General features: G+C 60.4%; 51 protein-coding genes and 2 pseudogenes (1 of these 53 cut by a window edge). 30 read left to right on the forward strand and 23 right to left on the reverse strand.

The features are described from left to right. Positions 1-351 precede the first annotated feature (351 nt). Positions 352-2,388 (reverse strand): NADH:flavin oxidoreductase, encoded by a 2,037-nt coding sequence (locus tag FB009_RS24275; RefSeq protein WP_024325081.1) that lies wholly within the window; start codon positions 2,386-2,388, stop codon positions 352-354. A 143-nt stretch (positions 2,389-2,531) separates the two neighbouring features. Between FB009_RS24275 and FB009_RS24280 the strand changes: the two genes are divergently transcribed. The 3 genes from FB009_RS24280 to FB009_RS24290 all read left to right on the forward strand — a co-directional run bounded on the left by FB009_RS24280 (position 2,532) and on the right by FB009_RS24290 (position 5,456). Next, positions 2,532-3,173 carry a TetR/AcrR family transcriptional regulator gene (locus FB009_RS24280; protein WP_018009470.1) on the forward strand — a complete coding sequence of 214 codons (642 nt, stop codon included), beginning with the start codon at positions 2,532-2,534 and terminating at the stop codon, positions 3,171-3,173. Positions 3,174-3,322: 149 nt separating this feature from the next. Then, positions 3,323-4,324 carry an ABC transporter substrate-binding protein gene (locus FB009_RS24285; RefSeq protein ID WP_018209705.1) on the forward strand — a complete coding sequence of 334 codons (1,002 nt, stop codon included), beginning with the start codon at positions 3,323-3,325 and terminating at the stop codon, positions 4,322-4,324. Positions 4,325-4,472: 148 nt separating this feature from the next. Next, complete coding sequence (locus tag FB009_RS24290; protein ID WP_018209704.1) at positions 4,473-5,456, forward strand: L,D-transpeptidase family protein; 984 nt, start codon at positions 4,473-4,475, stop codon at positions 5,454-5,456. Between the two features lie 75 nt (positions 5,457-5,531). On the opposite strand, the gene FB009_RS24295 is transcribed toward FB009_RS24290, so the two are convergent. From FB009_RS24295 to FB009_RS24305, 3 genes are all read right to left on the reverse strand, one after another. Then, positions 5,532-6,182 (reverse strand): glutathione S-transferase family protein, encoded by a 651-nt coding sequence (locus tag FB009_RS24295; protein ID WP_018209703.1) that lies wholly within the window; start codon positions 6,180-6,182, stop codon positions 5,532-5,534. A gap of 87 nt (positions 6,183-6,269) precedes the next feature. Further along, the gene (gene arsK / locus FB009_RS24300; RefSeq protein WP_018209702.1) at positions 6,270-7,469 is read right to left on the reverse strand and encodes an arsenite efflux MFS transporter ArsK; all 1,200 of its coding nucleotides are present in this window, start codon (positions 7,467-7,469) and stop codon (positions 6,270-6,272) included. Next, positions 7,470-7,835 (reverse strand): ArsR/SmtB family transcription factor, encoded by a 366-nt coding sequence (locus tag FB009_RS24305; RefSeq protein WP_012061807.1) that lies wholly within the window; start codon positions 7,833-7,835, stop codon positions 7,470-7,472. Between the two features lie 171 nt (positions 7,836-8,006). Here FB009_RS24305 and FB009_RS24310 point away from each other — a divergent pair, with 171 nt between their 5' ends. Beyond that, a complete protein-coding gene (locus tag FB009_RS24310) occupies positions 8,007-8,330 on the forward strand; it encodes a hypothetical protein (protein WP_018209701.1) in 324 nt (107 codons plus the stop codon). Between the two features lie 245 nt (positions 8,331-8,575). Here FB009_RS24310 and FB009_RS24315 read toward each other — a convergent pair whose 3' ends face one another. After that, positions 8,576-9,079: a cupin domain-containing protein gene (locus FB009_RS24315; RefSeq protein WP_018209700.1), complete on the reverse strand. Its 504-nt coding sequence runs from the start codon at positions 9,077-9,079 to the stop codon at positions 8,576-8,578. Positions 9,080-9,124: 45 nt separating this feature from the next. Further along, positions 9,125-10,348, reverse strand: a complete 1,224-nt coding sequence (locus FB009_RS24320) for an adenylate/guanylate cyclase domain-containing protein (protein ID WP_018209699.1) — start codon at positions 10,346-10,348, stop codon at positions 9,125-9,127. A gap of 183 nt (positions 10,349-10,531) precedes the next feature. Between FB009_RS24320 and FB009_RS24325 the strand changes: the two genes are divergently transcribed. The 13 genes from FB009_RS24325 (at position 10,532) to FB009_RS24385 (ending at position 25,270) form a co-directional block, all read left to right on the forward strand. After that, on the forward strand, positions 10,532-13,015 hold the full coding sequence (locus FB009_RS24325; RefSeq protein WP_018209698.1) for a heavy metal translocating P-type ATPase: 2,484 nt from the start codon (positions 10,532-10,534) through the stop codon (positions 13,013-13,015). A gap of 150 nt (positions 13,016-13,165) precedes the next feature. Then, positions 13,166-13,609, forward strand: coding sequence for a Cu(I)-responsive transcriptional regulator (gene cueR, locus FB009_RS24330; RefSeq protein ID WP_018209697.1), 444 nt, complete (start codon positions 13,166-13,168; stop codon positions 13,607-13,609). Between the two features lie 243 nt (positions 13,610-13,852). Further along, positions 13,853-14,944, forward strand: coding sequence for a glycosyltransferase family 4 protein (locus FB009_RS24335; protein ID WP_012061813.1), 1,092 nt, complete (start codon positions 13,853-13,855; stop codon positions 14,942-14,944). 49 nt (positions 14,945-14,993) lie between these two features. Next, complete coding sequence (locus FB009_RS24340) at positions 14,994-15,626, forward strand: exopolysaccharide biosynthesis protein (RefSeq protein ID WP_018209696.1); 633 nt, start codon at positions 14,994-14,996, stop codon at positions 15,624-15,626. Between the two features lie 165 nt (positions 15,627-15,791). Continuing rightward, positions 15,792-16,004, forward strand: coding sequence for a hypothetical protein (locus tag FB009_RS24345; RefSeq protein WP_012061815.1), 213 nt, complete (start codon positions 15,792-15,794; stop codon positions 16,002-16,004). 28 nt (positions 16,005-16,032) lie between these two features. Further along, on the forward strand, positions 16,033-16,887 hold the full coding sequence (locus tag FB009_RS24350; RefSeq protein ID WP_018209695.1) for an N-formylglutamate amidohydrolase: 855 nt from the start codon (positions 16,033-16,035) through the stop codon (positions 16,885-16,887). Then, positions 16,884-18,767, forward strand: coding sequence for a flavohemoglobin expression-modulating QEGLA motif protein (locus FB009_RS24355; RefSeq protein WP_101798733.1), 1,884 nt, complete (start codon positions 16,884-16,886; stop codon positions 18,765-18,767). The genes FB009_RS24350 and FB009_RS24355 overlap by 4 nt, the downstream gene beginning before the upstream one ends. Before the next feature lie 11 nt (positions 18,768-18,778). Next, entirely contained in the window at positions 18,779-19,825 is a 1,047-nt protein-coding gene (locus FB009_RS24360; protein ID WP_101798732.1) for a glutathione synthase, read from the forward strand. A gap of 137 nt (positions 19,826-19,962) precedes the next feature. Continuing rightward, positions 19,963-20,925 (forward strand): galactofuranose ABC transporter, galactofuranose-binding protein YtfQ, encoded by a 963-nt coding sequence (gene ytfQ / locus FB009_RS24365; protein ID WP_018209692.1) that lies wholly within the window; start codon positions 19,963-19,965, stop codon positions 20,923-20,925. 88 nt (positions 20,926-21,013) lie between these two features. After that, positions 21,014-22,531 carry a galactofuranose ABC transporter, ATP-binding protein YtfR gene (gene ytfR / locus FB009_RS24370; protein ID WP_101804646.1) on the forward strand — a complete coding sequence of 506 codons (1,518 nt, stop codon included), beginning with the start codon at positions 21,014-21,016 and terminating at the stop codon, positions 22,529-22,531. Beyond that, positions 22,531-23,553 carry an ABC transporter permease gene (locus FB009_RS24375; protein WP_101798731.1) on the forward strand — a complete coding sequence of 341 codons (1,023 nt, stop codon included), beginning with the start codon at positions 22,531-22,533 and terminating at the stop codon, positions 23,551-23,553. Before ytfR ends, FB009_RS24375 begins: the two co-directional genes overlap by 1 nt. Then, entirely contained in the window at positions 23,550-24,518 is a 969-nt protein-coding gene (gene yjfF, locus FB009_RS24380; RefSeq protein ID WP_101804645.1) for a galactofuranose ABC transporter, permease protein YjfF, read from the forward strand. Before FB009_RS24375 ends, yjfF begins: the two co-directional genes overlap by 4 nt. Positions 24,519-24,535: 17 nt before the next feature. Beyond that, complete coding sequence (locus FB009_RS24385) at positions 24,536-25,270, forward strand: FadR/GntR family transcriptional regulator (RefSeq protein WP_012061823.1); 735 nt, start codon at positions 24,536-24,538, stop codon at positions 25,268-25,270. Positions 25,271-25,408: 138 nt separating this feature from the next. Here the strand turns inward: FB009_RS24385 and FB009_RS24390 are convergent, their stop codons facing one another. The 6 genes from FB009_RS24390 to FB009_RS24415 form a co-directional block, all read right to left on the reverse strand. Next, positions 25,409-26,560 carry an ABC transporter ATP-binding protein gene (locus FB009_RS24390; RefSeq protein WP_012061824.1) on the reverse strand — a complete coding sequence of 384 codons (1,152 nt, stop codon included), beginning with the start codon at positions 26,558-26,560 and terminating at the stop codon, positions 25,409-25,411. Next, positions 26,557-27,384, reverse strand: coding sequence for a carbohydrate ABC transporter permease (locus FB009_RS24395; protein WP_018012106.1), 828 nt, complete (start codon positions 27,382-27,384; stop codon positions 26,557-26,559). Before FB009_RS24395 ends, FB009_RS24390 begins: the two co-directional genes overlap by 4 nt. Beyond that, a complete protein-coding gene (locus tag FB009_RS24400) occupies positions 27,381-28,283 on the reverse strand; it encodes a carbohydrate ABC transporter permease (protein WP_018209689.1) in 903 nt (300 codons plus the stop codon). Before FB009_RS24400 ends, FB009_RS24395 begins: the two co-directional genes overlap by 4 nt. Positions 28,284-28,475: 192 nt before the next feature. Further along, positions 28,476-29,708 (reverse strand): ABC transporter substrate-binding protein, encoded by a 1,233-nt coding sequence (locus FB009_RS24405; protein WP_101798730.1) that lies wholly within the window; start codon positions 29,706-29,708, stop codon positions 28,476-28,478. A 61-nt stretch (positions 29,709-29,769) separates the two neighbouring features. Beyond that, complete coding sequence (locus tag FB009_RS24410) at positions 29,770-30,672, reverse strand: sugar phosphate isomerase/epimerase family protein (protein ID WP_018209687.1); 903 nt, start codon at positions 30,670-30,672, stop codon at positions 29,770-29,772. A 12-nt stretch (positions 30,673-30,684) separates the two neighbouring features. Further along, a complete protein-coding gene (locus FB009_RS24415) occupies positions 30,685-31,713 on the reverse strand; it encodes a Gfo/Idh/MocA family protein (protein ID WP_033045055.1) in 1,029 nt (342 codons plus the stop codon). A 233-nt stretch (positions 31,714-31,946) separates the two neighbouring features. Here FB009_RS24415 and FB009_RS24420 point away from each other — a divergent pair, with 233 nt between their 5' ends. Further along, a complete protein-coding gene (locus tag FB009_RS24420) occupies positions 31,947-32,996 on the forward strand; it encodes a LacI family DNA-binding transcriptional regulator (protein WP_018209685.1) in 1,050 nt (349 codons plus the stop codon). A gap of 202 nt (positions 32,997-33,198) precedes the next feature. After that, positions 33,199-33,498, forward strand: coding sequence for a hypothetical protein (locus tag FB009_RS24425; protein WP_012061831.1), 300 nt, complete (start codon positions 33,199-33,201; stop codon positions 33,496-33,498). A 77-nt stretch (positions 33,499-33,575) separates the two neighbouring features. Here the strand turns inward: FB009_RS24425 and ampC are convergent. Next, a pseudogene (ampC, locus tag FB009_RS24430) lies at positions 33,576-34,765 on the reverse strand (class C beta-lactamase). Positions 34,766-34,916: 151 nt separating this feature from the next. Further along, positions 34,917-35,057, reverse strand: a pseudogene (locus tag FB009_RS33775) (transcriptional regulator); the annotation flags it as partial. Between the two features lie 155 nt (positions 35,058-35,212). Between FB009_RS33775 and FB009_RS24440 the strand changes: the two are divergent. The 3 genes from FB009_RS24440 (at position 35,213) to FB009_RS24450 (ending at position 37,497) form a co-directional block, all read left to right on the forward strand. Continuing rightward, complete coding sequence (locus FB009_RS24440; RefSeq protein ID WP_018209683.1) at positions 35,213-36,334, forward strand: site-2 protease family protein; 1,122 nt, start codon at positions 35,213-35,215, stop codon at positions 36,332-36,334. 154 nt (positions 36,335-36,488) lie between these two features. Further along, positions 36,489-36,989: a DUF1772 domain-containing protein gene (locus tag FB009_RS24445; RefSeq protein WP_028053578.1), complete on the forward strand. Its 501-nt coding sequence runs from the start codon at positions 36,489-36,491 to the stop codon at positions 36,987-36,989. Positions 36,990-37,053: 64 nt separating this feature from the next. Next, positions 37,054-37,497 (forward strand): DUF305 domain-containing protein, encoded by a 444-nt coding sequence (locus FB009_RS24450; protein WP_145162008.1) that lies wholly within the window; start codon positions 37,054-37,056, stop codon positions 37,495-37,497. 51 nt (positions 37,498-37,548) lie between these two features. Here FB009_RS24450 and FB009_RS24455 read toward each other — a convergent pair whose 3' ends face one another. Continuing rightward, a complete protein-coding gene (locus tag FB009_RS24455) occupies positions 37,549-38,028 on the reverse strand; it encodes a hypothetical protein (protein WP_101804644.1) in 480 nt (159 codons plus the stop codon). A 172-nt stretch (positions 38,029-38,200) separates the two neighbouring features. Between FB009_RS24455 and FB009_RS24460 the strand changes: the two genes are divergently transcribed. Further along, entirely contained in the window at positions 38,201-39,451 is a 1,251-nt protein-coding gene (locus tag FB009_RS24460) for a S41 family peptidase (RefSeq protein ID WP_024325097.1), read from the forward strand. 43 nt (positions 39,452-39,494) lie between these two features. Here the strand turns inward: FB009_RS24460 and FB009_RS24465 are convergent, their stop codons facing one another. Further along, positions 39,495-40,493 (reverse strand): ABC transporter permease, encoded by a 999-nt coding sequence (locus tag FB009_RS24465; RefSeq protein ID WP_012061838.1) that lies wholly within the window; start codon positions 40,491-40,493, stop codon positions 39,495-39,497. A 29-nt stretch (positions 40,494-40,522) separates the two neighbouring features. Then, positions 40,523-41,263: an ATP-binding cassette domain-containing protein gene (locus FB009_RS24470; protein ID WP_012061839.1), complete on the reverse strand. Its 741-nt coding sequence runs from the start codon at positions 41,261-41,263 to the stop codon at positions 40,523-40,525. Positions 41,264-41,684: 421 nt separating this feature from the next. Here FB009_RS24470 and FB009_RS24475 point away from each other — a divergent pair, with 421 nt between their 5' ends. Continuing rightward, complete coding sequence (locus FB009_RS24475) at positions 41,685-42,674, forward strand: sugar-binding protein (RefSeq protein ID WP_012061840.1); 990 nt, start codon at positions 41,685-41,687, stop codon at positions 42,672-42,674. A gap of 62 nt (positions 42,675-42,736) precedes the next feature. Here FB009_RS24475 and eglC read toward each other — a convergent pair whose 3' ends face one another. Then, positions 42,737-44,134, reverse strand: a complete 1,398-nt coding sequence (gene eglC / locus FB009_RS24480; protein WP_102045660.1) for an endo-1,3-1,4-beta-glycanase EglC — start codon at positions 44,132-44,134, stop codon at positions 42,737-42,739. A gap of 165 nt (positions 44,135-44,299) precedes the next feature. Here eglC and FB009_RS24485 point away from each other — a divergent pair, with 165 nt between their 5' ends. Together FB009_RS24485 and FB009_RS24490 are read left to right on the forward strand one after the other, a co-directional pair. Beyond that, the gene (locus FB009_RS24485) at positions 44,300-47,023 is read left to right on the forward strand and encodes a PAS domain S-box protein (RefSeq protein ID WP_145162012.1); all 2,724 of its coding nucleotides are present in this window, start codon (positions 44,300-44,302) and stop codon (positions 47,021-47,023) included. After that, a complete protein-coding gene (locus FB009_RS24490; protein ID WP_018012118.1) occupies positions 47,020-47,385 on the forward strand; it encodes a response regulator in 366 nt (121 codons plus the stop codon). The genes FB009_RS24485 and FB009_RS24490 overlap by 4 nt, the downstream gene beginning before the upstream one ends. A gap of 58 nt (positions 47,386-47,443) precedes the next feature. Here FB009_RS24490 and FB009_RS24495 read toward each other — a convergent pair whose 3' ends face one another. After that, entirely contained in the window at positions 47,444-47,695 is a 252-nt protein-coding gene (locus tag FB009_RS24495) for a helix-turn-helix domain-containing protein (RefSeq protein ID WP_101804642.1), read from the reverse strand. 2 nt (positions 47,696-47,697) lie between these two features. Here FB009_RS24495 and FB009_RS24500 point away from each other — a divergent pair, with 2 nt between their 5' ends. Continuing rightward, positions 47,698-48,006 (forward strand): hypothetical protein, encoded by a 309-nt coding sequence (locus tag FB009_RS24500; RefSeq protein ID WP_225996804.1) that lies wholly within the window; start codon positions 47,698-47,700, stop codon positions 48,004-48,006. Positions 48,007-48,510: 504 nt separating this feature from the next. Continuing rightward, positions 48,511-50,331 carry an ABC transporter ATP-binding protein/permease gene (locus FB009_RS24505; protein WP_012061846.1) on the forward strand — a complete coding sequence of 607 codons (1,821 nt, stop codon included), beginning with the start codon at positions 48,511-48,513 and terminating at the stop codon, positions 50,329-50,331. A 12-nt stretch (positions 50,332-50,343) separates the two neighbouring features. On the opposite strand, the gene queE is transcribed toward FB009_RS24505, so the two are convergent. From queE to queC, 3 genes are read right to left on the reverse strand one after another with little or no spacing between them, the layout of a single operon-like run. Continuing rightward, on the reverse strand, positions 50,344-51,081 hold the full coding sequence (queE, locus tag FB009_RS24510) for a 7-carboxy-7-deazaguanine synthase QueE (RefSeq protein ID WP_028053585.1): 738 nt from the start codon (positions 51,079-51,081) through the stop codon (positions 50,344-50,346). Then, the gene (queD, locus tag FB009_RS24515; protein WP_012061848.1) at positions 51,078-51,434 is read right to left on the reverse strand and encodes a 6-carboxytetrahydropterin synthase QueD; all 357 of its coding nucleotides are present in this window, start codon (positions 51,432-51,434) and stop codon (positions 51,078-51,080) included. The genes queE and queD overlap by 4 nt, the downstream gene beginning before the upstream one ends. Further along, positions 51,434-52,144 carry a 7-cyano-7-deazaguanine synthase QueC gene (queC, locus tag FB009_RS24520; RefSeq protein ID WP_012061849.1) on the reverse strand — a complete coding sequence of 237 codons (711 nt, stop codon included), beginning with the start codon at positions 52,142-52,144 and terminating at the stop codon, positions 51,434-51,436. The genes queD and queC overlap by 1 nt, the downstream gene beginning before the upstream one ends. A gap of 219 nt (positions 52,145-52,363) precedes the next feature. Here queC and FB009_RS24525 point away from each other — a divergent pair, with 219 nt between their 5' ends. Continuing rightward, positions 52,364-53,278 (forward strand): DMT family transporter, encoded by a 915-nt coding sequence (locus FB009_RS24525; RefSeq protein WP_101804640.1) that lies wholly within the window; start codon positions 52,364-52,366, stop codon positions 53,276-53,278. A gap of 180 nt (positions 53,279-53,458) precedes the next feature. On the opposite strand, the gene FB009_RS24530 is transcribed toward FB009_RS24525, so the two are convergent. Beyond that, the gene (locus FB009_RS24530) at positions 53,459-55,273 is read right to left on the reverse strand and encodes an ABC transporter ATP-binding protein (RefSeq protein WP_101804639.1); all 1,815 of its coding nucleotides are present in this window, start codon (positions 55,271-55,273) and stop codon (positions 53,459-53,461) included. A gap of 528 nt (positions 55,274-55,801) precedes the next feature. On the opposite strand from FB009_RS24530, the gene galE reads away from it, so the two are divergent. After that, on the forward strand, positions 55,802-56,317 hold the 5' portion of the coding sequence (gene galE, locus FB009_RS24535; protein ID WP_012061852.1) for a UDP-glucose 4-epimerase GalE. The gene runs 471 nt beyond the window's last position; only the first 516 of its 987 coding nucleotides appear in the window; its start codon is at positions 55,802-55,804; its stop codon lies beyond the right edge, outside the window.

The raw sequence follows: 56,317 nt of genomic DNA on the forward strand, positions 1-56,317 counted from the left end.
GAGCTCGATGCGGCGGAATGACTGGCTGCTGCAACTGTCAAAGCTAAAGCCGAAGGGGTGCCCTTCACCCGCCCCCTCCCTTCCCTTGCAACCCGATCCAGCCGGTCCGGTCGGGGGCTTGCCTCAGCGCAAGTGGAGATGCCGAGTGTCGTATTTCTAAATGGCTGAAGACGTATCCAAAGTGACATTTCAACTTTGCGCCGGAGCGGACATTTCAACCTTGCCGCCACACTCCATGTAGCCGGGTACATTCTATTTCCAAGTGCGACATTCCAATAAATAATTCCTGCCATCCTCGTCGAGCCGACCTGGCGTATGGCGCGGCTTCGGGAAGGCCGGTGTCGCCCGGCGTCAGACATCCTTGAGAAGTCGAAGCGCATCATAGATCGCAGCATGCGTGTTGCGCGCCGCGACCGCATCTCCGATGCGGAAAAGCTGGAACTGGCCGTCGGGGTTGCGGACGACGGATTGCGGTTCGCCGGCAATCAGTCGCTCATGGTCGATCTCACCCCGGTTGCTGGAAAAGGGCTTCAGCTCGAAATAGAGGTCATCGAGCGGAATGGTCCCGTGGTTGACAACCACCTGGTCGAAGGTCTGCTGCCGGGCGATACCGCCGTAATCGCTGCCCACATGGGCAACCAGTTGATTGCCGCTCCTCTCGACCGCCTCGAGACGGTAGGTGACGGTAAAGGTCACATCCAGCTTCTGCAGGGAACGCATGTAGGGCACCAGGTTCATTGCCATGACCTCAGGCGCGAAGGAGCGATCCGGGGTCATGATTTCGACCCTTGCACCGGCACTGGCGAGAAACTCGGCGGCCTGCAGGGCTGCATGGTCCCCGGCATCGTCGAAGATCAAGACATTGGTACCCGGCTTGACGTCGCCGGAAATAATGTCCCAGGCGGACACGACGAGCTCGTTGCCCTTTGAAAGTACTTCCGTGTGCGGAAGCCCACCTGTGGCGATGATGACGACGTCGGGTCGTTCCGCCCGGATGGTCTCCGCTTCCGCCCATGTGTTGAAATGAAAGGTGACGCCGAGTTTCTCGCATTGGCCCATGCGCCAATCGATAATGCTGATCATTTCCCGGCGGCGCGGACTCTGCGCGGTCAGGCGAACCTGGCCGCCCGGATCGCTTGCCGCCTCGAAAACGACGACTTCATGACCACGCTCACCGGCTACACGCGCGGCTTCCAGACCGGCTGGCCCGGTGCCGACGATGACCACCTTCCTGCGGCGGTCTGCCTTGGCGATGCTATGCGGCATCGTCAACTCCCGCCCGGTCGCCGCATTGTGGATGCAGTAGGCCGCCCCGCCCTGATAGATGCGGTCGAGACAGTAGTTCGCGCCGACGCAGGGGCGAATATCATCCTCCCGCTTTTCGACGATCTTGCGAACGAGGTGCGGGTCGGTCATGTGGGCGCGCGTCATCCCGACCATGTCGATCTTGCCGGAGGCGATCGCGTGGCGGGCAGTCGCGACGTCGGGGATTTTCGCGGCATGGAACGTTGGAAAGTCCGTGGCCGCTCGGATCTCTCCTGCGAAATCGAGATGCGGCGAATTGGCCATGCCCTGGATGGGGATCACGTCGGTCAGGCCGGCGTCCGTATCGATATGGCCCCTGATCACGTTCAGGTAATCGATAAGCCCGCTTTCCTTCAGGCGTTTTGAGATTTCTAGGCCCTCCGCCTTGCCCGTCCCGCCGGGAAGACATTCGTCGGCCGTATAACGCACGCCCAGGATGAAATCGTCTCCAACGCGCGTTCGGATCGCCCTCAGCACGTCGAAACAGAAGCGCATACGGTTGTCGAGCGACCCGCCATAAGGCCCGTCGAGTTCGTTGGTCAGCGGCGACGCGAACTGGTCGAGCAGGTGGCCGTATGCCTCCAGCTCAACGCCATCCATACCGCCGGCCTTCATGCGTTCGGCCGCGTCGGCAAAATCCTTGATTATCCTCTCGATGTCCCAGTCTTCGATCTTTTTTGGAAAGGCGCGGTGCGAGGCTTCCCGGAGATGCGAGGGGGCGACGACCGGAAGCCAATCCCCCTTGTCCCAACGCGTCCGGCGGCCGAGATGGGTAAGCTGAATCATGATCGCCGCACCCTGCTCGTGCACAGCGTCGGTCATTTCCCTGATCCACGGCACGATCTCGTCCTTATAGGCGAGCAGATTGTTGAACACCGGAGGACTGTCTCTCGAGATGGCCGCGGAGCCCGCAGTCATCGTCAGTGCCACCCCCCCTTTCGCGCGCTCAACGGTGTAGGCGCGATAACGCGCCTTCGGCATGCCATCCTCCGGATAGGCGGGCTCATGCGCGGTTACGATGATGCGATTGCGGAGGGTCAGATGCTTGAGCTGATAGGGTTGCAAAAGGGGATCATTCGACATCTGCCAGGCTCCGGTTAAATACGTCCGCAAGAAGTAGCCCGGAATGTACACTTGTGTCAAGAAAGAGACCATAAATGTCACCTGAGTTGACACGCATGTACATTTTGCTTGCGATACGTCCCTCCGTTTGTTAGGAAGCAATTATGGAGCAGACCATGAACGATAGTGGTTGGCGTGGTTCACCGGATGTTTGGCTCGGGGCGGCTTACGAGTCTCTTCTGGAGGCGGGTGTCGATGCGGTGAAGATCCAGCCGCTGGCAAAGAAGCTCAATCTTTCGCGGACAAGCTTCTACTGGTTCTTCAAAGACCGGGAAGAATTGCTCGATGCGCTCGTCATACGATGGCGTGAGAAAAACACCGGCAATCTCATCAAGCAGGCCGAAGCTTACGCCGAGACGGTCGCCGAGGCGATGCTGAACGTTTTCGATTGCTGGCTGGATAGCAGCCTGTTCGACTCGCAGTTCGAGTTTGCCGTGAGAAGCTGGGCCATTCAGTCGCCCGAAATACTCGCAGAGGTCCAGAGAGCAGATCAGCAGCGGCTTGAGGCACTCACGCGCATGTTCCTGCGATTTGGGCAGAACGAGGCCCGAGCCGATGTGCGCGCGCGCACGATCTATCTCGTACAGATCGGCTACATTTCTATGCAGACGAAGGAGGACACCGCCGTCCGCATGAAGCGCATCCCGGAATATGTGGAAATCTTCACTGGACAAGCGCCGGAGCAGAGAGAGCTCGACCGCTTTTTCGCCAGGCATGGCTACTCGGACAGCAAAAAAGGCGCTTGAGGATGGGCGAGGCATTGCCTTGCTGAAGTCATTATAGCCGGTCTCAGGATATCGGCTGGTGTGAAACTGTGTTCCTGGATCTGATCGAGCGGGTAAGCGGCATCCTGCTCCTTTAATAATGTGCCGCAGCAAGAAATGGGAACAGCCTAATGAACAAGCTGCTTGCGTCTACATGTCTCATGCTTTGCCTCACGGCGGGAGCATCCGCGTCGAATGCTGCCGAATGTGGGAGCGTCACCATCGCCAGCATGAACTGGCAGAGTGCCGAGGTCCTCTCGAACCTGGACAAGTTCATTCTCAACGAAGGTTACGGGTGCAGCGCCGAGATAACGATTGGCGATACCGTGCCGACAATCACCTCCATGGCGGAGAAAGGTCAGCCCGATATAGCACCCGAAGCCTGGATCGACCTCCTGCCCGACGTCGTCAAGAAGGGGCAGGACGACGGTCGTATCATCACGGTCGGTTCCCCGTTGCCGGATGGCGGCGTGCAGGGCTGGTGGATTCCGAAGTATCTTGCCGACGCCCACCCGGATATCAAAACGATCGGCGACGCTCTGAAGCACCCCGAGCTCTTCCCCGCCCCCGAGGATTCGAGCAAGGGCGCTCTCCTGAACGGACCGCAGGGCTGGGGCGGCACAGTCGTGACGACGCAGCTTTTCAACGCGTTCGACGGCGAGAAAGCCGGATTCACCCTGATCGATACCGGCTCTGCCGCCGGCCTGGATGGCGCCATCGCCAAGGCGTATGAGCGCAAGGAAGGTCTTTTTACCTATTACTGGTCCCCGACTGCCCTCCTCGGCAAATACGAGATGGTCAAGCTCGAGCCCGGCGTTCCGCACGACTCGGCCGAGTGGAAGCGCTGCAACACGGTAGCGGATTGCCCCGATCCCAAACCGAACGCATGGCCCGTCGACACGATCGTGACGCTGGTCGCCAAGCCCTTTTCCGAGCGGGTCGGCCCCGAGGTGATGGATTATCTGACCAAGAGGTCCTGGAGCAACGAGACCGTCAGCAAGTTGATGGCCTGGATGACCGACAATCAGGCAAGCGGTGAAGAAGGTGCGAAGCGCTTCCTCGAAGAGAACCAAGACATGTGGTCGAAGTGGGTCTCGCCCGAGGCCGCGGAGAAGATCAAAGCCGCGCTCTGAACTTTGAATAAACCACTTCCGGGGGCAGTTCCACCGTCTCCTGCAGTCCTCTAGACTAAGCAGTGGATGCGGCTTGCGCCGGTCGCCGCATTCACTGCCGAGGACAAGATGTCAAGGCGCGGAACAAGTTGGGCCGGCTGTCCATTTGATGTTCATGAAGATCATCGTTTTTGCCGCAGCATCCCTGACGATGGGGCTCACTGCCACCGCTCTCGCCGAGGAACTTCAACCGGAAGCGATAAACACTGCTCCGATCGCGTCCATTGCACCGGAACGGCCGCCGAAGGAATCGCCTCACCCGGATCCCGCCATCGTCCATCTCCAGGTTCTTCTGGATAGGGCGGGCTCGTCTCCCGGAGTGATAGACGGCTACTATGGCGAGAACGTCACTAAGGCGATTGCCGGTTTCGAGGCCATGCAGAAGCTTCCCACCGATGGGAAGTTGGATCCCGAGGTGGTGAGCCGGCTTTCGGAGGACAAACCCGCTATACAATCCTATGTCATCACCGAAGAGGACACCGAGGATCTCGTCTCTGACATTCCCAACGATTACTCTGAACAAGCGGAAATGGACCATCTCGGATATAAGAGCGTCGAAGAGAGACTGTCCGAGCGCTTTCACATGGACGTCGACCTCCTCAAGACTTTGAACCCGAATTCGTCGTTCGATACCGGAGAAACGGTGTGGGTTGCGATGCCCGGCGCTCCGAAGGAGGGCGTGGTCAAGAGGATAGAAGTGCGCAAACGATCGGGCCAGGTCCTGGCATTCGCCGAAGACGGTGCGCCGATCGCCGTGTATCCCGCCTCCATCGGCAGCGAAGCGTCACCCTCGCCGAGCGGCAGACACAAGGTAAAAGGCGTCGCTCGGATGCCCCCATACGTCTACGATCCGGAAGTCAACTTCCAGCAGGCCGACAACAACAAGCCCCTGACGCTGCCCAAAGGTCCGAACAACCCGGTTGGAACCGTGTGGATCGATCTGACGAAGCCTACCTACGGCATTCACGGCACGCCCGAGCCGTCTCTCATCGACAAGGCTCAGTCGCACGGATGCGTCCGCCTGACTAACTGGGACGCAGAGGAACTTGCCGAGATGGTCAAACCGGGAGTGATCACCGAGTTCACGGACTGAACCGTCCACGACACCGGCCCCCGGAAGTAAAACCCTGCCGGTCCGCCAGCATTTGGCACCCGGAGCGGGCTTTCGTCAGATAGTTGAAGCGGCGGTAAAAACCGCCAGCTGAGCCTCAAATGCACGTTTGTATCCGGGCCGGGCTTCGCCGCGGGCGACGTATGCAGCGAGGTTCGGATAGTCCTCCAGCATGCCCGATCCTTTGGACCTGAGAAGCACCGACACCATCAGGAGGTCACCGGCACTGAAAAGACCATCGAGCCATTCGGCCTCGCCAAGCCGGTCGGAAAGCGCACCGAGCCGCTTTCCGATGCTGTCCTTGAGGAAGCGCAGACGCTGTTCGTACCAGGGTTCGTCGCGCTCGAATATCCTGGCGAGGTCGTGATCAAAGATCGGCGGTTCCACCGTGTTGAGTGCGGCGAACATCCATGTGATGGCGCGCGCTCTGGCATTTGGGTCGTCCGGCAGCAGGCCCGCATGGTTTTCTGCGATATGCAAGACGATTGCCCCCGACTCGAACAACGCCAGGTCGCCTTCTTCATAGGTCGGAATCTGCCCGAAAGGATGAAGCGCGATATGGGCTGGTTGCTTCATCTCCTCGAAGGAAAGAAGACGAACGTCGTAAGGCTGACCCACTTCTTCGAGTGCCCAGCGAACACGCATGTCGCGGGCCAGTCCCTTCCCGCGATCGGGCGACCGTTCAAAGGCGGTAATCGTGATAGTCATCGTTGTTCTCCATAGCTCGTCTGTTTCGAAGACGAGTGGCTGAAGGCGATTCCGACAGCCATGCCCGAGATGTCCTGGTATCCCGGTCTAGTGCGCACCCGGCTGACGCTTGGCCGCCGAGGCTACCGCGACGAATGCCGCTATACCGATCGCACCCAGGCAGGCATTGGCCATCAGGGCGACATCGGTGCCGAACCGTTCCATCAGGACGGAAAAGACAAAGGGGGCCATGGCGGCTGCAGCCAGCCGAGCGGCGGCCATCCGGCCCGTAATGGCTCCATAGCCGGAGGATCCGAACAGCCAGAGCGGAAGCGAGCCCTGCGCAATGCTGTTGATGCCCGAGCCAAGACCGAGGCAGATGGCGAAAGCCACGGCCCCGGGTAGCCATGTCCCGGAAAGACCGAGTACGACGACACCGGCGACGATCAGCACGGCCGACAGCGTCGCAAGCATGGGCGGCAGCAGGTTAGCGCCTAGCGTCATGTTGATCAGCCTGCTCAGAACTTGAGACGGTCCGAACAGCGACCCTATCACGACGGCTGCCGGCCCGAACCCGATTGCTCCGAGCATCGGTACCATATGTGTCAATATTGCTGAAAGGGTGAACCCCTGGAGGGCAAAGGCCAATGAAACAAGGAGCATGCCCCGCCGCCTCACCCGTGTTGGAAGCGCTCCGGCGATAGCCTCTCGATCGATACGAGAACGTTCGAGCGCCCCGTGCTTCCTGCTTCGCAGAATCCAGTAATGCAGTGGAAGACAGATGAGCAGGTTCAACCCCGCATAGGCGACGTAGATCTCACGCCATGAGAGAAGCTCACTCAGGTTCACGGCAATCGGCCAGAAGATCGTCGAGGCGAAGCCCCCGATCAGCGTCAGATAGGTGATACTGCGCGAGGCCATCTTGGGACGGACTTCCACGAGCGTCGCAAAGGCTGCCTGATATTGCACCATGCCGGACGCCACCTCCAAAAGAACGATGGCTATGGCGAACACCGGCATCGAAGGAGACCATGCGCACAATAAAAGCGCCACGGCGGAGACGGCCGAACCAAAAGTCATGATCGTCGCGGCACCGAACCGATCCATCCAACCGCCCATGATCGGAGCCGAAAGGCCGCCCACCAGCAACGAAGCGGAGAACACGGCAAACACTTGCTCGACAGTCTGGCCGAGGTCGCGCGCCATTCCGGGCGCAAGGATGCTGAAGCTGTAGTAAAGCGTTCCGTAGCCGACGATCTGGGTGAGCCCGAGTGCGGCGACGATGCCTGCGGGGATTCCGGACTTCATTCAGAGGGTCCCGCTTTCATCCGAGGCTGGCGATGTCGAACGACACGACGCCCGTTCATTCAGTGATGCCCGCACGCTGGGGTGCCCGACGCAGCAGTCCTCCATCAGGAATGTCACGAGGTCCGCAAGAGCGTCGTAGCGGGCGCTGTAAACGATGGAACGTGATTCGCGCCTCTGCGCAACCAATCCGGCCCTCTCCAGTTCCTTCAGGTGGAACGATACATTCGAGGGAGAGACACCCACCTTCTCGGCAATCGCACCCGCGGCCATGCCGCCCGGACCCGTTACGACGAGCGTTCTGACGATCCCAAGTCGGGTCTCCTGCGACAGGGCGGCAAAGGACAGACGGGCACGCGGCTCATCCATGTTTCAATGATCCTAAAACAATTCAAACGTCTACTAGTCGAATTTGCAGCGCTCGGCAAGTCCGAGGGAGATCGCCGTTTCCATGCATCAAGTCGAGATCGGCGCAAACCATGGAACGATCCGCGTGCCGATCGGTTTTCACACATCTGGTTAGAGATAACGGAGACTACAATGAAAGTGATCGCCACAGTTCTGACAGCCATTTCGATCGCCGGCCTCGTTTCCGGTACAGCCACGGCCGCCTGCAAGGATGGGACTTCTACGGACACCACCGCCTCCATCAATGCCGAAAAGCCGGGGATAGCCAAGGACGGGACCACTGCCCCGCTTGAGACCGAGAATAATGCCGCCAGCAAGGACGGCGAGACCATGCCTTTGGCAAACCAGCAGGGCGGAGGGGACAAGAACCTCGCCACGTCGCAGCAGGACGCAGAAGCGCAGCAGATGGGTGAGCAGGCAGCAGCCGCGAAAGCGGACGATTGCGTCGTAGAATAGGTAGCGGCCACAATAGGTCGCTGACAGGCCACGGCAACATATCGGAGGGCCGCGTTTTCTCCTCGCCCATCTCTGTGCTCTTGACAGAGATCAGCGACGCGTATGCGGCCCGGAAGAAGTCTTTTCAGCCAAGGACTTGGCATGGCTGGATTCCCGCGACGAGCACAGGAATAATGGCGTTGGGAGCGTGCGCGGATCGCGCTTCTCGGGGCCTCTGCTCGGGGCCTCTGCTCGGGAGGAAAACGTCAGCCCGGATGCCTGTGAATGGGATCGACCCAATAGACCTCCTCCGGCTTTTCCACCGGTTCCACATCGGTGACGTTGACCACCACCGCCTCATTGTCAGACCGCACGAGCACGCATTCGAGCACGTTGGCGGGATCGGCATTGATTTCCTGGTGCGGCACAAAGGGTGGTACGAAGATGAAGTCGCCCGGCCCGGCTTCCGCGACATATTCAAGCCTATCGCCCCAGCGCATGCGCGCCTTGCCGCGAACGACGAAGATCACGCTTTCAAGCGGCCCATGGTGATGCACGCCTGTCTTGGCATTCGGCTGGATCGCCACCGTTCCGGCCCAGATTTTCTGGGCGCCGACACGGGCGCGGTTGATGGCGGCCTGCCGATACATGCCCGGTGTCTGGGCCGTGTTGTCATCGAGTTGGTCCCCTTTGATCACGCGAACACCGTTATGCTTCCACCGATCCTCCCCATGATCGTGATGTTCGGGATGTTGAAGATGATCCGACATTCTGCGTCTCCGTCTTTCGCAACTGGAAGCTTGGTGTATTCCAACCTAGACTACCACGGAAACCGACCCGCGATTCACCGTGTAGAGCACCATTGGTTCGCTCACACCGCGCAATGAAAACTCGCCGAGCGGCGAAAGCCCCTCGCGTGACGCCGGTCTGCAGACGTTGACGAAGTCGGCCGAGACCAGAGCGTCGTTATTGGTGGTCTTGCAGATCGTGCAGATGCGGCTGACTTCGTTGACGGCCGGTCCGACGACGGTGAAATCGAGCCTGTTCCGGCTCCCTATATTGCCGTAGAAGACCGTGCCTAAGTGGAGGCTGACATAAAGGCCGGTGGAAGGCTCGCCCCGCGCGCCGCGCCGCCGGTTGAGATGATCGAGGTCTCTGCGCAATTCGCGCTCGGTCTGAAGCGCGCGGGAAGCGGCGGCCGTCAGATCGGGCCCTTTGAAGATAGCAAGCACGCCGTCGCCGATCAGCTTCAGCACGTTTCCGCCGTTGCGATGGAGCGCGCCGATGACAACCGAGGAATAGTCGTTGAGGAGCGGAATGATCTGTTCCGGCCGGGCGGCATCCATGATGGCCGTGTAGTCCTTCAGGTCGGACAGCCAGATGATCGCGTCGATCGTCTCGGCCTGCCCGCGCGCGACCTGTCCGTCAATGACGCGGCTGGCCGCATCCTGGCCGAGATAGACGCGCGCCAGAGTTTTGACGATTCGAATGCTGCCGACGCTTTTCAACGCGAGCGCGAGCGTCGGCAGAAGCCGGCGCAGCAGCGCGAGCTGATCCTCGGTGAATCCATCGGGCTCGTCTGTGCCCCAGACAGAATAGAAGGCATCCATGGCGCCGATGCTGCCCTTGCGGGTGAAGCGCTCGATGTGAAAGATCACATCGGTACACCCCTCTTCCCTCAACTCCGGCAGGCGATAGAAATCGACCGGCGCGCCCTTGCCGATCTCCCGTCGCAACTCGCTCTCACCCGTTTGCCGCAAATGGTTGAATGCCGAACTTTCCCACGTCTCACGAACATTCCCGCTGTCGCTCGACGAGTAGGTCTGGAGCGGTCGCGGGCCGTTATCCTGTGCCCGCCACTCGAAGGCGTGCCCCTCGAATTCCGGATGCAGTGTGTCCATGAGGCCCATTGCGTAGGAAATCGGGATGCCGGCCCTGCTGCAGCGTTCGCAGAAGGCGCGGAACATCTCGTTCGGCTCGTCGCCGCGCAGCCCGGCATTGGCCAGCCAGCGGAGAATATCGATCTCTTCGTCCTGCATCTATCCAACTTCAAATCGAAGGCCAATCGTTAGCGTCGATTCCATCTGTCGCCTAGAGCAATTTCGGATTCCAGGGGCTCGGCGGACCGTTGTCGTAAAAAAGCCATCCAGGAACTCAAAAGGCGCTTGACCTTCCCATTGTTGGAAGGATTATCAAGGGTGCAGTTTGGAAAGGACGTTCCGATGACTGCACTGAAACAGACCGAAAAATCCACATCGCTTCCGATGTCCTTCGATTTCGACATCGAAGGTATGACGTGTGCCTCATGTGTACGACGCGTCGAAAAGGCCATCGCCGCGGTGCCGGGCGTCGCTTCTGCGAACGTCAACCTGGCCACGGAGCGCGCGACGGTTCAGTTCAATGGAGTGCCCGAAACGACATCCGTGCTCCGCGCGGTCGAGAAAGCCGGCTACACGCCGAGGATCGTAACCGAGGAAATCCAGATCGAAGGCATGACTTGCGCTTCGTGTGTTTCGCGTGTCGAGAAGGCGCTGAAGGCCGTTCCCGGCGTTGCCGATGCATCCGTGAACCTTGCCACGGAGAAGGCGACCGTGCGGCTGGTTTCCGGAACCGCCGAGATTTCGGCCCTCGCGGCCGCGGTCAAAGGGGCGGGCTACGGTATTCGGAAGGCGACGCCTGCCGAAGCCATGAAGGAAGATGTGGATCACCGCACAGCCGAGCTCCGCTCTCTGAAATCCGCAGTGACGATTTCGTCGCTGATGACCCTTCCGCTTTTCCTGCTCGAAATGGGATCGCACTTCATTCCCGGCGTCCATGACTTCATCATGGGCACGATCGGTATGCGCAACAATCTCTATCTTCAATTTGCGCTCGCCACGCTCGTCCTGTTCGGACCGGGGCTGCGCTTCTTCAGGAAGGGCGTGCCGAACTTGCTGCGCTGGACACCCGACATGAACTCGCTGGTCGTTCTCGGGACGACCGCAGCCTGGGGCTATTCCGTCGTGACGACTTTCGTTCCCGCGATACTGCCCTCCGGGACGGCGAACGTCTATTACGAGGCTGCCGCCGTGATCGTCACCTTGATTCTCGTCGGCCGCTATCTCGAGTCGCGGGCAAAAGGCCGCACCAGTCAGGCCATCAAGCGTCTCGTCGGGCTGCAGCCGAAGACGGCCTTCGTTTTGCATAGCGGCGAATTCGTCGAGACTGAGATCACTGAGGTCGTAACCGGTGACGTGATCCGGATCCGGCCGGGTGAGAAGATCCCCGTGGACGGCACAGTCACGGACGGCAGCTCCTATGTGGATGAGTCGATGATTACCGGTGAGCCTGTTCCCGTGCAAAAAGCCACGGACAGTGCTGTGATCGGCGGTACGATCAACAAGACCGGCTCCATCACCTTCAAGGCCACCAAGGTCGGCAGCGACACACTGCTGGCGCAGATCATCAGACTGGTCGAAGCCGCTCAGGGCTCGAAGCTGCCGATCCAGGCGCTGGTGGACAGAGTTACCGCATGGTTCGTCCCGGTGGTAATCCTGGCGGCATTGCTGACCTTTGCTGCCTGGTACGTGCTTGGCCCCTCCCCTGCGCTCTCGTTCGCCCTCGTGAATGCCGTAGCGGTCCTCATCATCGCCTGCCCATGTGCCATGGGCCTGGCGACGCCGACCTCGATCATGGTCGGCACCGGCCGCGCGGCGGAGCTCGGCATCCTTTTCCGCAAAGGGGAGGCTCTACAGAGCCTTCGCGACGCCGACGTCGTCGCGGTCGATAAGACAGGGACGTTGACGAAGGGCCGTCCCGAGCTGACCGATCTCGTCGCCGCTGAGGGTTTTGAGCCGGACGAAGTCCTCTGCCTTGTCGCAAGCCTCGAAACGCTTTCGGAACACCCGATCGCGGAGGCAATCGTGTCGGCGGCAAAGTCCAGGGGGATAGCAACGGTTGCCGTCAGCGCCTTTGAAGCGACGCCGGGATTTGGCGTAAGCGGGACTGTTTCCGGACGGCGGGTGCTCGTCGGCGCCGACCGCGCGCTTGTCAAGAACGGAATAGATATTACCGGCTTCGCAGATGAAGCGGAACGCCTCGGCAGCGGCGGCAAGTCACCGCTCTATGCGGCCATCGACGGGCGGCTGGCGGCGATCGTCGCGGTTTCGGACCCGGTCAAGGAAAGCACACCTCAGGCAATCAAATCCCTGCATGCACTCGGCTTGAAAGTGGCGATGGTCACCGGAGACAACCGCCGCACTGCCGAGGCGATTGCCAAAAAGCTCGGCATCGATGAGGTCGTCGCCGAGGTGCTGCCGGAAGGCAAGGTGGAAGCGGTGAGAAAGCTCCGTCAGGGCGGCCGCTCGGTCGCCTTCATCGGCGACGGCATCAATGATGCGCCGGCTCTGGCCGAAGCGGATGTCGGCATCGCCGTGGGCACGGGAACCGATATCGCCATTGAAAGCGCCGATGTCGTGCTGATGTCAGGAGACTTGAACGGCGTTGCGAAGGCGCTCGCGCTCAGCAAGGCAACGATCCGCAACATCAAGCAGAACCTGTTCTGGGCCTTCGTCTATAACATCAGTCTGGTGCCTGTCGCGGCCGGCGTTCTTTACCCCGTGAACGGCACCCTGCTCTCGCCGATCTTTGCGGCGGCGGCCATGGCGATGTCGAGCGTCTTTGTTCTTGGCAATGCGCTGCGGCTGAAATCGTTCGATCCGGCCTAGAGCAACTTCAGGAAAGGTGCGTAGCGGTTTTCCGTCCGCAATTGCGGAAAACAAGAGGTTAGAAAGCTTCCGTGATTTGGAGAAAAGCGGAGATGCTTTAGGTGCGTCCGGTCACACGCGGGACGCCCCCTTCTGAAGAAAGGGAAAGACATGAATATCGGCGAAGCCTCGAAAGTAAGCGGCGTCTCCTCGAAAATGATCCGCTATTACGAACAGATCGGCCTGATCAGTCCTGCCGTCAGGACCGCCTCCAGCTATCGGACCTATGGCGACAACGACGTCCACACGCTTCGTTTCATCCGTCGGGCACGCGATCTCGGATTTTCGGTGGAGCAGATCAAGGAGCTGCTTGCCCTGTGGCGCGATCGTTCCAGGGCGAGTTCGGACGTGAAGGCTGTAGCTCTGGAGCACATTGCAGAACTCGAACGCAAGCTTGCAGCGATCCAGGACATGACGCGAACCCTCAAGCATCTCGCCAGCCATTGTCACGGCGACGGCCGTCCGGATTGTCCGATCATCGAAGAAATGGCCAAGGGCGGCGGACCTGCTAAAACCGAAATCAATCCCCGCTTCGGCGTCGCGTCGTTGAAGTAAGCGCCCGTTCGAAGAGGCGCAGCAGATATCCTTGCTCGAAATCCTGAATGCTGGGCATCGGCAGCCTCTTCGGCGGCTTTCGGAATGCATCATGCAGCCGCAGGTAAATCCACCTGCCCGCCCCTGCAAGCACAGCTGGCAAGCGGGAACAAGACCGGCTGTCCGGCAATTGTGCAGCTGAGAACGAGGTTCTCCTGCCGACGGACGCCCCGGTCGGCGTCCATCGATTTCAGGAGTCAAGCGATGAAAATTGCGCAGATCGCACCCCTTGCAGAACGCGTCCCGCCGAAGCTTTACGGAGGGACGGAGCGAATCGTCCATTGCCTTACCGAAGAGCTCGTTAAGCTGGGCCATGACGTGACCCTCTTTGCCAGCGGCGATTCGCTCACCAGTGCCGAACTGGTGCCCTGTTGCGATGTTGCACTCAGACTTAATCCGAAGGTGCGCGATTTCCTTCCGCATCATGTGGCCATGCTGGAAGAAGTCCGCCGCCGCGCGCATCAATTCGATATTCTGCATTTCCATATCGAGTTCCTGCATTTCCCCCTCATCAAGGATTTCGCCGGCAAGACGGTGACGACGCTCCACACGCGCCTCGATCTGTCGGACGTGCATCCCTTCTATCTGGCCTTTCCGGATGTCCCGCTGGTTTCCATTTCGGAGCACCAACGAACGCCGATGCCGCCGGTCAACTGGAGAGGCACGGTGCTGCATGGGTTGGACCCGACCGTTCTGCCATTCAAGGAAAGGCCGTCCGGAGCTTACCTGGCCTTTCTGGGGCGGATTTCGCCGGAGAAAGGCCCCGATCGGGCGATCGAGATCGCCGTGCGGGCAGGCATGCCTCTGAAGATCGCCGCGAAAGTCGACGCTCAGGACAGAGACTATTGGGATTCGGTTGTCGAGCCACTGATCCGGAGGCATTCCAATGTCGAATATGTCGGGGAAATCGGCGAAAGCCAGAAGGCGGACTTTCTCGGCAATGCGGCTGCACTCCTCTTCCCGATAAACTGGCCCGAACCATTTGGCCTCGTCATGATCGAATCCATGGCGTGCGGCACGCCGGTGCTTGCCTTCCGTTACGGCTCGGCGCCGGAGGTGATCGATGACGGCGTTTCGGGGATCCTGGTCGACACGGTGGAACAGGCCGTCAAGCGCCTTGACCGAGTGCTGGGACTCAACCGGCGGAAGGTACGGGAGAGCTTCGAGAAGCGGTTCACCACGGACCGGATGACGCGGGATTATATAGACATCTATCGAAGTCTGCCGAGCATCCGAGCACCAGCTGACCCTACGCCGGAGGAGGAGCCGAAGAAAGTGGGGCTCGAGGCGGCGTGAGGAACACGCCCGACGCGAACAATGCATTCGCGTCAGGCGTTATCCGTCCATGAAGGCTCGCCTCCTAGATACCGTGCGCTATGGCGATCGGCGCGACAGAAAAGATGCTCCGTCGATCGGCGCTCTGGCAGACGCGTTGGTGGCCGGTGCGGCCCGGGCTGAGTCATTGTCGCTGGGAGAATTGTTGCTTCTGATAGGCGACCGGAGTTTCGGCGCGGTTCTCGTTCTGGCGGCCGGTGCAAATCTGTCTCCGGCGGGGTTGATCCCGGCGGCGTCCACTCTGCTGGCTGTTGTCGTCGTCTTCGTCTCGCTGCAGCTTGTCGCGGGCCTGCGGCATATCTGGATACCCCACTCTCTGCGCCGGAAGAAGCTGTCCCCTCGGCTTGTCGAGGGGGCAGGACGGACGATGAAGACGTGGTCGCGCTGGCTCGATCCGTGGCTGACGCGCGGACTGCGCCCGTTGACGGAACCTCCCTTCGACCGGCTCGCTGGTTTGATCTGCGTGCTTCTCGCCGTGCCCGTTCCGCTCCTGGAATTCGTCCCCTTCGTCACGAATGTTCCGATGACGATGGTTGCCGTATTCGGCCTGGGGCTATTGGCCAGAAACGGGTTCCTGCTGGCGCTTGGCTTCGCTGCCAGTCTTGCAGCCGCCTATTTCGCCTATAGGCTTCTCACGCTGTGATGGCGCCGCTGGGTTACTGTCGCCAAACCGGCTTTTCGCTTCGATGGGTAAAAAGGGCAATAACATCAAAGTCGCAATGAACCGGGAACGTCCCCGAGCCCGGAACGTTTTCGATCCATATGGCAGCCGGCTGGCGTTCCGAAATCTAAAAATTGGAGTTCAGCAATGGAACGGACGAACGCACGTAAACTTGCAACCGAGTACCTGCGCCTCGGCGGCCATCGCCGGGTCGTGATCGACGATAACCAGACATCGGTCAGAAACTGGGAAAACGAGCCTGCCGAAGCGGACGCCTTCTGGAGGAGAAATATCGAAACGCTGCCGCCGGAGATGCAGCGCGAAGTCGAACTGCTTCTTCCGACCATCAATCGTGCCTGAGTCGATTGGAGTGAGATCCGGAAAGCCGATGGATGCACCTGCGGAAGCGATGAACATGAATCCCGGCCCAGAGCCGTTGAATTTGGCGCCATGCGCCGCCTCTGATTGGTGGACGCAGCACCGTGGCGACTCGCCCGTAGTTGCGACCGCCATTCACGATGGTCATGCTGTTCGAGACGCGGTGCAGCGTCTCTGCGCGCTTGATGAGGCGGAACGCCTGCGCGAGGAAGACCCCTTCACAGAGTTTTTGATCCGCGACTTCTCAAACCGGATCGTCGTCCACCGCTCCCGTTTCGAAGTCGACATCAATCGTCCCCGCGCAGGCGCGGTCTATCTGCGGCCGGAGCAGGCCTGGGGCCTCGACGTCTGGGCGGAGGAGCCGCCGCAGGCCGTTGTCGATGCATCGCTTTCCATGCACGACGAATATTACGAGATGTTGAAATCGTTTCTCGCTGGCATCGAACGTTGCCACGGGCGCTTCGTCGTCCTCGACGTGCATAGCTACAACCATCGCCGTGCCGGACGAAAAGCGGAGGCTGCGCCCGCCGCGGATGCTCCGGATATCAATATCGGCACCATCTCCATGGACCGTCGAAAATGGGCGTGCGTCGTCGATGATTTCATGGCGGCGTTGCGCTCCTTCGATTTTCCGGGCGGATCGCTGGACGTGCGTGAGAACGTCGCTTTTCAGGGCCGGGGCGAACAGACGCGTTTCATCCATGAACACTTCCCCGAAACAGGCTGTGCGATCGCCGTCGAGTTCAAGAAATTCTTCATGGAGGAATGGACAGGCGAGCCGCGGCCAGAAGCGCTGGTGGCGTTGAGGAGAATGCTCGCCGCGACGCTGCCCGTTCTCGTTGAAGCATTGAAGGCGGAACGATGAAGCTAGCGCGCGCATCGATCCAGGCCGAAGCGAACCATCCCGATTGGCTGGCGGAGGCGCTTGCGGCGATCCATGCAGGGAAAGCCGTACGCCAGGAATTCGCAGGCGGCGGGCGCCTTCACATCGATAGGGCCCTGCCCTTTCTCTGCGTGCACCTTGCCGGCGATGCCGCACCTGTTGCCCGCGAAATCGTCCGTGCAAACGCCTCCCACCTGCTCGCGCCGGATGCTGCCACGGCGAAGCCCCTCGTCACAGCCATTGGAGAATTGCTCGAGCGTCGCTTCGGCGCCTTCATGGTTCTCGATATCGGCGAACTGGCAAAAGACGAGCTCCTGACCGACAAGTCTCCTTTCCTGCCGCCCTTCAAGGTCGATGTTATGGCGGACCGCCGGCGAAATATCCAACCCGCAGCAAAGGCCTTTATCGACGCCGTCGAGGCGACCCGGGCGCAGTTCCGCACGCCGCGTGTCGAGCGTCACGAATGGCAGGCGTATCGGGAAGAAGAAGCACTCGATCTGCCATTCCCTTCGATGCGGGTTCGTTTCGCGCCTATCTATCGGCAGCCCGACTCCGGTCAGGTTTTCCCGGAACTACGCGAGCGGCTGATCGCCACCATTTTCGACGCCGCCCTGCACGCCTTTGCTGCCTTCGCGAAGGCGACGGGCAGCCTCGAATTTCCCTCTCACCGCGCGCTCGGCAGAAGAGCTTTCATCGATGCCGTGGAACGAACGGACCGCAGCATCGATGAGGTCGCCTCGAGTTTCGATTTTCTCCTCGCCGTCACGCCCATAAACGCGGAAGCCGCCTGGAGCGAGTTTGCGGCTGGCGGCTTCGCGCGTGCGCCGCGATTCCTCTACCGGCCGTTGGTCATCGAAATCGAGAACGCGAAGAAGATGCTTTTCTCGATCCCCTTCGATCATCTCGAAGACCCGGTGCTTTACCAACTCTATCGTGAAAAGCAGCAGGAGCTGGATCTGCAGCTATCGATGCTCTCCGCCCGCGAGACGAAGAAATTCGTCGAATATAGTCGCGCGCTGTACGGCCCGGTCGAGCCGGATCTGCTGCGAGCAGCCGAAAACATCCTGGACCAAAGCCGAAATCTCGCCGGTTACCCGGCGGCACCCGCAGCCGAACTGCGCGCCGACAGCCATGTCATCGAGAAGAGGGCGCGCCAGATGATCGACGCCTATGCACAGCGCTATGCCGGATTCGAAGCGCTTGTGGAGATACGCGACGATCTACCCGCCGGCTTGCTGGTTTCAGGTAAACGACTGTTCATCGCGCGAAGCACCAGCATGGCGCCCGATCGCGTCGAACCGATCCTCAGCCACGAGATTGGCGTTCACCTCCTGACCTACTTTAACGGCTCGGCGCAGGGCCTTAGACTGTTTCGCTCGGGTCTCGCCGGATATGAAGGGATGCAGGAGGGCCTTGCCGTCTTTTCGGAGTATCTTTCCGGGGGGATGACGGGCGAGCGATTGCGTCTCCTTGCCGCCCGTGTGACCGCCTGCGCCGCAATGCTTGAGGGCGCGTCCCTGCCGGAAGTCTATCATCGGCTGGTAAATGATCACGGCTTCCGAGAAGCAGACGCTTTCAACGTTGTCCTGCGCATCTATCGCGGCGGAGGTCTCGCCAAGGATGCGATCTACCTGCGAGGGCTTCTGCAACTGCTCGATCACCTGGCAGGTGGAGGCGCACTCGAGCCCTTCTGGATGGGCAAGATCGCCGCCTCTCATTTCGATGTCATGCAGGAACTGCACGCCCGTGGGCTGCTCCGCGGCCCGTCGGTCCTCCCGCTTTTTCTCGATAGTCCAGAAGCGTCGTCGCGGCTTGCCAGAACGTGCGAGCGGATGGCTCCACTCGATTTGCTGCAGCAATAGGAGCGGCCAACATGCGCATCGCCTTTTTCGTCAACTCCATCGAAGGCGAAGCATCGTATTACACGACGACTTGGCTGGCGCTTGCGGCACTCGCACGCGGCCATGAGGTCTGCTACGTCACGCCGGGCGATTTCGTGTTGCGCCAGGACGACAGCCTGCTGATCCGTGCAACGACGCTGAGGGGCACGAAGCCGAAAAAACCCGAGACGTTCCTCGCCGCGCTACAAGGCAAACAGGCCGAGATCGTTACGCTCGATCTGCGCGAGGTACAGGTGCTTTTCCTGCGCAATGATCCGTCCGAAGACGCAGATACGCGTCCCTGGGCAGTCTATGTCGGCACGAATTTCGGGCGTCTCGCCGCTGCACGTGGCGTAATCGTCGTGAACGATCCCGACGGCTTGTCGCTTGCGCAGAACAAGCTCTACTTCCAGGAGTTTCCAGAGATCATCCGGCCGACCAGCCTGATTTCCAGAAGCATCGAGGAGATCCGCAGCTTCCTTGCGGATCACCCGGGCGGGGCCATTCTGAAGCCGTTGCAAGGGTCCGGCGGCAAAAACGTGTTCAAGATCGATTCCAAGGACGAGACCAATCTCAACCAGATCTTCGAGGTTGCCAGCGATGGCGGATACCTGATCGCGCAAACCTATATTCCCGACGCGGTCGCAGGCGATATCCGCCTCTTTTTGCTGAATGGAAAACCGCTCGAGCGCAATGGCGTTTACGCGGCCTTCAGGCGCGTCCCTGCCAAAGGCGACGTTCGCTCGAACATGCATGCGAGCGGCACCGCGGAAGCCGCGACAATCACGCCAGAGATCCTCGAGATCGCGGAACGGCTCCGTCCAAAGCTGATCGAAGACGGCATGTTCCTGGTGGGTCTCGACATCGTCGGGGACAAGGTGCTCGAAGCCAATGTCTTCACGCCGGGCGGCCTCCCCGAAATTGCAGCGATTCATGGTATGGACTTCAGCGAGGACATCATCATTGCACTGGAGAACAAATTGCGGATTCAGGAGCTCTATCGCGGGAAGGTTCAGAACCGAACGCTTGCGATCCTTTGATGGGCGCCGGCTTGGGACGATCTGTGGATGTCCCGACCAGAGCGTCTCGCCGACAATAAAAGTGAGTTTACAAAAGTAATATAATATGATTTTTTCTCTTCAGCTGCGCGGAGAGCAGCATTCTTTGGGAGGAAATCATGAAACTCATGAAGGCACTTGCGAGTGCAACGATCCTTGCTGCCTGCACTTTCGGCAGCGCTTCGGCCGCGGATCTCGTCGTCGGCTTTTCTCAGATCGGATCGGAGTCCGGCTGGCGCGCAGCCGAGACGACGATGACGAAACAGCAGGCAGAAGAGCGCGGCATCGACCTCAAATTTGCCGATGCGCAGCAGAAACAGGAAAACCAGATCAAGGCAATCCGTTCCTTTATCGCCCAGGGCGTGAACGCGATTCTTCTTGCCCCGGTCGTGGCGACCGGCTGGGATGAAGTGCTGGAAGAGGCGAAGGATGCGGAAATCCCGGTCATACTGCTCGACCGAACCGTCGACGCTTCAAAGGATCTTTATCTGACTGCAGTCACGTCCGATCTCGTTCACGAAGGCAGCGTGGCCGGCAAATGGCTTGTCGACACCGTTGCGGGCAAGCCGTGCAACGTCGTCGAACTCCAGGGCACCACCGGCTCCTCGCCGGCCATCGACCGCAAGAAGGGCTTTGAGCAGGCGCTCTCCGGCAACGACAATCTGAAGATCGTGCGTAGCCAGACAGGCGATTTCACCCGCACGAAGGGCAAGGAAGTGATGGAAAGCTTCCTCAAGGCCGAGGACGGCGGCAAGAACATCTGTGCGCTCTACGCCCATAACGACGATATGGCGGTGGGCGCGATCCAGGCGATCAAGGAAGCCGGCCTGAAGCCCGGCAAGGACATCCTCGTCGTCTCAATCGACGCTGTGCCCGACATCTTCCAGGCTATGGCCGCCGGAGAAGCAAATGCGACGGTCGAGCTCACGCCAAACATGGCAGGCCCTGCCTTCGATGCACTTGCAGCCTACCTCAAGGACGGCAAAGAGCCTCCGAAGTGGATCCAGACGGAATCGAAGCTCTACACCCAGGCCGACGATCCGATGAAGGTCTACGAAGAAAAGAAGGGTCTCGGTTACTGACCTCGCTTACGGCCCGCGGCGGGTGTCGCGGGCCGTTCAACGAACGGACGCCTGCGCGTTCGTCGGACGCGATCCAGAGACGGTATCCATGCAGACCAACAGCGACAACATCCTTTCAGCCGTCCGGATCGAAAAGGGCTTCCCCGGCACAAAGGCGCTCGACAAGGTCGATCTGCATCTGCGGCGCGGCGAGGTCCACGCGCTGCTGGGTGAGAACGGCGCCGGCAAATCGACGCTCATCAAATGTCTGACGGGTGCCTATCGCCGGGATGGCGGCAGCATCCTCCTCGACGGAGCCGAGGTGGACCCCCGCGACACCTTCGAAGCCCAGAGGCTTGGCATCGGGACCGTCTACCAGGAGGTCAACCTGCTGCCGAATCTCACGGTTGCGGAGAACCTCTATCTGGGGCGACAGCCGCGCCGTTTCGGCATGGTGGACACGCGCAGCATGAACCGCAAGGCGCGCGAACTGCTGGCGGAGTACGAACTCGATATCGACGTTACCCGCGATCTTGCGAGCTATTCCGTGGCGATCCAGCAGGTCGTTGCCATCGCCCGGGCAGTGGATCTTTCCGGCAAGGTACTGATCCTGGACGAGCCGACCGCAAGTCTCGATGCGCACGAGGTGGAGATGCTCTTCCGGATCGTGCGGCGCCTCAAGAAGCGCGGACTCGGCATCATCTTCATCACCCACTTCCTCGAACAGGTCTATGCCATTTCGGACCGCATCACCGTTTTGCGGAACGGACAATTGGTTGGCACGCGAGAGGCGAGAGAACTCGACAGACGCGAATTGATCGCCCTGATGATCGGCCGGGAACTGGCGACGGAAATCCAGTCCGTCCATCCCGATGCGGTCGAGGGCGAAACACGCTACACCTTCAGGAACTATGGCCGCCGAGGCAAAATAGATCCCTTCGATCTCGATGTCCGCGCCGGCGAAGTCGTTGGCATGGCGGGCCTGCTCGGCTCGGGGCGCACGGAAACCGCAGAAATCCTCTTCGGTGCTCATCGCGCCGACAGCGGTACGGCCAAGGTCGATGGCCGGACAGTCGACCTTTCCTCACCGCGCGCCGCCATCCGGCAGAAGTTCGGCTTCTGCCCGGAAGACCGCAAGACCGCCGGCATCGTCGGCGACCTCTCCGTGCGCGAGAACATCGTCCTCGCCTTGCAGGCAAGGCGCGGCTGGACCCGGCCGATCCCGCGTGTGGAGCAGAACCGGCTCGCGGACCTCTACATCCGGGCACTCGATATCCGAACCGCCGATCGCGAGAAGCCGATAAAGCTCCTTTCCGGCGGCAATCAGCAGAAGGCCATTCTCGCCCGTTGGCTCGCGACCGAACCGGACTTGCTTATCCTCGATGAGCCCACGCGCGGCATCGACGTCGGCGCGCATGCGGAAATCATCAGGCTTATCGAAAGCCTGCGGGAAAAAGGCATGTCGCTCATCGTCATCTCATCGGAAATAGAAGAGCTCGTAGCCTACAGCACGCGGGTCGTCGTGCTTCGAGATCACGCCCACGTCGCCGAACTCAATGGAGCTCAATTGACGGCACATCGGATCGTCGAAGCGATCGCTGCGACCAATGGGAGGAAAGCCTCGTGATGCCGATCATGCGGAACTATGCCGGCCGGCTGCTGCCTCAGTGCATTGCGCTAGTGATAATTGTAATAGCGATTTCAATCGTCTTTCCCGGTTTTCTAAACTTGCAGATCCAAAATGGCCGTCTGTATGGCAGCCTCATCGATATTCTCAACCGCGGTGCGCCGGTCGTTCTTCTGGCGATTGGGATGACGGTCGTCATCGCCACCAAGGGGATCGATCTTTCCGTCGGTGCGGTTATGGCGATCTGCGGCGCGGTTGCCGCGTCGCTGATCACGTCAGGACATTCGCTTGCCGAGACCCTGCTCGCCACGCTCGCAATCGGTATCCTCTGCGGCATATGGAACGGGGTCCTCGTAGCCTTTCTCGACATCCAGCCGATCATCGCCACGCTCGTGCTGATGGTGGCCGGACGCGGCATAGCCCAGCTCATCACCGAGGGAACCATTCTCACCTTCAACGAGCCCGGCCTGATCTTTATCGGCAGCGGTTCCTTTATCGGTTTGCCCATGCCGATCGTGATCTGGCTGGTGTTCGGTCTGCTCGTGGCCGTTCTGGTTCGGCGGACCGCACTTGGCATGCTGATTGAAGCGATCGGCATCAACCGTCAGGCAAGTACGCTCTCGGGCGTGCTCACGCCGGTCCTTCTCGTGGCGGCTTATGTGCTGTCCGGCCTTTGTGCGGCGATCGCCGGCATCATTGCCGCCGCCGACATCAGGGGCGCCGATGCGAACAATGCCGGGCTCTGGCTGGAACTCGACGCCATACTGGCGGTGGTCGTCGGCGGAACATCGCTGCTCGGCGGCCGGTTCAGCATTGCGGCCTCGGTGCTTGGTGCCATCATCATCCAGGCGATCAACACAGGCATTCTCCTGTCCGGCTTCCCGCCCGAGTTCAACCTCATCATCAAGGCGGCGATCATCATCTTCATCCTGGTGCTCCAGTCACCGCGCTTCCGCACGGCATTCTCGTTTCTGAGCATCCCGGGGGCAGCCGGCAAGCCGACCGAGCGAGAAGCGAAATGAAGCAGAAATATCTACCACTTACGGCGACGATCCTGATCTTTGTCTTAAGTTATGCGCTCTGCGCCGCGCAGTACCCGAACATACTGTCGACTCGCGTGATCGGGAACCTCCTGACCGATAACGCATTTCTGGGAATCGCCGCCGTCGGCATGACCTTCGTCATCCTTTCGGGTGGCATCGACCTGTCCATCGGAGCGGTGATCGCGTTTGCCGGCGTCTTTCTGGCGGTCGTGCTGGAGCATGGCAGCATGCATCCACTCGTCGCCTTCGCGCTTCTTCTGACCATCACGACGCTTTTCGGAGCGCTGATGGGGGCAATCATCCACTACCTCGAAATGCCGGCCTTCATCGTCACGCTCGCCGGCATGTTCCTCGCGCGCGGCATGGCCTTCGTGCTGTCGATCGATTCCGTACCGATCAAGCACCCCTTCTACGGGACGTTAAAAAGCCTCTATTACAAGCTGCCCGGCGGCGGGCGCATCACTCTGATCGGCGGCTTGATGCTGCTCGTCTTCGCAATCGGCATTCTCATTGCACACAGGACCCGCTTCGGCACGAATATCTATGCGCTCGGCGGCGGTACGGCGACGGCGAAGCTCATGGGCGTTCCGGTCGCGGCTACCACGGTCAGGATCTATGCGCTATCGGGGCTCCTCGCAGGGTTGTCCGGCATCGTTTTCTCTCTCTACACCTCGGCTGGATATTCGCTGGCCGCTGTCGGCGTCGAGCTGGATGCCATCACGGCCGTCGTCATCGGTGGGACGCTGCTTACCGGTGGATCCGGCTTTGTCGCCGGAACGCTCGTCGGCATCCTCATCCAGGGTCTCATCCAGACCTACATCACCTTCGACGGTACGCTCTCGAGCTGGTGGACCAAAATCCTGATCGGGCTCCTGCTCTTTGCCTTCATCCTGCTGCAGAAGGGGATCATTCACCTGTCGCGCCCCGAACGACAGCGGGCCTAGCCGCAGGAGCGGGCGAGATGCCGGGGGCCTTCGGTACTCAACGCGGAAAGCGCACGAGCCATAGACTGGTTGTCGACGAACTCGGGCAGGCAGTGGTTGGTGGTGAGTTTTCTGTCGGCGACACGCTTCCGGGCGACACCGACCTTGCCGCACGCTTCAACGTTTCGCGTACAGTATTGCGTGAAGCGATGAAGACGCTGGCCGCCAAAGGCCTGGTCGTTCCACGTGCCCGCATCGGTACACGGGTGCTGCCAAAAGCACACTGGAATCTCTTCGACAGCGACGTGCTCACATGGCATTTCGGTGCGGGTGTCGATGAGAAGTTTCTGCGTCATGTGAGTGAAGTTCGCCTGGCGCTCGAACCCTATGCGGCTGCCCTTGCGGCGCGCCGCGCCAGCGATGCCGATATCGCCAGGATGATGCGGCTCGCCGTCGCCATGGGCGATGCCGGCCACAGCCCTCACACGCTGGCGCAGGCCGATCTCGAGTTCCACCTCCGCCTCCTCGAGGCCTCGCTCAACCCGTTCATGCGAACGGTCGGCAGCCTGATCGAAGCGGCGCTGATCGGCGTATTTCAGCTGACGAGCCCGACGGCCGATGAAACGGAGATCGACCGTGTCGCGATCGCGCATATCCGTATCGTCGAGGAAATCAGGCGCCGCAACGAGGATGGCGCGCGCCGAGCGATGGAGCACGTGATCCGTGTCGGCCAGGAGCGGCTGATCTTGAATCTCAAGGAGCGGCAGGGCTGACGGTACGCGGAATGGCCCCTCATCCGGACTTCCGGCAACCTTCTCCCCGCAGGCGGGGCGAAGCGGACCCGTGGCGCGCTACCTCCTTTGGCCAGCAGCGGAGAGGACGGAGCAAACGCGGCTTCCCCCTTCTTCCCGTCACGACGGGGAGAAGGTCGCGGCAGCGGGATGAGGGGCTGCGCGAGGCGCGAATTTCTCGCTCTCATGCGCTCTCCCGATTCCGAGCCTGTTGCCCGTTTCCGCGTCGAAGAGGTGCAACTGAGCCGGATCTATAGCAAGACCAATCAGCTCTCCGCCCACCGCCGCGGAGCGTCCGGTCTCCACGACCATCAGTTCCGGTTGAGTCGCGGACGTGATGTAGGTGGCCGAACCGGTCGACTCGACGACACCGACAGGAATGTCGAGGGCGCCCTGACCCGCACCGACGATGCGGATATGCTCCGGCCGAATTCCGACGGTCACCGACGCTCCCGCTGGAACGGTTTCGACAAGCGCGAGCCTTGCCTGTGTCGCGCCAAGGTCGAGCGCGAGATGTCTGCCATCTTGCTCCACCACCGCCGGGATGAAGTTCATCGCCGGCGAACCGATGAACCCGGCAACGAAGCGGTTCGCAGGTCGGTCGTAAAGGTCGAGCGGACGGCCCTGCTGTTCGATGATGCCATCGCGCATGACAACAACATGGTCCGCCATGGTCATCGCCTCGATTTGATCGTGCGTCACATAGACGGAGGTCGCCCCGAGTCGGTCATGCAGCGCGCGGATCTCCTTGCGCATATGGACGCGCAATGCCGCGTCGAGATTGGACAAGGGCTCGTCGAAAAGAAACGCCTTCGGATGGCGGATGATCGCGCGGCTCATAGCCACACGCTGGCGTTGTCCGCCGGAAAGCTCGCGCGGATAGCGCTTCATGAGGTGTGAAAGGCCGGTGGTCGTCGCCACCTCGGCCGCCGCCCTTAGTGCCTCCGCCTTTTTCACGCCGCGGATGCGCAAGCTGTAGGTCAGGTTCTCCTCCACGGTCATGTGCGGATAGAGCGCATAGGACTGGAAAACCATTGCGACGTCGCGCTTGCGCGGCGGAACGTCGTTCATCCGCGCCCCGGCGATCTTCATCTCACCGGCTGAAATCTTCTCGAGCCCGGCCAGCGACCGCAGGAGCGTGGACTTGCCGCAGCCGGAAGGTCCGACCAGAGCGACGAAGGTTCCCTCCTCGATCGCCAGATCGATGTTCTTGAGTGCATGATAGGAGCCGTAGAACTTGTTGACGCCGTTTAGCTCGATCTGAAGGGTCATTTGAGGGCTCCTGAAGTGAGGCCGGACACAATGCGGCGCTGCAAGAGGATAAAGGCGGCAAGGATGGGCGTCACATAGATCGTGGCATAGGCCATGATGTTGTTCCATTCATTGGTGTTCGGCCCCATGAAGGTATTCAGGCCAACGCTTGCGGGCTGCAACTCGACAGCCTGGATCATCGATTTCGAATAGACGAATTCGCCGAAGGCTTGCATGAAGATCAGGATCGCGCTGACGAGAATCCCGTTGCGGGCGAGCGGCAGCACGATGTTGAAGAAGGCACCGATGCGTGAATTGCCGTCGACGAGAGCCGCTTCTTCGAGTTCCATCGGCACGCTCATGAAAGTAGCGCGGACAAGAACCACGAAAAAGGGCATGCTTTTGGCAGCAATCGCCAGGATGACGGCAAGGCGCGGCGTGTCAAGGAGGCCCACCTGCGAGAAGCCGACGAAAATCGGCGTCACCATCAGCGAGGCGGGCAGCACCTGGAGCATGAGGATTAGAAACAGGCCGATATCGACCCAGACATTGCGATAGCGCGCAAGCACATAGGCGCATCCGACGCCGAGCACGGCGATCAGCGCCACGGAGCCGAAGGCGATGACGAGCGAATTCCAGAGATACCGGCCCATGTTGCGGCTCTCCCAGACATGGGCGTAGATGCTCCATTGCGGCTCGCTGGGCCAAAACTTCGGCGGGGTCGCGAACATCGCCGAGCCGGTCTTCAGCGCGGTGATGTACATCCAGTAAAGCGGGAAGAGATAGATGGCCGCGAGCACCAACGCGACAGCCAGCATCAAGCGGTTGCGGAAAGTGTCACTCATCCTCTGACCTCATGGCGCGTTGAGCGGACATAAACGACGGAGGCGAACATCACGAAGACGATCATGATCACCGAGATCGTCGCACCCTTGGCAAAATCATACTGGCGGAAGGAAAGGTCCCAGGCCCAGTATTGCGTGACATTGGACGTATTGTTCGGCCCTCCGGACGTGATTGCGGCGAAGAGATCGAATTGCTGCAGCGTGAAGATGAGTCCGAGCGCGACGATGGCGCCGATCGTCGAACGCATCATCGGCAGGGTAATCGTCCAGAAGCGTTGAAACGCGTTGGCACCATCCAGTTCGGCCGCCTCGTAGAGGTCCTTCGGAATGCCTGAAAGGCCGACCGAAAGCAGGATCATGTTGAACGACGTGCCCAACCAGATATTGGCGATGATGACCGCCCAAAGAGAATAGCTCGGATCCGATCGCCAGAAGATGTTGCCGGAGATCACACCCGTTTCGCGCAGCAGAAAGTTGAGTACGCCGAAGTCGCCCGACAGAATCCAGTTCCAGATGGCGCCCACGACGAGGCCGGGCATGACCCAGGAGACGAGGAAGAGGCCGCGAAGCCAGGACGCACCGGGGAAACTGACCCAGAAGAAGAGCGCAAGACCGAAGCCAATAAGAAACTGGCCCGCGATCGAAGCCGTCACGAAGATGGCGGTATTGAGGAGAATGGGCCAGGTTTCAGGCTGGCCGAAAAGGTCGATATAATTCTTGAAGCCCACGAACGGCCGCGAAAAGCTGCCGAGGCTGAACATGTCGACCTCCTGGAAGCTCATCACGACGTTGTAGACGAGCGGCAGCCCGGAAAGAACGAACAGGAAGGCGAGCGGCAAGCTCACGAGGCCGACATCAAAGCCCCTGCCATCCGTGATGCTGGATAATATTCTCTTCATTTGCGATCACCTGTCCGTTGAGCCGCTGATGGTGCGGACTACAGCGCTGCGCACCATCAGCGCGCAACATGCAGTGTGCGGCGGCGACCCCGGCCGAAGCCGGAGATCGCCTCTCTCGGGAGAAAATGCGGGGACGGATCGTCGCGACAACCCGCCGATGAATTCCGCTCACCGTTTCGGTGGCGCGGTGGGTCAGCCAAGAACCGCCTTGATCTTCTCCGCCGCCTGGTCGAGCGCTTCCTTCGAGCTCATCTGCCCGGTAAGCGCCGCCTGGATGGCGTCCTGGATCGCCTTGGAGATCTTGGGCCATGCGGGATGGGGGCCACGCGGCTTGGCATATTTCAGCTGCTCCACGAAGACCTGGAGAGCCGCGTCCTTTTTCGGCTCGCCCGTCGCCGGAATGGCGATGTCCGAACGAGGCGGCAGTTGTCCGAAGTCCTTGAACATCCGGTCGTCCTGGGAAACGAAATATTCGAGGACCTTGAAGGCCTCTTCCGGATGCTCGGTGTTCGCAAAGATCGCCCAATTGAAATCGCCCATGGCCGAAGAGCGTTCAGCGCCGGCCTGCGGCACGGGCATCAGCGCGACGCCCCAATCGAACTTCGCTTCCTCGAGCATGCGGTCGAGTTCCCAGGGGCCGGAAATCGCCATGGCCGCGTTGCCGGAATTGAAGGTACCGGTGGCGTCCCATTGGCTGCGTGTCAGCGTGTCCGGCGAGGCAAGCTTCTCGTCGATGATCGTCTTCCAGACGTCGAGCGCCTTGACCGCGCCTTCGGAATTGATGTTGTCGTAACCACCCCCGGCCATCTGCGCCCAGGGCAGGAACTGGAATGTCCCCTCCTCGTTGGCCTTTGCCGAAAAGGTGATGCCGTAGACGTTCTGAGCGGGGTCGCTCAGCTTGCGTGCCGCCTCGACCAGTTCGTCCCAGGTTTGCGGAGGCTTGTTCGGGTCCAGACCTTTCGCCTTGAACATGTCCTTGTTGTAATAAAGGGCGATCGTGTTGGTCGCCTTGGGGATACCGTAATATTTCCCGTCCCAGGTCACGGAGGCGAGCGGCCCCTTGAAGTAGTTCTCCGGCTTTACGACGGAGGACTTCGCGATCATGTCGCTCAGATCGAGAAACGCGCCGCGAGACGCAAAGAGCGCGTGTTCGGGATTATCGACGGCAATGATGTCCGGCGCTTGCCCGGTTGAATAGGCCCGCATCGCCTCGCTGACCACATCATCGAACTGAATCTGCCGATACTCGACTTTAATACCGGAGTTCAGCTTGTTGAAATCCTTTATCAAGTTCGGTGCCGGCTGAATGTCTCGATCAAGCGACCAGACTCTGATCGTCACGTCCTCGGCGCTTGCGGCAAAGGCTGACAAGGAAAAGCTGGCGAGCGCGAATGCGCCCAGCATTGCATATTTTCGGATACCCATGGACTCCTCCTCTTTTGGGTTTTCCCGCGACCGGCGCCCCCTTACCGGCCGTCGGCATGCCTCAGGCCCGGTCGGCCACGAAGTCGCCGCCGCGGCTGCCTTTCAGGTAATTCAGAGCATGCACCTGCCCCGTCATCTCCAGTGCATCGCGATAGACCGGATCGTGCCATCCTTCGATGTCGATGGATCCGGACCAGCCCGCGAGCCGAAGCTCGGAGATGATGTCGGTCCAGTTGCTGTCGCCGAAGCCGGGCGTGCGCATGAACACAAATTTTTCCTTGCCGAAGATGCCGTGCTCGCGAATGACGTCCCAGCGGATCGTCGCGTCCTTGCCGTGCACATGAAAGATCTTGTGCGCCCATTTACGGATTTGCGGCAGCGGGTCGATCAGATAGACCATCTGGTGGCAAGGCTCCCACTCGATGCCGATGTTGTCGTCGGGCGTTTCGTTGAAGATCAGCTCCCAGGCGTCCGGATTGTGAGCGATATTCCAGTCGCCCGTCGCCCAGTTGCCATCCATGGCGCAATTCTCGAAAGCGACCTTCACGCCCTTGTCGGCGGCGCGCTGAGCGAGCTCGCTCCAGACCTTACGGTAACGCGGCAGGCTGTCGGTCAATGGCCGGTTGCGGATGCGTCCGGTGAAGCCGGCGACGCATGTCGCGCCGAAATGATGGGCGTTGTCGATGCAATCCTTCCAGCCCTGCAGCGTCTGCAGATCGATGTCGGTTTCCTCCAGCGGATTGCCGAACATGCCGAGCGTCGAGATCGTGATGTCGCGGTCGCCGATCGCGTCGCGGCAGCGCTTGCCGAGTTCGGCAAGATCCTGTCCGTTGGTGGTCTGCCAAAAGAACGGCTCGAAGCTTTCAAAGCCCAGATCGGCGATCTCGCCGATGCGCTTCGCGGCCTCGCCATTGGTGGCGCTGACCATGGTCCCGATACGGATGGATTTGGCTGGATTGCTCATTATATGCCTCACTCAAATTGTAACGCGCTGCCGGGTCCGGGCGCTTTCGATCGCCGCGAACACCATTGCAAGGCTGTTGATATTGTCGTCGCCAACCGTCTCCGGCTTGGTGCCGGTACGGACCGCCGCAACGAAATCGGCGATCACGCTCGCATGCCCCTGCGTCTGACGCAGGTCCGCCGGGTTGGGAATTTCGATGGGGGCGAGCGGACGGAAGAACCCGTCGCTGCCGGCGACACGGTTCGCACTGAGCGCCTCGGCGCCATCCCAGAGCAGCGTGCCTTCAGTTCCGATGATGCGCCATTCGCTCTCCCAGCTCGTATTGGCGCCTTCGGCACACCAGGATCCGCGATAGGTGAAGGTCACATCGTCGGTAAGTTCGAAGATCGCAGTTGCAGCCGCGCCATGCGCGTACCAGGAGCCCCGCGGATTTTCTTCGTGGCAATAGACGGCGAGCGGCGTCTTGTCGGCAATGAACCGAGCGGCGTCGAAGGTGTGGATCGCCATATCGAGAAGCAGCACATGCTCCATTTCTTCGCGAAAACCGCCGAAATGTGCGCCGATGAAGAAGTCGCAATGGATGGCCGTCAGGTCGCCGATCGCCCCGCTTTCGATAAAGCGGCGGATGCGGCGTATGCCGGCGATGAAACGGCGGTTCTGTACGATCGCATGTATCCTGCCCGCATTGCCGGCGAGCTCGATCAATTCACGAGCCGCTTCCAGTGACGCCGCCATCGGCTTTTCGCTCAGCACATGGCAGCCATGACGGAGTGCGGTCGCGACGACGTCGCGGCGCGCGGCCGGAATGACTATGTCGAAGAGGATGTCGGGTGCCGTTTCCGTCAGCACGGCATCGAGATCCGAACCGATAACGGCATCTTCGATTTCAAATTCCGCCGCGAGCGCACGGGCGGCCTCCGGATTCACGTCGACGAGCCCGACGACCCGGATTATCGACTGAAGTTCGCGGTCCGCGGCAATCGCCTTGAGCCAACCTCTGGCCATAGCTCCGCACCCGCAAAGAACTGCGCGAAAAATCACTATTCTCCTCCCGCAAACCGGCGTTTCCGGCTTGCTTTGGTCTCCGTAAACGTTTACGGAACTATGCGGACTTTCCGAAACATGTCAATAGGGATTTCAGAAGTTCGGTCGGAATGAGTAAAGGCGGGCTGATGGTGCTCGCTCGCCCACCGGGTCTCACAATATCTTCGATCACGTCAATCGCTAGTATATTGGAGTGAGCCGGCCGGTGGAGAAGTAGGAAAACGCTCCGCATGAAGGGAATTCGGCGCCTAGCGCAACATCTCGATATTTCGATCGGAACGGTTTCGCGTGCATTGAACGGCCGCCCCGACGTTAACGAGGAGACGCGCAGGCGGGTCCTCGAAGCGGCCGAGAAGCTCGGCTATGTGCCGAACCAGTCGGGCCGCAGCCTGAGGCAGGGCACCACCAACATCATTGGCTTCATGATGCAGACCGGCACGGAGATCACTGGCCAGGGCGACACCTTCTTCATGAGTGTCTTCGACGGCGTGCAGGCGGTCTTCGCCAAGCATAAGCTCGACCTCGTCGCCCTGCTCTGCTCGTCCGAGGAGGATCAGAGCGATTACCTGCGCCGCGTCGTTGCGCGCGGTTTCGCCGACGGCCTGATCCTCTCGGCCACGCAGCGGCACGATCCGCGCATCGAGTATCTGGCCGAACGCAACATCCCCTTCGTTACCCTTGGCCGAAGCCTCACGGATGTCGGGCGGCCCTGGCTGGATCTCGATTTCGAGGGAATGGCTCAGATCGCGATCGACCGTCTCGTCGCCCGTGGACATCGCCGTATCGCGGTCACCCGCCCCCATGACGACGCCAATCTCGGCTACATCTTCGTCGACCGCTGCCGCGAAGCGCTCGCCGCGCATGGCCTCACTCTGGAGGAGGAGCTGATCTTCCGATCGACGCCGAACGAAACCGGTGGCTATCAGATCGCACGCGAACTCCTGAAGCTTGAGGACCGGCCGACGGCTGCCTTGCTCGTCAACGAGACGATCGCCATCGGATTTTACCAGGGCCTTTCCGAAGCCGGCGTCAGGCCCGGCCGCGACATCGCGGTGATAGGGCGCTACAGCCCGCATGCGCATTTTCTTTCGCCGCCGCTCACCTGTTTCCGTCTGTCGCTGCGCGACCTCGGCATAGCGCTTGCGGAGACGCTGCTTTCCACTATGCCGACTTTCCAGGAGCATTACCCGCAGGCGTTGACAAATGCGGTCTGGCCGATGGAGCTCATCGAAGGCGAAAGCGACGGCTTTCGCGTCAATGGCGACGAAAGTCGCGGCTGACATAGGCGGCGGCGCAAGGGATCATTTCGGCAATCCGCAGGTTTGAAGCTTGCTGCATGGTTCCTCAAACCGGGAACTGATTGCAGGATGAGTCATGGAGCACGCAAAACCGCTACGCGGATTCGGCGCTTGGACGCCCGAGCGCCGTAGCGAACCCGCCGGCTGCAGTCCGGATTGGTGACTGCTCCTGAAAGGAGATCCCATGCGCGGATTTATCTTCCTTTTGGCCGGGTTGTCCGCAACGACGGCCCTAGCCCACGACGCTCCGAATGGTTGGCAGTATCCGAGCGCCTGCTGTTCGACGATGGATTGCCGCAAGGTCGCACAAAACGACATCAGCGAGCGACCGCAGGGCTACATCGTCAGAGCCACCGGCGAAGTCCTGCCCTACGCCGACAGCCGGGTCCGTATGTCGCCCGATGGCGAATACCACTGGTGCTCCGCGTCGGGCAAAGCCTATGGGAAGACAATCTGCCTGTTCGTACCCCCAAGAGCATACTGACTGTTGCGGTAAGGCCGCCGCCGTCACGGCAACCGCGCTCCCTCGACCAGGAGCGCGGCGCGATGGCGGGCAAGGCGTCAGCGGGGATCGGCTGAGCCGAGCTTGTCGTCCAGGGTCGTCAAGATCCGGTATGCGGCCTTGACGCGAGCAGCGATCGGGTAATTTCTGTTCGCGAGCATCACAATGCCGATTCGCTCGGCCGGGACGAAGGCTGCATAGGCGCCGAACCCGTTGGTCGAGCCGGTTTTGTTGATCCAAATATCTTTGCGTGGCGCAGACGGCGGAACGATCTTGTCAACCTTGCTCGGCTCGAGAGCCATCCGGGCGGAATTGCCGGTCAGCAAGTCGTCGAGTTTTGGCGGATAAGCGTACATCTCCCATCCGAGGCCCTGCGTCATGGGGCCTACCTTGAAATGACCGGTATGCGTTGCGGTGATCGCGTGCCGTAGCATTTCTTCCAGGCCGGTATCGTCGATGCTTGCCTCTACGAAGCGAAGCAAGTCGGCAGCGGTCGTCTTCACGCCATAGGCTTGCGAGTCGAAGACACCGCGCGTAACCCGGATCGGTTTGCCGGCCTTCGAATAGCCATAAGCATAATCGTCCATCCGATCGTCTGGAACGCTGATGAAGGTGTTCTTCAGTGCCAGTCCCCGAATGACCGTCTCCTCCATCAGATCGGCGAAGGGCGCGCCCATGCTTTTGGCGGCGAGATAGCCGAACAGACCTATGCTCGGATTGGAATAGAGCCTGTACGTTCCTGCGGCGTAGGTCGGGCGCCAGCTTTTGAAGTATTCGATCATGCTCTCCTCACCGGAGACCGCGTCCGGAAACTGCAAAGGCAGTCCGCCGGCCGCATAGGTGCCCAGATCGAGAAGTCTGATTTCATCGAATGGCGTTCCGGATAGCGCCGGGAGATATTTGCTGGCCGGCTCTGCTAAACTCAAATTGCCGCGCGCTTCAGCGTAGGCGGCGAGCGTCGCAGTGAAGGTCTTGCTGATCGATCCGATTTCGAACATCGTATCGTCCGTGACCTTCTTCCCGCCTCTTTCGACGCCAGGCCATAGTTGAAGACGTATCTCTTGCCGCGCACGGTCACCGCGATAGCCATGCCGGGCACGCCGTTTTCCTCCATGAGGGGCCGGATAGCCTCGTCCACTACGCGTGCCAGCTGCCCTTCATCACCTTGCCCTGCTGCGTGAGCGCCGCCTCCGCAGGAGAGCAGAGCGATCGCAGCCATTCCAGTTGCTCCGATGGAAATTTTAGTCATCACGGATACATAGACCTCGCGTTTGTTGTTGCCTGCTCTTAGGCGATCGAGCCGAAGAGGCATTCGGACGAGAGATGCATATGAGCTCCGTACGCCTCCGACAAACGACGATATTTTGCACGAGCCATTAGAAAAATTCAGGCTCACTCCGCTAGAAATAGAGGGTCATGACGATATCCTGATCGAAATCCTCGAAACCCTTGCCGAAGATATTGAGCCCGCCCGGGTTCTCGGCTTTCTCGTCGATGCCGATGCGAAAGCGGATCGAATGATGATCCGGAATGCCGAGAGAAGCGTCGAGACCATTGCCCCGCCGCGGAACGAACCGGAAGCCAGCCGATTAGATGTGAAAGGCACCCAGATTGTGTGTCGGGGCCGCCACTGTCATGATGGTCAGAGGCATCCTCTCAAGGGTGGGGATTCACGACCGGACGGAGCATCTCGCGCATGGCTTGGTCCTTCAGAATCGGAACGATCGCCGGCACTGCTATTCGCGTGCACGTGACCTTCGCGCTGCTTCTGATCTGGATATGGCTGACGCACTACCGGATCGGCGGCACGGTGGCGGCGATGGAGGGGATTGCTTTTATCGTCGCTGTCTTTGTTTGCGTCGTGCTCCACGAGTTCGGCCACATAGCTGCCGCCCGCCGCTTCGGCATTAAGACGCCGGACATAACGCTGCTGCCGATCGGCGGCGTCGCCCGGCTCGAGCGAATGCCGGAGGAGCCCGGCCAGGAATTCATGATCGCTATCGCAGGCCCTCTGGTCAATGTGGCGATTGCCGGGGTGCTCGTCGCGATCCTCGGCAGCTATACGGTAATGGGGCAATTAGCTGACGTGGAGGACCCGCAGAGCGGCTTTCTCGCCAGGCTTGCCGGCGTCAATGTCTTCCTCGTGCTCTTCAATATGATCCCCGCCTTCCCGATGGACGGCGGTCGCGTGTTGCGGGCGGCGCTCGCATCCCGGCTTAGCTGGTCGCGTGCGACCCAGATCGCGGCAACCATCGGACAGGGGCTTGCCTTCGTCTTCGGCTTCGCCGGCCTGTTCTACAATCCGCTGCTGATCTTCATCGCGATTTTCGTCTATCTGGCCGCAACGGCCGAAGCGCAGAACGCCCAGATCCGCGAGGTCTCCAGCAGCGTGATGATTGCCGATGTGATGATTACCGAATTCGCGACCCTCGATCGCTCGGCAACGATAGATGAAGCCATCGACACATTGCTCGCCACGACACAGCGGGAGTTTCCAGTGGTCGATCTTGCCGGCCATTTCGAGGGGCTGCTGACACGCGACGACATGATCCGGACACTCAAGGAAAAAGGTGCTGCGACACCGGTGGTCGCTGCGATGCGCCGGGACGTGCCCACCATTCATCATCGCAAACGCTTGGAAGAGAGCCTGCGGCTCATGCAAGAATCCCATTCGCCTGCGGTCGCGGTCGTCGACGGCTCGAATCGCCTCGTCGGATTGATGACACACGAGACGATCGGCGAGATGATGATGGTGCGTGCAGCCGCCGCCGGCCGCTTTCGGTTCGGACACCTGCGGCAGACCGGAAGCCGAGGGTAAAGTCCAGGCCGGATGGAACCGAATCCATGCTTTGGAGTTCGGACGATATCTTGCAGGCGCTGAAGCGCTTCGAATCGCTGCATGTCTTCCGATGAGCCGGCCCTTGATCCGGCCGTGCTGGAAGGCGCATGCATCATGCAGTCCGGGTTGAATCATGCTCGTGACGGTTGAAGTCATCACGATCGTTCTGGTCGCGATCGCAACAGCACTGGCCCTTGCCCACGCACTGGAGTGGCCCGGCAAACTGCGCCTGCCGAAGGACCAGTATCTGGCGATTCAGGCGATCTACTATCCGGGTTTCACAATTGGCGGCGTCGCCGAGCCGCTATCGCTACTCTTTACCGCCGCACTCCTCGTCCTCATGCCGAGAGGCACGCCGGCCTTTTGGATGACGGTCGGCGCATTGATCGGCCTGCTCGCAATGCATGCCACCTATTGGATCCTGACGCATCCGGTGAACAACTTCTGGCTCAAGGACACGCAACTGGCAGGAACCAGTGGACGGTTTTTCGCAGTGGGCACCGTTCGTGCCAAGTCTGTTCCTGAAAGTGAAGACTGGACCGCCCTCCGGGATCGCTGGGAGCGGTCGCATGTCGTGCGGGCCGCTTTCGGTTTCGTCAGCCTGGTCATGCTCGCAACGGCAATAGCTCTCTGACAGGATTTCCCGCGCAGTGCATTCCGCTGACGGGAGCGTCGAAAACGAACATCGGGGAAACACGATGTCTACGCACTATCTCAAATACGCGCTCAATCTCCTGATCAGCCTGGTGATCATATATCTCGTGATGTTCACGATGATCGACGGAATCAACGACTTCTACAACAACCTCAACATGTTCTACATGGCCATCATGATGGTCGCGCCAATGGCCATGCTGATGCTCCTGATGATGGCCCCGATGTATCCGAAAAAGAGGTTGAACCTCGGCCTCCACCTCGCCTTCGCCATTCTCTTCATCGCAGCTTTTACCTTCATGCGCATGCAGACCTTCGTCGGTGACGCGCAGTTTTTGCGTTCGATGATCCCGCACCATTCTGGCGCCATCCTGATGTGCCGGGAGTCCTCGCTGGCCGACCCCGAAATCGCCGCCTTGTGTGAACGCATCATCGACTCGCAGAAGCGTGAGATAGCCGAGATGAACAGAATCCTTGCCCGCTACTAACGCGCTGCTAAATAGAACGGGATCAGCAAAACCGCATTTTCTCATCCCGCTCTAGCCGCTGCCCAGCCGCGGTGCCAGCAGGGCGACTGAGATCGAACCGAAGCCGAGGACCTTCAGCGCCGCAACAGCCATGTGACCGGTCTCCCATCTGAGGCGTACCGCTTCGAAATCCACCGGTATCGGACCCGGCTGCCACGTGGCCAGTATGGCGTTTGCCGGCGCGACGAGCGTGAACCACGCTGCCAGGCCGCCTGCGAAGAAGCCCCCACCGGCGAGCGCGAACCAGAAAGCAGGCCGCTCGTTGGAAAGCAGATAGGAAAGGAAGCACGTAGCCAATATCGTCGCAACATCGAGCGGCCCGCCGACCTTCGCAAAAAGTGCGAACTGGCCGTTGAAGACGGTTGCCTCGCGCCATAGTTCCGGCGACCAGACGAACAACCGCGGCGGTGCCTCCAGAACATGGGCGAAGGAGGGACCAAGGCTGAGTGCGCCGAGCAGCAATGATAGAAGACCTGCAAGATAAACGACCATGGTCCGTCCTTGCGCGTGTAACGCCAGCAAGAATTCCAACTTTGCCGACAGGTAAGTGTTCCAGGAAAAACGGAAACCAGCCGCTCTCGCTGATCTCACGGAATGTTGTTGATCCAGGCCTCACTGCAGCCGCCCTTGTGCCGGTATGATCCGCAAAGAACGGAGATCGTCAATGCACGCGAAGATGCCCCGGGTCCTGCTGGCCGGCTTGCTGTTTCTCCTTGTACCCAGCCAAGGTTTCGGCCTCGACCTGCCGCGCTCGAATCATCCTGTATTCGACCGGGTCGTCACGCTTGTCGTCGACAATTTCCATGATCCCGCTGCTCTCGACGGTTTTGGCGCAGCGGTTCGGCGGGAACTCAATGACCGCCAGCCATTGAACTCAGAAAGCCCGGGGCCCCGGGTCGATACCGCTATCGAGAGGATCCTCGCAAGTCTCGAGGCCTCGCACACGGCCCGCTTCAAGCAGGATACGATCGCATATTACGAACTTGCCGACATATTCCGGTTTGCTATTCGCCACGACATGAAGCGGCTGTTCCCGCCGGATGGCGCGGCGACCTATGCCGGGGTAGGCATGGTCACCCGGATGGAAAACGGGCTGCGCTTCGTAAGCGACGTCTATGACGGCTCGCCTGCGGACAAGGCCGGCATACGCGTTGGCGACGAAGTTCTTTCGGTGGATGGCGCGCCGTATCGCGAAATCGATTCCTTTCGAGACAGGATCGGACGAACGGTGGAGATCCGCCTTCGGCGCGAGGCGGACGCGCAACCTTTCAAGGCCACGGTCGCTGTGGAGCGCTTGCGGCCCTTGCCCACCTTCGAAAAGGCTATCGACAAAAGCGTCACCCTCCACGAAGAGGGGGGACGGAGCATCGGTTATCTCCGTCTATGGACGCTTTCCAGTCCCGATGGGCTCGATATCGTGGCGCGCGAACTTGCCACAGGTCGCCTCAAGGATGCCGATGGCGTCATCGTCGATCTGCGCGGCCGGTGGGGCGGCGGCCCACCCGACGCGGCGGAGCTCTTCGTCGGCGACACGCCCAACTTCCGGCTGATTGCGCGCGGCGGCAAGGACATGCTGGCAAATGTACGCTGGCGCCGTCCGGTCGTCGCCATCATAGACGAGGGCTCTAGAAGCGGCCTCGAACTTTTCGCCTATGCGCTGAAGTCCAATGGAATCCCGCTTGTGGGGACGCGCACGGCAGGCGCTCTTCTTGCCGGCCGCGCCTATCTCCTGCCGGACGACAGCATTCTGGAGCTTGCGGTATCGGACGCGGTGATCGATGACGATGTGCGACTGGAAGGGCGCGGCGTCGAACCGGACATTATTGCTACCTTCCCCCTGCCTTACGCCGCCGGCCGCGACCCGCAGCGCGAAGCTGCCTTTGAAGAGATGCGGCGTATCCTTACCAAAGACTGAAGCGGCGATCGGTTTCCTGGACCGTCGCTGAGTTTCCCCTCGACTATTCGCTTTGCCGGAAGTTTCGGATTCGGTCGAAGAGCACTGCAAGAACGATGGCGCCGCCGATGAAGGCGCCTTGCCAGAATGCGTTAATGCCAAGCAGGCCGAGGCTATTGCGGATCACCTCGATCAGCGCGGCTCCTATCAGGGCGCCGGACGCCGTACCAACGCCACCCGCCAGATTGGCGCCGCCGATCACGGCAGCAGCGATGACCTGAAGCTCCATTCCTGCGCCGATATTGGTGGTCACCGCCCCGAGCCAGCCGGTCTGGACGATGCCGGCGATGCCGGCGGCCAGCGCAGAGATCATGTATACGATGACCTTGATCCGCCTGACCGGAACGCCGGTGAGCCTTGCTGCATGCTCGTTGCCACCGATTGCGAAAACATAGCGGCCGAACTTCGTCCAGCGCAGCACGAAGCCGGTCACGAGCGCCAGGACAATCATATAGAGAACCGGATTGGCGATGCCGAAGAACCATGCGCCGCCGCCCAGCGCGAGCAGCGCATCGTGGTCCGGTCCGAACTCGAAGACAACCGTATTGTTGGATGCGACCATCGCCAGGCTGCGTGCGATCGAGAGCATCCCGAGCGTGATCACGAACGGCGGAAAGCCGAGATAGGCAATCATGACGCCATTGAAGGCGCCGGCCAGCAAAGCCGTGCCGATCGAGGCGGCAATTCCCACCTCGATGCCGTAGCCGGCATGCATGACGACGGCAAGCACCATACTGCTCAGGCAAAGGACCGATCCCACCGACAGATCGATGCCGCCGGTGATGATGACCAGCGTCATCCCAAGCGCGATGATTGCGACAAAGGTGAAATTCCGCGTGATGTTATAGAGGTTTTTGGCTGTGGCGAAGGAGTCGGTAGCGACAGACAGGAAGAGGCAGGCGAGAATGACGGCGATAAGAACCCAGAACGCCTGACTTGCGAACAGGAACGAGAGCCATCCCCGGTCCCTCTGACCGACTGCCCGATCGAGCGTAATTGCCATGGCCAACCTTCACTTTCGTTGAGAATGGTTTATACCTGTTCGATGGCACCGGTGATCAAACCGGTCACTTCCTCCGGAGAGCTCTGCTCGATCGCCTTATCGGCGACCTTCCTGCCCCGTCGCATGACGATTACCCGGTCGGCGACCGTAAAGACGTCCGGCATGCGGTGGCTGATCAGCACGACGGCGATGCCGCGATCGCGCAACGCGCGGATCAGGTTGAGGACTTCCGCAACCTGCCGCACCGAAATCGCCGCCGTCGGCTCGTCCATCAGCACGATCTTGGCATCAGACAGCATCGTACGCGCGATTGCCACCGCCTGCCTTTGACCGCCCGACATCTGCCGGACGAAGTCGCGCGGCGGCGTCTCCGACTTCAGTTCCTTGAAAATCTCTCCGGCGCGGCGGTACATCGCTTTGTAATCGAGAATGCTCAAGGGCCCGATCCCGCGCCTGATCTCCCGTCCCAGGAAGACATTAGCCGCAGCGGTTAAATTGTCGCAGAGCGCCAGGTCCTGATAAACGATCTCTATGCCGTGCTGCCGTGCCTCCACGGGGCGGTGAAGTACGATTTCGGCACCGTCGAGCCGCATTGTGCCCTGGCTCGGCCTGAAGTTGCCAGCAATCATCTTGACCAGCGTGGACTTGCCGGCGCCGTTGTCGCCCATGAGCCCGACCACTTCGCCACGGTTAAGCGAAAGCGATACATCGGTTACCGCCTGAATCGCGCCGAAATGCTTGGAAATGTTGACGAGTTCGAGAACTGCCACAGCCGATTAGCCTCCCGAAGCAGCGGGCCGCCTTCTCGATCGCTCACCCGCTCCCGCACTCTTCCCGGCAAGGCGACCATCACCATTTACGCAAATGCGCAGGAATGCGTCAATCAATAGTCCTACAAATGACCCCGCATATACGCGAAACATATATTGTAATACAAATATTCGTTGACGCGCCGTTCACGCGGATATTAGCTAGTCTTCGGGAGGAGAGCATGCTGATACTTGCTCTTGGGGCACAGGGCAGGATCAGGCGGCACTCACAGCGACTCTGCTTGACGAACTGCGCGCGAATTGCCGCTCTTCAATGCCTCGATCGATTGCCGTCGGCTGTGCATAGTCGCAGCTAAGCCTGAAATTTTCGTGATTTAAGGCGCGGGCACACGAGTGCCCGCTTGTTTCAAGGGAGGAAGGAATGAGGAAGGCACTATTGCTTGCCGTTGCCGCTCTGGCACTCAGCGCCGGAACGACCATGGCCCAGAAGAAACAGCTCGTCATTGTGGTGAAGGGGCTCGACAATCCCTTCTTTGAAGCCATCAACCAGGGTTGCCAGAAATGGAACAAGGAAAATCCGGACTCCGAATACGAATGTTTCTACACAGGCCCGGCTTCAACTTCCGATGAGGCAGGCGAGGCCCAGATCGTTCAGGACATGCTGGGCAAAGCTGAAACCGCCGCCATCGCCATCTCGCCGTCCAATGCGAAACTCATTGCCCAGACGCTGAAAACCTCAAACCCTACCGTCCCGGTGATGACCGTGGATGCGGACCTCGCGGCCGAGGATTCGGCCCTGCGCAAAACATATCTGGGAACCGACAACTACCTGATGGGCTACCGCATCGGCGAGTACATCAAGAAAGCCAAGCCCGATGGCGGCAAGATCTGCACCATCGAGGGTAACCCGGGGGCCGACAACATTCTGCGGCGCGCCCAGGGCATGCGCGACGCGCTGACCGGCCAGAAGGACCTGGCGGAGCTCAAGGGCGAAGGCGGCTGGACCGAAGTGGCCGGTTGCCCCGTCTTCACCAATGACGACGGCGCCAAGGGCGTGCAGGCGATGACGGACATCCTTGCCGCCAACCCCGACCTGGACGCTTTCGGGATCATGGGGGGATGGCCGCTGTTCGGCGCGCCGCAGCCCTATCGCGACCTGTTCAGGCCGGTGGCCGACAAGATCGCCAAGAACGAATTCGTCATCGGTGCCGCCGACACGATCGGCGAGGAGGTCGCGATCGCGCGGGAAGGATTGGTCACCGCTCTGGTCGGACAGCGGCCGTTCGAAATGGGCTATAAGGCACCTCAGGTGATGCTCGACCTGATCGCCGGTAAACCTGTCGAAGACCCGGTCTTTACCGGCCTCGACGAGTGCACAAAAGAGACCGCGGACACCTGCATCCAGAAATAGCCGGCCAAAGCCGACACCCTGCGGCGCGCGGCGCCGCAGGGTGTCGGGCCGAACTCAGTGGTTCAGATCTGCCAGTCTGCATCGAGCGCATAGGCTCTAATGTAATCGATCTTCATTTCTGACCCGTCGGCAAGCCCATCATTCGGCGTGCCGGCCATGCCGCCGACGGCAAGGTTGACGAGCATGTACATCGGGTCGTGCATATCGGCAGGGGTATCGGCGCGTGCAATCGCCGCATCGTCGAAATACCAGACGATTTCTTCCTCCGTCCAAAGCACACCATAGGTATGGAAGCCGCTTGCGTCGGCCACCTTCACCGCGTTTTCGATGCTGGCCCTCGAGCCCGTTTCGTTGGAATGCACCGTGGTAATCACGGTGTTGGAGTCCTGTCCGCGCATTTCCACCACATCGAGTTCCGGCGGCCAGGATCCGTCGGCGGGCAGCAGCCAGAAGGCAGGCCAAACGCCATGGTCGTCCGGCATGTCCGCACGCATTTCGAAATAACCGTAGGTCTGAGCGAAGGACGAGTGGGTCGTCAGCATGCCGGACGTGTAATCATAGCCGTTGATCTCGGCCTGGATCGCCTCCGATGCCGGGGCCGCCGTGATCGTCAGCACGCCGTTACTGACGGAAAACGGGTTGGCGGAAGCAGTCGGCGCGTAGCTCGGATTGATATACCATTGCTGCTCGCCATTGCTGGAAAGCGTCGCGCCCTTTTCCGGCGCCCACCAGTATTTCGCGTCCCAGACACCGCTTGTGCCGTTTCGCAGATCGAGCGTATTGAACTCGTCGGAAAAGGTTTCCGACAGGACGGAACGGTCGAGACTGAGCCTGAATTGGCGCGCCTCCAGTTCGTCGGCCGTCGTGTTCGCAAAGACCAGGCTCTCACCATCGGTGAGGTGAAGCCGGAGATCCGCGCCTTCCTGCGCGACATTGGCCAGAACCTGCTCGAACGATGTGAAGCCGTAATCGTCGAGGCGGATAATGTCATCATAGTTGAAATCGGTGATCAGGTCGCTTCCGTTGCCCCGCGCGAACACGAAGGTGTCGGTGCCGCCAGCCCCGATCAAAACGTCGTTGCCGCCGCGGCCGTCGATCGTTTGGCTGCCCGAACCGCCTTTAATGATGTTATCCGTCTCATTGCCGAAAGCGGAACGGCCGTTTCCAGTGACGGTAAGGTTCTCGAAATTCTCCGGAAGCGTATAGCTCATCCACGTGTTTATCGTGTCAACGCCCTCGCCGGCTGCCTCGAAGGCCCGGTTGATCGAGGAATAGAGATAATAGATATCGTCGCCTCGACCGCCGATCATCGTTACGTTCACGGAACTGTCGCCCCAGATGGAATCATTGCCGGCGGTGCCATAAAGTGCTGGTCCTGACCCGGTGGCGGAAAACCACGCCGTCGAACTGCCGCTGTAATAAAGCGGCGTTCCAACCGCGTTCAGTATGGTTCTGCTCATCGAACTTTCTCCAGTTGATTGGTGGTTTTCCTCCGCTCACGATGCCTCCTCTCGTTTATTCTAGAGCGCCCTGTCGCGCATATAACCCCAAAGAGTTGGGGGGCCGTGCGGAACAAAGCCGCGATGGAGGCGTTTCTTGGAGTTGACGGCGGCCGCGGAGGGAACATGCACGGCGCAGAAATTCTACCTAAAGATGTGTTTGACGACGAAACAAGTTTACATGAGCCTGACTTTCGAGCCGTGCTCGACGCGTTGACGGTGGCCGTGTACGCCACCGACGCGGAGGGGGTCGTCACCTATTACAACGCAGCAGCCGCAGCCATCGCCGGACGCGATCCGGAACTGGGGAAGGATCGGTGGTGCGTCAGCTGGCAGCTGCGACGGCCGGACGGATCACCGCTTCCGCACGAACAGTGCCCAATGGCACGTGCACTGAAGGAAAGGCGGCCGATCAGGGGCGAAGAACTGATCGCGGTTCGGCCGAACGGCGCCTCGGTTCCGCTTCTGCCCCACCCAACGCCGATGTTCGATGCCGCTGGCGCATTGACCGGAGCGGTCAATGTCCTCATCGATCTCAGCAACACAAAGGACATGGAGCGAAGCTCCCGTTACCTCGCCGCGATCGTCGAGTCATCGGACGATGCGATCGTCGCGAAGGACCTGAACGGAATCATCACCAGCTGGAATCGTGGTGCCGAGCGGCTTTTCGGCTACACGGCCGAAGACGTTATCGGAAAATCGATCACCATCCTCATACCCCAGGACCGGCTGAGCGAGGAGCCCGGCATCCTCGAACGCATCCGTAGAGGGGATAAAGTCGACCATTTCGAGACGAAACGGCGTCGCAAGGACGGGAGTCTGATAGACGTTTCGCTCACCGTTTCTCCCGTCAAAGATGCTACCGGCCGCATCGTCGGCGCTTCCAAGATCGCTCGCGACATCACCGAGACCAAACGCGCGGCAGAAGCATTGTCAGCGCGATTTCGCGAGCAGGCCGCCTTGTATCGCTTCACGGAAAGAGTGCAGCGTACCAAGCGGATCGAAGACGTCTTCGAGGCCTCGCTGGACGCGATCCAGGGAGCGTTGAGCTGTGACCGCGCCTCCATTCTGCTGTTCGATCCCTCCGGGACCATCCGTTTTGTGGCTTCGCGGGGTCTTTCAGAGGCCTATCAGAGCGCTGTCGATGGACACTCGCCCTGGGCTTCGGGCGCAAACGAACCCGAACCGATCTTCGTCGAAAATGTAGATAACGCGGACATGTCGCGGGCGTTGAAGGAGGCCATTGCCCAGGAGGGTATCGGCGCTCTCGGCTTTGTCCCTCTGGTCCTGGACGGAAAGCTCATCGGCAAGTTCATGACCTATTACGACGAGCCGCACCGGTTTGCGGAATCCGAAATCGGCGTAGCGGTGACCATCGCACGGCAACTCGGTTTCAGCCTTCAGCGCATGGAAACCGAAAATGCGCGCCGTCAGGCAGAGGAACGCTTGCGCCGCAACGAGGCGAACGAAAGAGCGCGCGCAGGCGAATTGGCCGCGATAATGGAAGCGGTCCCGGCTCTGATCTGGATTGCGCGCACGCCTGATTGCCACGTCATCAGCGGAAACAAGAGCTCTTACGAAATGCTGCGGCTGCCGCATGACAGCAACCTGTCTCTGTCGGCTCCTTCGGGCGAGCGCCCCACCAACTTCCGCGTATTCTCCGGCGGACGCGCACTGTCACCCGATGAACTGCCGGTACAAAGGGCAGCACGCGGCGAGGAAGTGCGGAACTTCGAGGAGGAGGTGTGGTTTGAGGACGGAAGCTCCCGATATATTTTCGGAAACGCAACGCCGTTGCGTGACGCCGCAGGCGAAGTGATCGGCGCCGTCGCCGCCTCGGTCGACATAACCGAGCGCAGGCAGGCGGAAGAGGCACTTCAGGAAAGCGAACGGCGCCTGCAGCTGGCGCTGGATGCTGGACATATGGGCGCCTGGGAATGGAACCTTGGAACGGATGAGGTGATCTGGTCACCCGGGCTCGAGGCTCTGCACCGTCTCGAGCGTGGTAGCTTCGGAAGAACGCTTGCGGATTTCAAGCGCAACGTTCATCCGGACGATCTCCCCTTGATCGATCGCGAGATAGCCAAAGCCGTCGAGACCAAAGGAGACTACCACGTCGTCTACCGTGCGCGCCTGCTCGACGGGACCGTCCGCTGGATGGAAGCCTTCGCGCAATTTTCACCGAGCAACGGTCCATCGAGGCGATTGATCGGCGTCTGCATGGACATCACGGAACGCAGGGAGGCCGAAGCGCAGCGCAATCTCTTGGTGGCCGAACTCAGCCACCGCGTGAAAAATACGCTTGCAATCGTCGGCTCGATTGCTCGACAGACCTTCTCGACCAGTCCAGACGCGCGCACGGCGCACCGTTCGTTCGATGCGCGCATCAGGGCGCTTGCGCAAACACACACTCGCCTCGCCGAGGCGAGTTGGTCCGGCGTTTCCTTGCAGACCGTGCTGTACGACGAACTGGCCCCCTATCAGGATGACGGCAGGACCAATGTCAAGCTTCAAGGGCCGACAGCAATGTTGCCGCCCAAGCATGCGCTCACCCTTGGCATGGCGGCGCATGAGCTTGCCACCAATGCCGCGAAACACGGGGCACTTTCCGTCAAGAGCGGCAAAGTGGATATCGAGTGGGTGGTTGACGTGGACACCGATCGGCTTCGGATCTGCTGGCGCGAGTCGGGCGGGCCGCCCGTTGTCACACCCGCGCACAATGGATTCGGTCGACTGCTGCTCGAGCGTGTCCTGGCTTCGGATCTTGGTGGCGAAGTGCACCTCGAATTCAAGCCGCAGGGGCTGGTTTGTACGATCGATGTTCCGTATCCGCGCGGGGCTCCGGGATGAATGCGGGCAACCGATGCCGGGTGCTCGTCGTCGAGGACGAGTTTCTTGTTGCGCTTCAGATCGAAGCCGATCTCCTCGCGGCCGGCTATGTGGTGGTCGGCCCCTTCACCAGCCTTGCCCAGTCTATCTCCGCCGCCCGCGCGCACCCCTTCGACATTGCGACCCTGGATCTCAATCTGCGTGGGGAGTTCGCCTATCCGCTTGTCGACGAACTCGTCGATCGCAAGGTGCCCGTTCTGCTGTTGACCGGCTATGCGGCGCACGATCTGCCGGAACGCTTTCGTGCATTGCCTCGTCTGGCAAAGCCTTTCGACGGCACGCAGCTCATCCGGAAGATAAGCGACATATACCCCGTCTCATGACGCCCCGGCCGGCGCGTTGGCCGGCCAGGGCGTGATCATTAATCACCCGCCGCGAAGTTCACATTTCGGTGGGCAGGAAATGGGAAACCGGCACCTGCAGGGCGCCGGCGATGCGCTTGAGCTTCGCTGGACTGAAGTCTGTGCCGTTCTCGATGTCGTTGATTTCGACGACGGCGAGGCCGCAGGTGACGGCGAGATCCTCGATGCTGTAGCCGACCGCTTCACGCGCGGCCTTGACGCGAGCGGCGATGTCGCCGTTCGGGACAAGCGCAGCTTCCTTGTGGGCAATATTGGAGTGTGAAATAGACATAAATGTCTCCTTCTCTTGGCATGAAAATTCTTGCGAATTTTGCTGTTGAGTACGGGTCGACAAGCGTCGCTGCATGGTTCCTGCACCGAAATTGGTTCAAGGAGAACATGCAGCAGATTAAAGTGCTGCAACGACCTTCTGCGTCTGAAGACGCGGCGCTGCAGGACGACGGTAACGTTTTATGTCATCGCTGTAACATGGACAAGCCGAAATCGAGCTTGTACACCGCCGGCGCCAGCGAGGGCCTGGAAGGCTTCCCAGAATTCTCCGGTTGCAAAGAAGTGATTCGGCGCGCAGGCGGCGAAGCGTGACCGGCCGCCGGTTGCGCGGATGTCAGAGGCCGGGCGAATAACGCTGGGAACCTGAATATCACAAAAGTTTACTGGAATAGATAAGCCGCCCCTACTTGTCCCCCAATGCCGCCGCACCGCATGAAATCGCAAATACAATCAATGGGTCGCGTGCCGCGCAACCCGGGCGGCAATTACCGCATCCCGCCGTGAGTACGCCTTGTGTCAGCCGCCGCGGCCCAAAATCCGGTTTTCAGCAGGCGTTATTGTCCATACATTCAGTATATGTTGATTTCTAATTTAGCTTTATTTCAGCACTTTTGGATTTCGAGCGGCGTGTTTGCTTTCAGACCGGGCATTGCCCCGTGGCGCCTGCCCTCACCGGCAGATTGTTCCAGCCGCAGAGTCAGCCTCGAAAATATGAAGGCCGCCTCGTCTGTTCCTGCAGCGTGCAGGGGCAAGCGCCAGATATACCGACCTGACTGATTTGGCATGCGGTGCATGCCGAGATGGAGGAAACTGGACATGAAAAACCAGACCGGCAAAAGGAAGAAGGATCGAACGCCCGCCGCACCACCGGAAGTCAGCAATATCTGGCAGCAGTTCGAGATGATGCGCCACGCCTTCGCCGCCTCGCCGGTACTGAAGCCCATCCTGTGGCTGACCACCGGGAGCTTCGCCGTCATCGTCGCCACCGCGATCGGGCAGGTCGTTCTGAACCGCTGGTACCGGCCCTTCTTCGATGCGATTGAACGGCGGGACATCAACAGTTTCTTTTATCAGCTCATGTTGTTCGTCGCGATCGCCGGCGTCCTCCTGGTCTTCAACGTCGGTCAGCAGTGGCTCAATCAGATGGTGCGCTTGAAGCTGCGCGAGGGACTGACACTGGATCTGATCAACGAATGGATGCGGCCTCGACGCGCCTTTCGACTTGCAAATGCCGGCACGATCGGAGTGAACCCGGATCAGCGGATGCAGGAGGATGCGGGGCATCTCGCAGATCTTACGACCGGGCTCGGTTTCGGCCTCGTGCAATCCTCGATCATGCTCATATCTTTCGTCGGCGTCCTATGGTCCCTCTCAGCCGGTTTTGCCTTCGATATCGGCGGACAGAAGCTCGAAATTCCTGGTTATATGGTGTGGGCGGCAATTCTCTATGCCGGTTCGGCATCGTGGTTGAGCTGGCTGGTCGGACGCCGAATGATCGTCTTGAACGGCGAGCGCTACGCCCGTGAGGCCGACCTGCGCTTTTCCATGATGCATGCCAACGAGCATATAGACGGCATATCGCTTGCGGGCGGAGAGGCCGGCGAACGCCGGCGCCTGCAACTCGATCTTGCTTCGGTCCTCGTCGCCACACGCAACATATTCCGCGCCGAGATCAATCTTGCCTGGGTCCAGGACGGCTACGGCTGGGTCACGGTCGTCGCCCCCATCCTCGTTGCCGCGCCCGTCTATTTCGCGGGAAACATCAGTTTCGGCGGCCTGATGATGGCGGTTGGCGCCTTCAACCAGGTGCATTCGTCGCTCAAATGGTTCGTGGCCAATGTCAGCGCGATCACCGACTGGCGGGCGACGCTGCTGCGCGTCGCGGCCTTCCGTCGCGCCCTGGTCGCGGCGGATACCCTGCATGGCGACGAGAAACGCATCGAATTCGTCGAGAACGACAGGGATGTGATGACGCTTGATAATCTGGAGGTCGTCTCCCCCTCGGGCAGAACCAGTTTGGCCGAGTCCCGGATCGAAATTGCCCCCGGCCAGAGGGTTAACATCATCGGTGATCCACATGCCGGGAAGACGCTGCTTTTCCGGGCCGTGGCGGGGCTATGGCCCTGGGGAAGCGGCCGCGTGGGAATGCCGGCGGGCGAGGCCGTGGCCTTCATTCCACGCGCACCCTATTTCCCCCGTGGCCGGCTCAGGGATGCGCTTGCCTATCCGCACGCTGACGAATTTGCGGATTCAGTCCTCGTGAGCGCACTTTCAAAGGTCGGTCTCGACCATCTGGCAACCTCGCTGAACAGAGAGGCACGTTGGGAGCGCGAACTCGGCGAAGATGATCAGCGCCTCCTGGCATTTGCCCGGCTGCTGGTGCAAAAGCCCCGCTGGGTGGTCATCGACGAGGCGCTCGAGAGCATGGACAGCGATGCGCTGAAACGCGCGCTTTCGATTTTCGAGGTCGACCTGCGGGAGACCGCGGTCATCAAGATCGGCCGCACGCCGCGGAATGGCGGGTTGTTTTCCCGCGTGATTCGTATCGTTAAGGACGCGGATGCCCCAGCCCTCAAACCGGTGCGCCTGGGGGGCGGGGTCGCCGAATTGGAGTTGGCGGCGCGCAGCGCGCCTTGAGGTCTGCGAGTATCAAACGCCCCGCTTATTGCCCCAAATGAGGACATGCAGCTGCGGCAGCACCCGCGCCTCGAACCATCGGTCCTCAATTGTCGCGTCGACCAGCCAACGCATCCGCTCCATCACACCCTCGAGATCGATCGGCGCATCCTTGTTGTCGGAGGGTGGCGGCGTATGGTTGCCAGGCTGCAGATAGACGGGCAGATGCGGGTGGCGCGCGGCTGCAGCCCTTGCATAGACATAATCCGCCTCGTCGAAAACCACGAACTTCAACACGGTCTGCGGCTTGCCTGCAGCCATTCGCAGGCAGACGTCGAAGGCCTGCCAATCCGTCTCCATCCCGCTCGAGGGCGGTTTTGGACTGAGTACCAGCACATCGAGTTCGGCGAACCACTCCCGGGCGATCGAGCCCTGCGTCTCCAGCGCGAACCGGTAGCCGTTCCGGTGCCCGCGGCCGATCAGATCGCCGAACGGCTGTATAGCCGGATTTCCGCCCGACAGCGAAACCATCACCGCCTCGCCCCGGGACAGCCGAACGATTTCCTGCCAGACCGCCTCCGTCGACATCGCGTGCCATTCATGCCGGTAACTGCTCTCGACGGCATGCAGGCTGTCGCACCAGGAACAGCGGTAATCGCAGCCGCCGCTCCTGACGAATACCGTCGGGAGGCCTATCAGCACTCCCTCGCCCTGGATCGTCGGTCCGAATATCTCGCTCACGCGGATCTCGTCGGATCGGACGTTCGTCATGGCCGGTATTCCGCCCAGGTCTTTGCCGTCTCGCTGACGCGAACGGCCGTTGTTTCGAAAAGACGAGCCTTGCACCATTCGTAGAAATGCCGTGCCAGACATTCCGCCGTCACCCGGTCGTGCCCGAGCACGTCGTTCAGGTGGCGGTGGTCAAAGGCCTCATCGATATACGTCTTCAGAGGCGCAAGCTCGTGATAGTCGCGCACGAAACCATGCTCGTTCAACGTTTCGCCCGAAAGCTCGACCTCGACGATGTAGTTGTGCCCGTGCAGCCGCGCGCATTGATGCTCGGGAGGCAGGTTCTTCAACTGATGCGAGGCGGAGAAATGGAATTCCTTGGTGATGCGGAACATTATTCCACCTCCTCCGCTACGAAGGATCCGGTCACGGTGACCCAGAAATCGGCATCGTCATACGCCGTCGGATCGGCGACATCGGCCAGGTGAAAGGCTTCCCGACGCTCGACGCAGGTGCCGCAACGCCCGCAATGGCGGGCACCGCCCTTGTAGCAGGACCATGTCTCTGCAAAGGGCGTGCCGTACCTGGATCCGTCGGCGACGATCTCCGCCTTCGCCACGTTCACATAGGGCGCATAGAGCCCCACATCCGCATATCCATCGAGCGCATGGTTCTGCATCGCCTGGAAAGCATCGATGAAACCCGGCCGGCAGTCGGGATAGATGAAATGGTCGCCGCCATGCACGGCGGTCGCGACCGCATCGGCCTTGCGGGCTGCGGCGACCCCGAAGGCAATGGCGAGCATGATGGCGTTGCGGTTCGGCACCACCGTGGTCTTCATCGTCTCTTCGGCATAGTGGCCGTCCGGCACGTCCACCTCGTCGGTGAGCGCGGAACCGGTGAGATGGCGGCCGATCTCCCTTATGTCGATGATCTGGTGCGGAACGCCGAGGCGTCGGGCGCAAACGGCGGCGAAATCCAGTTCCTTGCGGTGCCGCTGACCGTAGTCGAACGACAGGAGGCAGACGAGTTCCTGTTCAGCCGCGACCTTGTGCGCGAGCGAAACGGAATCCAATCCGCCGGAGCAGATTACGATTGTCTTCATGACAGCTGTCCTTGTTTTGACCGGGTAGGCTGCGACCGGAGTGTTACCTGCGCGCCTTTTAGGTCAAAGTGAACGGCTTGTGAATGGCCTGGGCGGAAAGACACGAAGTTTGTCGCACGGCCGGTAAGGCGCTCCCAACGCCGGGCTCCAGCCGGAATGCGTCATTGCGCGCACGTCAATGTTCTCGTAACGTTCCGGTCGGCTGAAAAAGGGAACCATATGCAGCAGGCAAATTCACAAGATCGACACCTGGACAACATCCCCTTGGCGGTTGGGGTGATCATCCTGACCGTTCTGGCACTTTCGTTGGGCGACGCGCTGATCAAGATGTCCAGTGGCAGCTTCGTCATCTGGCAGATATTTGTCATCCGCTCGATGATTGCGATCCCTGTGTTGCTCCTGATTCTGATCATGGCGGCACCCGACACGTTGCGTATGCCAGATGACCTTGTCTGGATCATTTTGCGCAGTCTGATGCTGGTAGCAATGTGGGTCTGCTATTACGTGTCCCTACCAAAGTTGACACTTTCGGCCGCTGCGGCTGCCTATTACACGCTGCCCATCTTCATCACCCTTTTTTCCGCCCTGTTCATCGGCAGCAAGATTTCGCAAAAAGGCTGGCTCGCCGTCTTTGCTGGATTTTCGGGCGTGGTCTTGATCCTGCGCCCCAAGGCCGGCGACTTCAACGCATACGCTGTCTTACCGCTTGCCTCGGCGATGCTCTATGCGGCAGCGATGATCCTGACACGCACCAGATGCCGCAACCAACACCCGGTCATTTTGTCGCTGGCGCTGAACGCCGCCTTTGTCATCGTCGGTGTGGCGGCCGCGAGCCTGATCCCGCTGCTACCCGACACGGCACGGCAGGGCTTTTTGTTTGCGCCCTGGACGGCGATGGGATGGAGCGAATGTATTTCGATGATGCTCCTGGCTGGTGTAATCCTGACCGGCAGCATCGGTGCGGCGATCGCCTATCAGAACGGCCCGCCTGCCATGATAGGTGCCTTCGACTTTGCTTATGTCGGATTCGCTGTCATTTGGGGGATCGTTTTCTTCGCTGAGGTGCCGGACACGATTTCCATCCTCGGCATTGGCTTGGTCGTCAGCGCGGGGATATTGTCCCTGCGCCAATAACCTATCGTCAGGTAGTGACTGGTTCCGTCACCAAACTCTCGCAACGTCAGGGATCTCCAAAGCGGCCGGGCGAACGCAGCACCTTCCCGCATGCCGCGCCGCCAGCGCGACCAGGCAGGTGCTTGAACGATCGTTTCACTGCCTCACTGAAACAGCGAAACGAAACATTGCACTCTGGCCTCATCCCTCGCTGAGGATGAGGCCCTTCGTCAGTTCCAGCGCCTGCCGCTCAAACAGACTGCGATAGATGCCGCCTTTGACGCGGATGAGCGCGCCGTGGTCGCCTTCTTCCGCAATGCGGCCGCGATCGAACACCAGTAGCCGGTCAAGCGCGCGCACCGTCGAAAGACGGTGTGCGACCACCAGCGTCGTGCGCCCCGTCATCAGCCGCTCCATCGCCTGCTGGATCAGCACCTCAGACTCCGAATCGAGGCTCGACGTCGCCTCATCGAGGATGAGGATCGGCGCATCAGCCAGGAATGCACGAGCGATCGCCACGCGCTGGCGCTCGCCGCCGGAAAGCTTCACCCCGCGTTCACCGACGAGCGTGGCGTAGCCTTTCGGCAATTCGGTGATGAAATCATGAGCGCTCGCAAGCCTCGCCGCTTCCTCGATGTCACGCTGCGTCGCTCCCGGCCGTGCATAGGCGATATTCTCGGCAAGCGAGCGGTGAAACAGAATCGGCTCCTGCTGCACGATGGCGATCTGCTGGCGCAGCGACGCCTGCGTGAAGTCGGCGATGTTCTGCCCGTCGATACGGATCTCACCGGCATTCAGATCGTGGAGACGCTGGATCAGCTTGATGAACGTCGTCTTGCCCGAGCCGGAATGCCCGACGAGACCGACGCGTTCGCCCGCCGCTATGCTCACCGAGAAGCCCTGGTAAAGTGGTGCACGATGCGCTCCGTAGTGAAAGGTCACGTCGCGGAACTCAATCCCGCCTTCGGTGATGCGGATGGGCTTTGCGCCGGGGCGGTCCTCCACGCCGAGCGACTGATCGTGAATGGCGACGAGTTCCTCCATGTCGTTGATCGAGCGCTGCAGGTTGCGGATATGCATGCCCACTTCCCGCAGATAGCCCTGCAGGATGAAGAATGAGGTCAGCACGAAGGTGATATCGCCTGCGGTCGCCTGCCCTCTGGCCCACAGAAGGAGAGCGAAGCCGATCACCGCGGCACGCAGAACCAGCAGCATTGCACCCTGTGCGGTGCCGTTGAGCGTACCGCGCGACCAGGTGCGCCGGGTCCGGTTCTCCCATTTGCGCAGAACCTTGGCGAGGCGCGCGTCTTCGCGTCCCTCCGCTCCGAAAGCCTTGACGACGGTGTTGCAGCTGACCGCATCGGCAAGCGCGCCGCCGAGCCGGGTGTCCCAGCTATTGGCAAGGCTCGCCATCGGCGCCACATAGCCGAGCGACAGGGAAACGGTGACGACGATGAACACGATCGAGCCGAGACCGATGATCACCCCCATCATCGGCCAGTACCAGGCCATCAGCGCCGTGGAACCGACCAGCATGACCACGGACGGGAAAAGTGCCACGAGGAGCGTGTCGTTCAACAGATCGAGCGCCCACATGCCGCGCGTCACTTTACGGACCGTCGAGCCGGCGAAGCTGTTGGCGTGCCAGTCACTGGAAAACCGCTGAATGTGATGGAAGGCTGCTGCCGCGATGTCGGACATCATCTTCAGCGTCAGGCTGACGATCCCCATGAAGGTCACGTGCCTGAGCACGATCGCGCCAAGCGACAGGGCCATCAACATCATGAAGGCCGCCATTGCCGCATTCCAGGCGATCTCGTCACTGGCCGCCCCGGAAACCACGGCATCGACCAGCCGGCCGGAATAAAGCGGCGTGAGCACATCGGCAAGCGTCGAAAACAGCACCGCGGCCAGAAGAGCGGCCAGCCGCACCGGTTGCCTCTTCCAATGTGCCCAGGAGAATCGGAAAACGCTGAGAAAGGCGCGGTTGCGCGCCGTGAAACGGGTGAATGCCATAGGATTTGCCCGGTGGCGCGAGCGCACCGGCCTCAAAATCTGGAAAACATGAAAATGCCGTCGGGGAAAAGATCAGAACGGCATCAGCGGATCGCCGGCTTCTGAATAAGAAGCGGTGGGGCGATGACAATTCCTGATTGCTGCGAAGAAGCGCGAACGCTCACGTCACAGGGTCAGGATCGTGGGCCCGCCCCGTAGGGAGAAGAAAATGCCTTCATCGTAACCTCCCTGATCTGACTGCCGGAGGACTGCTTATAGTTGAGGTCAGCGCGCACGCCAAGCGTCTGTATTGCGTTTCATGAAAAGCAGAACGGGATGCTGCATGTTTGCAACACTTTCCCGAGTGCTGCCGAGCATGCTCAATTGCGTTGCGGCATGAGAAGCCGTTTATGGCCGTATCCAGGCGGCGAAGTTGTTGAATAATCCCGCGATTTTATAGAACTTTCACAATCTGTTGGAAATTTCGCCGCTATTCATTGCGAAGCCTGCCACGTTTTCAAAGTTCAGAATCATCCTTTGAGGTTGCCCGTGCAGAACAACAACATCCTCGTCGTCGGCGGAGCCGGCTATATCGGCTCGCATACCTGCCTCCAGCTCGCGGCAAAGGGGTACCAACCGGTCGTTTACGACAACCTCTCCAACGGTCATGAGGAATTCGTCAAATGGGGAGTTCTCGAAAAGGGCGATATTCGCGACAGGCAACGCCTTGACGAGGTTCTTGCCCGGCACAAGCCGCGGGCGATCCTGCATTTCGCGGCCATGATCGAGGTGGGGGAGTCGGTCAAGGATCCGGCCGCCTTCTACGACAACAATGTCATCGGCACCCTGACACTGCTTTCAGCGGCGCTGGCGGCGGGCATCGATGCCTTCGTTTTCTCCTCCACCTGCGCGACCTACGGTCTGCCCGACAGCGTGCCGATGAACGAGACGCACAAGCAGGCGCCTATCAATCCCTATGGCCGCACCAAATGGATTTGCGAGCAGGCGCTGAAAGATTATGATCATTATAAGGGGCTGCGCTCCGTAATCCTGCGCTATTTCAAT

This window comes from Sinorhizobium medicae (assembly GCF_007827695.1).
GTDB lineage: Bacteria > Pseudomonadota > Alphaproteobacteria > Rhizobiales > Rhizobiaceae > Sinorhizobium > Sinorhizobium medicae.

What these genes read in the sequence shown, in the direction of transcription:
- FB009_RS24275 (WP_024325081.1), bottom strand. Translation starts at nt 2,388, where the DNA reads ATGTCGAATGATCCCCTTTTGCAACCCTATCAGCTCAAGCATCTGACC.
- FB009_RS24280 (WP_018009470.1), top strand. Translation starts at nt 2,532, where the DNA reads ATGGAGCAGACCATGAACGATAGTGGTTGGCGTGGTTCACCGGATGTT.
- FB009_RS24285 (WP_018209705.1), top strand. Translation starts at nt 3,323, where the DNA reads ATGAACAAGCTGCTTGCGTCTACATGTCTCATGCTTTGCCTCACGGCG.
- FB009_RS24290 (WP_018209704.1), top strand. Translation starts at nt 4,473, where the DNA reads ATGTTCATGAAGATCATCGTTTTTGCCGCAGCATCCCTGACGATGGGG.
- FB009_RS24295 (WP_018209703.1), bottom strand. Translation starts at nt 6,182, where the DNA reads ATGACTATCACGATTACCGCCTTTGAACGGTCGCCCGATCGCGGGAAG.
- arsK (WP_018209702.1), bottom strand. Translation starts at nt 7,469, where the DNA reads ATGAAGTCCGGAATCCCCGCAGGCATCGTCGCCGCACTCGGGCTCACC.
- FB009_RS24305 (WP_012061807.1), bottom strand. Translation starts at nt 7,835, where the DNA reads ATGGATGAGCCGCGTGCCCGTCTGTCCTTTGCCGCCCTGTCGCAGGAG.
- FB009_RS24310 (WP_018209701.1), top strand. Translation starts at nt 8,007, where the DNA reads ATGAAAGTGATCGCCACAGTTCTGACAGCCATTTCGATCGCCGGCCTC.
- FB009_RS24315 (WP_018209700.1), bottom strand. Translation starts at nt 9,079, where the DNA reads ATGTCGGATCATCTTCAACATCCCGAACATCACGATCATGGGGAGGAT.
- FB009_RS24320 (WP_018209699.1), bottom strand. Translation starts at nt 10,348, where the DNA reads ATGCAGGACGAAGAGATCGATATTCTCCGCTGGCTGGCCAATGCCGGG.
- FB009_RS24325 (WP_018209698.1), top strand. Translation starts at nt 10,532, where the DNA reads ATGACTGCACTGAAACAGACCGAAAAATCCACATCGCTTCCGATGTCC.
- cueR (WP_018209697.1), top strand. Translation starts at nt 13,166, where the DNA reads ATGAATATCGGCGAAGCCTCGAAAGTAAGCGGCGTCTCCTCGAAAATG.
- FB009_RS24335 (WP_012061813.1), top strand. Translation starts at nt 13,853, where the DNA reads ATGAAAATTGCGCAGATCGCACCCCTTGCAGAACGCGTCCCGCCGAAG.
- FB009_RS24340 (WP_018209696.1), top strand. Translation starts at nt 14,994, where the DNA reads ATGAAGGCTCGCCTCCTAGATACCGTGCGCTATGGCGATCGGCGCGAC.
- FB009_RS24345 (WP_012061815.1), top strand. Translation starts at nt 15,792, where the DNA reads ATGGAACGGACGAACGCACGTAAACTTGCAACCGAGTACCTGCGCCTC.
- FB009_RS24350 (WP_018209695.1), top strand. Translation starts at nt 16,033, where the DNA reads ATGGATGCACCTGCGGAAGCGATGAACATGAATCCCGGCCCAGAGCCG.
- FB009_RS24355 (WP_101798733.1), top strand. Translation starts at nt 16,884, where the DNA reads ATGAAGCTAGCGCGCGCATCGATCCAGGCCGAAGCGAACCATCCCGAT.
- FB009_RS24360 (WP_101798732.1), top strand. Translation starts at nt 18,779, where the DNA reads ATGCGCATCGCCTTTTTCGTCAACTCCATCGAAGGCGAAGCATCGTAT.
- ytfQ (WP_018209692.1), top strand. Translation starts at nt 19,963, where the DNA reads ATGAAACTCATGAAGGCACTTGCGAGTGCAACGATCCTTGCTGCCTGC.
- ytfR (WP_101804646.1), top strand. Translation starts at nt 21,014, where the DNA reads ATGCAGACCAACAGCGACAACATCCTTTCAGCCGTCCGGATCGAAAAG.
- FB009_RS24375 (WP_101798731.1), top strand. Translation starts at nt 22,531, where the DNA reads ATGCCGATCATGCGGAACTATGCCGGCCGGCTGCTGCCTCAGTGCATT.
- yjfF (WP_101804645.1), top strand. Translation starts at nt 23,550, where the DNA reads ATGAAGCAGAAATATCTACCACTTACGGCGACGATCCTGATCTTTGTC.
- FB009_RS24385 (WP_012061823.1), top strand. Translation starts at nt 24,536, where the DNA reads ATGCCGGGGGCCTTCGGTACTCAACGCGGAAAGCGCACGAGCCATAGA.
- FB009_RS24390 (WP_012061824.1), bottom strand. Translation starts at nt 26,560, where the DNA reads ATGACCCTTCAGATCGAGCTAAACGGCGTCAACAAGTTCTACGGCTCC.
- FB009_RS24395 (WP_018012106.1), bottom strand. Translation starts at nt 27,384, where the DNA reads ATGAGTGACACTTTCCGCAACCGCTTGATGCTGGCTGTCGCGTTGGTG.
- FB009_RS24400 (WP_018209689.1), bottom strand. Translation starts at nt 28,283, where the DNA reads ATGAAGAGAATATTATCCAGCATCACGGATGGCAGGGGCTTTGATGTC.
- FB009_RS24405 (WP_101798730.1), bottom strand. Translation starts at nt 29,708, where the DNA reads ATGGGTATCCGAAAATATGCAATGCTGGGCGCATTCGCGCTCGCCAGC.
- FB009_RS24410 (WP_018209687.1), bottom strand. Translation starts at nt 30,672, where the DNA reads ATGAGCAATCCAGCCAAATCCATCCGTATCGGGACCATGGTCAGCGCC.
- FB009_RS24420 (WP_018209685.1), top strand. Translation starts at nt 31,947, where the DNA reads ATGAAGGGAATTCGGCGCCTAGCGCAACATCTCGATATTTCGATCGGA.
- FB009_RS24425 (WP_012061831.1), top strand. Translation starts at nt 33,199, where the DNA reads ATGCGCGGATTTATCTTCCTTTTGGCCGGGTTGTCCGCAACGACGGCC.
- FB009_RS24440 (WP_018209683.1), top strand. Translation starts at nt 35,213, where the DNA reads ATGGCTTGGTCCTTCAGAATCGGAACGATCGCCGGCACTGCTATTCGC.
- FB009_RS24445 (WP_028053578.1), top strand. Translation starts at nt 36,489, where the DNA reads ATGCTCGTGACGGTTGAAGTCATCACGATCGTTCTGGTCGCGATCGCA.
- FB009_RS24450 (WP_145162008.1), top strand. Translation starts at nt 37,054, where the DNA reads ATGTCTACGCACTATCTCAAATACGCGCTCAATCTCCTGATCAGCCTG.
- FB009_RS24455 (WP_101804644.1), bottom strand. Translation starts at nt 38,028, where the DNA reads ATGGTCGTTTATCTTGCAGGTCTTCTATCATTGCTGCTCGGCGCACTC.
- FB009_RS24460 (WP_024325097.1), top strand. Translation starts at nt 38,201, where the DNA reads ATGCACGCGAAGATGCCCCGGGTCCTGCTGGCCGGCTTGCTGTTTCTC.
- FB009_RS24465 (WP_012061838.1), bottom strand. Translation starts at nt 40,493, where the DNA reads ATGGCAATTACGCTCGATCGGGCAGTCGGTCAGAGGGACCGGGGATGG.
- FB009_RS24475 (WP_012061840.1), top strand. Translation starts at nt 41,685, where the DNA reads ATGAGGAAGGCACTATTGCTTGCCGTTGCCGCTCTGGCACTCAGCGCC.
- eglC (WP_102045660.1), bottom strand. Translation starts at nt 44,134, where the DNA reads ATGAGCAGAACCATACTGAACGCGGTTGGAACGCCGCTTTATTACAGC.
- FB009_RS24485 (WP_145162012.1), top strand. Translation starts at nt 44,300, where the DNA reads ATGCACGGCGCAGAAATTCTACCTAAAGATGTGTTTGACGACGAAACA.
- FB009_RS24490 (WP_018012118.1), top strand. Translation starts at nt 47,020, where the DNA reads ATGAATGCGGGCAACCGATGCCGGGTGCTCGTCGTCGAGGACGAGTTT.
- FB009_RS24495 (WP_101804642.1), bottom strand. Translation starts at nt 47,695, where the DNA reads ATGTCTATTTCACACTCCAATATTGCCCACAAGGAAGCTGCGCTTGTC.
- FB009_RS24500 (WP_225996804.1), top strand. Translation starts at nt 47,698, where the DNA reads ATGTCTCCTTCTCTTGGCATGAAAATTCTTGCGAATTTTGCTGTTGAG.
- FB009_RS24505 (WP_012061846.1), top strand. Translation starts at nt 48,511, where the DNA reads ATGAAAAACCAGACCGGCAAAAGGAAGAAGGATCGAACGCCCGCCGCA.
- queE (WP_028053585.1), bottom strand. Translation starts at nt 51,081, where the DNA reads ATGACGAACGTCCGATCCGACGAGATCCGCGTGAGCGAGATATTCGGA.
- queD (WP_012061848.1), bottom strand. Translation starts at nt 51,434, where the DNA reads ATGTTCCGCATCACCAAGGAATTCCATTTCTCCGCCTCGCATCAGTTG.
- queC (WP_012061849.1), bottom strand. Translation starts at nt 52,144, where the DNA reads ATGAAGACAATCGTAATCTGCTCCGGCGGATTGGATTCCGTTTCGCTC.
- FB009_RS24525 (WP_101804640.1), top strand. Translation starts at nt 52,364, where the DNA reads ATGCAGCAGGCAAATTCACAAGATCGACACCTGGACAACATCCCCTTG.
- FB009_RS24530 (WP_101804639.1), bottom strand. Translation starts at nt 55,273, where the DNA reads ATGGCATTCACCCGTTTCACGGCGCGCAACCGCGCCTTTCTCAGCGTT.